Origin of the sequence: Halocynthiibacter sp. C4 (assembly GCF_028823805.1) — a bacterium.
In the GTDB taxonomy this organism is placed as follows: domain Bacteria; phylum Pseudomonadota; class Alphaproteobacteria; order Rhodobacterales; family Rhodobacteraceae; genus Falsihalocynthiibacter; species Falsihalocynthiibacter halioticoli.
Map to the genome: position 1 here is coordinate 740,916 of NZ_JAPEIE010000002.1, position 51,796 is coordinate 792,711.

Annotated in this window: 72 protein-coding genes and 1 tRNA gene (2 of these 73 only partly in view); 24 read left to right on the forward strand and 49 right to left on the reverse strand. The window is 53.3% G+C overall.

Translation table 11 applies throughout. From position 1 onward, the window contains the following. Both otnC and OU789_RS10755 read left to right on the forward strand, forming a co-directional pair. Positions 1–239, forward strand: partial view of a 3-oxo-tetronate 4-phosphate decarboxylase gene (gene otnC / locus OU789_RS10750; RefSeq protein ID WP_274655590.1) — the 3' portion only. It extends 415 nt beyond the left edge of the window; 239 of the gene's 654 nt are visible here — the last part of the coding sequence; the start codon falls outside the window, past its left edge; its stop codon occupies positions 237–239. Between the two features lie 510 nt (positions 240–749). Beyond that, positions 750–1,019 carry a hypothetical protein gene (locus OU789_RS10755; RefSeq protein ID WP_274655592.1) on the forward strand — a complete coding sequence of 90 codons (270 nt, stop codon included), beginning with the start codon at positions 750–752 and terminating at the stop codon, positions 1,017–1,019. A 254-nt stretch (positions 1,020–1,273) separates the two neighbouring features. Here the strand turns inward: OU789_RS10755 and OU789_RS10760 are convergent, their stop codons facing one another. The 9 genes from OU789_RS10760 to OU789_RS10800 all read right to left on the reverse strand — a co-directional run bounded on the left by OU789_RS10760 (position 1,274) and on the right by OU789_RS10800 (position 5,543). Next, positions 1,274–1,462, reverse strand: coding sequence for a hypothetical protein (locus tag OU789_RS10760; RefSeq protein ID WP_274655594.1), 189 nt, complete (start codon positions 1,460–1,462; stop codon positions 1,274–1,276). Positions 1,463–1,624: 162 nt separating this feature from the next. Beyond that, positions 1,625–1,807, reverse strand: a complete 183-nt coding sequence (locus OU789_RS10765) for a hypothetical protein (RefSeq protein WP_274655596.1) — start codon at positions 1,805–1,807, stop codon at positions 1,625–1,627. A 3-nt stretch (positions 1,808–1,810) separates the two neighbouring features. Next, positions 1,811–2,821, reverse strand: a complete 1,011-nt coding sequence (locus OU789_RS10770; RefSeq protein ID WP_274655598.1) for a peptidoglycan recognition protein family protein — start codon at positions 2,819–2,821, stop codon at positions 1,811–1,813. Between the two features lie 19 nt (positions 2,822–2,840). Continuing rightward, positions 2,841–3,251 (reverse strand): hypothetical protein, encoded by a 411-nt coding sequence (locus tag OU789_RS10775; protein WP_274655600.1) that lies wholly within the window; start codon positions 3,249–3,251, stop codon positions 2,841–2,843. Continuing rightward, entirely contained in the window at positions 3,251–3,409 is a 159-nt protein-coding gene (locus OU789_RS10780; RefSeq protein WP_274655602.1) for a hypothetical protein, read from the reverse strand. The genes OU789_RS10775 and OU789_RS10780 overlap by 1 nt, the downstream gene beginning before the upstream one ends. A gap of 1 nt (position 3,410) precedes the next feature. After that, positions 3,411–3,830, reverse strand: coding sequence for a hypothetical protein (locus OU789_RS10785; RefSeq protein ID WP_274655604.1), 420 nt, complete (start codon positions 3,828–3,830; stop codon positions 3,411–3,413). Next, positions 3,815–4,159, reverse strand: coding sequence for a hypothetical protein (locus OU789_RS10790; RefSeq protein WP_274655606.1), 345 nt, complete (start codon positions 4,157–4,159; stop codon positions 3,815–3,817). Before OU789_RS10790 ends, OU789_RS10785 begins: the two co-directional genes overlap by 16 nt. Positions 4,160–4,208: 49 nt before the next feature. Continuing rightward, entirely contained in the window at positions 4,209–4,655 is a 447-nt protein-coding gene (locus OU789_RS10795; RefSeq protein ID WP_274655608.1) for a hypothetical protein, read from the reverse strand. A 15-nt stretch (positions 4,656–4,670) separates the two neighbouring features. Next, positions 4,671–5,543 carry a hypothetical protein gene (locus OU789_RS10800; protein WP_274655610.1) on the reverse strand — a complete coding sequence of 291 codons (873 nt, stop codon included), beginning with the start codon at positions 5,541–5,543 and terminating at the stop codon, positions 4,671–4,673. 74 nt (positions 5,544–5,617) lie between these two features. Here OU789_RS10800 and OU789_RS10805 point away from each other — a divergent pair, with 74 nt between their 5' ends. Beyond that, positions 5,618–5,839 (forward strand): hypothetical protein, encoded by a 222-nt coding sequence (locus tag OU789_RS10805; protein WP_274655612.1) that lies wholly within the window; start codon positions 5,618–5,620, stop codon positions 5,837–5,839. Here OU789_RS10805 and OU789_RS10810 read toward each other — a convergent pair. From OU789_RS10810 to OU789_RS10940, 28 genes are all read right to left on the reverse strand, one after another. After that, positions 5,836–7,320 carry a hypothetical protein gene (locus tag OU789_RS10810; RefSeq protein WP_274655614.1) on the reverse strand — a complete coding sequence of 495 codons (1,485 nt, stop codon included), beginning with the start codon at positions 7,318–7,320 and terminating at the stop codon, positions 5,836–5,838. The genes OU789_RS10805 and OU789_RS10810 overlap by 4 nt on opposite strands. Then, positions 7,317–8,504 (reverse strand): hypothetical protein, encoded by a 1,188-nt coding sequence (locus OU789_RS10815; RefSeq protein ID WP_274655616.1) that lies wholly within the window; start codon positions 8,502–8,504, stop codon positions 7,317–7,319. The genes OU789_RS10810 and OU789_RS10815 overlap by 4 nt, the downstream gene beginning before the upstream one ends. Further along, on the reverse strand, positions 8,501–9,112 hold the full coding sequence (locus tag OU789_RS10820; RefSeq protein ID WP_274655618.1) for a phage tail tip lysozyme: 612 nt from the start codon (positions 9,110–9,112) through the stop codon (positions 8,501–8,503). The genes OU789_RS10815 and OU789_RS10820 overlap by 4 nt, the downstream gene beginning before the upstream one ends. Further along, a complete protein-coding gene (locus OU789_RS10825; RefSeq protein ID WP_274655620.1) occupies positions 9,113–10,018 on the reverse strand; it encodes a hypothetical protein in 906 nt (301 codons plus the stop codon). A 26-nt stretch (positions 10,019–10,044) separates the two neighbouring features. Beyond that, on the reverse strand, positions 10,045–10,191 hold the full coding sequence (locus OU789_RS10830; RefSeq protein ID WP_274655622.1) for a hypothetical protein: 147 nt from the start codon (positions 10,189–10,191) through the stop codon (positions 10,045–10,047). Further along, complete coding sequence (locus tag OU789_RS10835) at positions 10,188–11,654, reverse strand: hypothetical protein (protein WP_274655624.1); 1,467 nt, start codon at positions 11,652–11,654, stop codon at positions 10,188–10,190. Before OU789_RS10835 ends, OU789_RS10830 begins: the two co-directional genes overlap by 4 nt. After that, complete coding sequence (locus tag OU789_RS10840) at positions 11,654–12,028, reverse strand: hypothetical protein (protein WP_274655625.1); 375 nt, start codon at positions 12,026–12,028, stop codon at positions 11,654–11,656. Before OU789_RS10840 ends, OU789_RS10835 begins: the two co-directional genes overlap by 1 nt. After that, positions 12,012–12,164 carry a hypothetical protein gene (locus tag OU789_RS10845; RefSeq protein WP_274655628.1) on the reverse strand — a complete coding sequence of 51 codons (153 nt, stop codon included), beginning with the start codon at positions 12,162–12,164 and terminating at the stop codon, positions 12,012–12,014. Before OU789_RS10845 ends, OU789_RS10840 begins: the two co-directional genes overlap by 17 nt. A gap of 51 nt (positions 12,165–12,215) precedes the next feature. After that, entirely contained in the window at positions 12,216–13,457 is a 1,242-nt protein-coding gene (locus OU789_RS10850; RefSeq protein WP_274655630.1) for a P22 phage major capsid protein family protein, read from the reverse strand. A gap of 17 nt (positions 13,458–13,474) precedes the next feature. Further along, positions 13,475–14,335, reverse strand: coding sequence for a hypothetical protein (locus tag OU789_RS10855; protein ID WP_274655632.1), 861 nt, complete (start codon positions 14,333–14,335; stop codon positions 13,475–13,477). An 11-nt stretch (positions 14,336–14,346) separates the two neighbouring features. After that, positions 14,347–14,691 carry an HNH endonuclease signature motif containing protein gene (locus OU789_RS16980; RefSeq protein WP_446719173.1) on the reverse strand — a complete coding sequence of 115 codons (345 nt, stop codon included), beginning with the start codon at positions 14,689–14,691 and terminating at the stop codon, positions 14,347–14,349. Further along, the gene (locus tag OU789_RS10860) at positions 14,688–16,655 is read right to left on the reverse strand and encodes a portal protein (protein ID WP_274655634.1); all 1,968 of its coding nucleotides are present in this window, start codon (positions 16,653–16,655) and stop codon (positions 14,688–14,690) included. Before OU789_RS10860 ends, OU789_RS16980 begins: the two co-directional genes overlap by 4 nt. Further along, positions 16,652–17,989: a DNA-packaging protein gene (locus OU789_RS10865; RefSeq protein WP_274655636.1), complete on the reverse strand. Its 1,338-nt coding sequence runs from the start codon at positions 17,987–17,989 to the stop codon at positions 16,652–16,654. Before OU789_RS10865 ends, OU789_RS10860 begins: the two co-directional genes overlap by 4 nt. Further along, positions 17,961–18,431, reverse strand: coding sequence for a terminase small subunit (locus tag OU789_RS10870; protein ID WP_274655637.1), 471 nt, complete (start codon positions 18,429–18,431; stop codon positions 17,961–17,963). Before OU789_RS10870 ends, OU789_RS10865 begins: the two co-directional genes overlap by 29 nt. Positions 18,432–18,817: 386 nt before the next feature. Continuing rightward, positions 18,818–19,381 (reverse strand): hypothetical protein, encoded by a 564-nt coding sequence (locus OU789_RS10875; RefSeq protein ID WP_274655638.1) that lies wholly within the window; start codon positions 19,379–19,381, stop codon positions 18,818–18,820. After that, positions 19,382–19,822, reverse strand: a complete 441-nt coding sequence (locus OU789_RS10880; RefSeq protein ID WP_274655639.1) for a hypothetical protein — start codon at positions 19,820–19,822, stop codon at positions 19,382–19,384. 5 nt (positions 19,823–19,827) lie between these two features. After that, on the reverse strand, positions 19,828–20,187 hold the full coding sequence (locus OU789_RS10885) for a winged helix-turn-helix domain-containing protein (protein WP_274655640.1): 360 nt from the start codon (positions 20,185–20,187) through the stop codon (positions 19,828–19,830). Then, positions 20,180–20,341, reverse strand: coding sequence for a hypothetical protein (locus tag OU789_RS10890; protein ID WP_274655641.1), 162 nt, complete (start codon positions 20,339–20,341; stop codon positions 20,180–20,182). The genes OU789_RS10885 and OU789_RS10890 overlap by 8 nt, the downstream gene beginning before the upstream one ends. After that, positions 20,338–20,814 (reverse strand): HNH endonuclease signature motif containing protein, encoded by a 477-nt coding sequence (locus OU789_RS10895; protein ID WP_274655642.1) that lies wholly within the window; start codon positions 20,812–20,814, stop codon positions 20,338–20,340. The genes OU789_RS10890 and OU789_RS10895 overlap by 4 nt, the downstream gene beginning before the upstream one ends. A 97-nt stretch (positions 20,815–20,911) precedes the next feature. Beyond that, a complete protein-coding gene (locus tag OU789_RS10900) occupies positions 20,912–21,295 on the reverse strand; it encodes a single-stranded DNA-binding protein (protein WP_274655643.1) in 384 nt (127 codons plus the stop codon). 148 nt (positions 21,296–21,443) lie between these two features. Then, positions 21,444–21,710 (reverse strand): hypothetical protein, encoded by a 267-nt coding sequence (locus OU789_RS10905; protein ID WP_274655644.1) that lies wholly within the window; start codon positions 21,708–21,710, stop codon positions 21,444–21,446. Continuing rightward, the gene (locus tag OU789_RS10910; protein ID WP_274655645.1) at positions 21,707–22,027 is read right to left on the reverse strand and encodes a helix-turn-helix domain-containing protein; all 321 of its coding nucleotides are present in this window, start codon (positions 22,025–22,027) and stop codon (positions 21,707–21,709) included. Before OU789_RS10910 ends, OU789_RS10905 begins: the two co-directional genes overlap by 4 nt. After that, complete coding sequence (locus tag OU789_RS10915) at positions 22,024–22,350, reverse strand: hypothetical protein (RefSeq protein WP_274655646.1); 327 nt, start codon at positions 22,348–22,350, stop codon at positions 22,024–22,026. The genes OU789_RS10910 and OU789_RS10915 overlap by 4 nt, the downstream gene beginning before the upstream one ends. Before the next feature lie 46 nt (positions 22,351–22,396). Beyond that, complete coding sequence (locus tag OU789_RS10920; protein WP_446719174.1) at positions 22,397–23,104, reverse strand: helix-turn-helix domain-containing protein; 708 nt, start codon at positions 23,102–23,104, stop codon at positions 22,397–22,399. 65 nt (positions 23,105–23,169) lie between these two features. After that, a complete protein-coding gene (locus OU789_RS10925; protein WP_274655647.1) occupies positions 23,170–23,706 on the reverse strand; it encodes a GIY-YIG nuclease family protein in 537 nt (178 codons plus the stop codon). Then, positions 23,703–24,245 (reverse strand): hypothetical protein, encoded by a 543-nt coding sequence (locus OU789_RS10930; RefSeq protein ID WP_274655648.1) that lies wholly within the window; start codon positions 24,243–24,245, stop codon positions 23,703–23,705. The genes OU789_RS10925 and OU789_RS10930 overlap by 4 nt, the downstream gene beginning before the upstream one ends. Positions 24,246–24,390: 145 nt before the next feature. Continuing rightward, the gene (locus OU789_RS10935) at positions 24,391–24,645 is read right to left on the reverse strand and encodes a hypothetical protein (protein WP_274655649.1); all 255 of its coding nucleotides are present in this window, start codon (positions 24,643–24,645) and stop codon (positions 24,391–24,393) included. A gap of 74 nt (positions 24,646–24,719) precedes the next feature. Further along, complete coding sequence (locus tag OU789_RS10940; RefSeq protein WP_274655650.1) at positions 24,720–24,953, reverse strand: helix-turn-helix domain-containing protein; 234 nt, start codon at positions 24,951–24,953, stop codon at positions 24,720–24,722. Between the two features lie 93 nt (positions 24,954–25,046). Between OU789_RS10940 and OU789_RS10945 the strand changes: the two genes are divergently transcribed. From OU789_RS10945 to OU789_RS10955, 3 genes are all read left to right on the forward strand, one after another. Further along, positions 25,047–25,349 (forward strand): helix-turn-helix transcriptional regulator, encoded by a 303-nt coding sequence (locus tag OU789_RS10945; RefSeq protein ID WP_274655651.1) that lies wholly within the window; start codon positions 25,047–25,049, stop codon positions 25,347–25,349. A 307-nt stretch (positions 25,350–25,656) separates the two neighbouring features. Next, entirely contained in the window at positions 25,657–25,929 is a 273-nt protein-coding gene (locus OU789_RS10950; RefSeq protein ID WP_274655652.1) for a hypothetical protein, read from the forward strand. Further along, on the forward strand, positions 25,922–26,326 hold the full coding sequence (locus OU789_RS10955) for a type II toxin-antitoxin system HicB family antitoxin (RefSeq protein ID WP_274655653.1): 405 nt from the start codon (positions 25,922–25,924) through the stop codon (positions 26,324–26,326). The genes OU789_RS10950 and OU789_RS10955 overlap by 8 nt, the downstream gene beginning before the upstream one ends. A 168-nt stretch (positions 26,327–26,494) precedes the next feature. On the opposite strand, the gene OU789_RS10960 is transcribed toward OU789_RS10955, so the two are convergent. After that, on the reverse strand, positions 26,495–27,634 hold the full coding sequence (locus OU789_RS10960; protein WP_274655654.1) for a hypothetical protein: 1,140 nt from the start codon (positions 27,632–27,634) through the stop codon (positions 26,495–26,497). Positions 27,635–27,775: 141 nt separating this feature from the next. Between OU789_RS10960 and OU789_RS10965 the strand changes: the two genes are divergently transcribed. From OU789_RS10965 to OU789_RS11015, 11 genes are all read left to right on the forward strand, one after another. After that, positions 27,776–28,054: a hypothetical protein gene (locus OU789_RS10965; protein WP_274655655.1), complete on the forward strand. Its 279-nt coding sequence runs from the start codon at positions 27,776–27,778 to the stop codon at positions 28,052–28,054. Further along, complete coding sequence (locus OU789_RS10970; RefSeq protein ID WP_274655656.1) at positions 28,054–29,049, forward strand: DUF7666 domain-containing protein; 996 nt, start codon at positions 28,054–28,056, stop codon at positions 29,047–29,049. The genes OU789_RS10965 and OU789_RS10970 overlap by 1 nt, the downstream gene beginning before the upstream one ends. 376 nt (positions 29,050–29,425) lie before the next feature. Further along, on the forward strand, positions 29,426–30,241 hold the full coding sequence (locus tag OU789_RS10975; protein ID WP_274655657.1) for an ERF family protein: 816 nt from the start codon (positions 29,426–29,428) through the stop codon (positions 30,239–30,241). Then, positions 30,238–30,618, forward strand: coding sequence for a recombination protein NinB (locus OU789_RS10980; RefSeq protein ID WP_274655658.1), 381 nt, complete (start codon positions 30,238–30,240; stop codon positions 30,616–30,618). The genes OU789_RS10975 and OU789_RS10980 overlap by 4 nt, the downstream gene beginning before the upstream one ends. Next, positions 30,615–31,103, forward strand: a complete 489-nt coding sequence (locus OU789_RS10985; RefSeq protein ID WP_274655659.1) for a Ref family recombination enhancement nuclease — start codon at positions 30,615–30,617, stop codon at positions 31,101–31,103. Before OU789_RS10980 ends, OU789_RS10985 begins: the two co-directional genes overlap by 4 nt. A gap of 176 nt (positions 31,104–31,279) precedes the next feature. Next, entirely contained in the window at positions 31,280–31,780 is a 501-nt protein-coding gene (locus tag OU789_RS10990; RefSeq protein ID WP_274655660.1) for a hypothetical protein, read from the forward strand. Further along, positions 31,777–32,268 carry a hypothetical protein gene (locus OU789_RS10995; protein WP_274655661.1) on the forward strand — a complete coding sequence of 164 codons (492 nt, stop codon included), beginning with the start codon at positions 31,777–31,779 and terminating at the stop codon, positions 32,266–32,268. The genes OU789_RS10990 and OU789_RS10995 overlap by 4 nt, the downstream gene beginning before the upstream one ends. Next, positions 32,268–33,080 carry a hypothetical protein gene (locus OU789_RS11000; protein ID WP_274655662.1) on the forward strand — a complete coding sequence of 271 codons (813 nt, stop codon included), beginning with the start codon at positions 32,268–32,270 and terminating at the stop codon, positions 33,078–33,080. Before OU789_RS10995 ends, OU789_RS11000 begins: the two co-directional genes overlap by 1 nt. Further along, entirely contained in the window at positions 33,077–33,628 is a 552-nt protein-coding gene (locus OU789_RS11005; RefSeq protein WP_274655663.1) for a hypothetical protein, read from the forward strand. The genes OU789_RS11000 and OU789_RS11005 overlap by 4 nt, the downstream gene beginning before the upstream one ends. Then, on the forward strand, positions 33,621–33,827 hold the full coding sequence (locus OU789_RS11010; RefSeq protein ID WP_274655664.1) for a hypothetical protein: 207 nt from the start codon (positions 33,621–33,623) through the stop codon (positions 33,825–33,827). The genes OU789_RS11005 and OU789_RS11010 overlap by 8 nt, the downstream gene beginning before the upstream one ends. Continuing rightward, positions 33,785–34,831 (forward strand): tyrosine-type recombinase/integrase, encoded by a 1,047-nt coding sequence (locus OU789_RS11015; RefSeq protein ID WP_274655665.1) that lies wholly within the window; start codon positions 33,785–33,787, stop codon positions 34,829–34,831. The genes OU789_RS11010 and OU789_RS11015 overlap by 43 nt, the downstream gene beginning before the upstream one ends. A 63-nt stretch (positions 34,832–34,894) precedes the next feature. Here the strand turns inward: OU789_RS11015 and OU789_RS11020 are convergent. Then, positions 34,895–34,971: transfer RNA gene (locus OU789_RS11020), tRNA-Arg, on the reverse strand. A gap of 43 nt (positions 34,972–35,014) precedes the next feature. Next, positions 35,015–35,326: an ETC complex I subunit gene (locus OU789_RS11025; RefSeq protein WP_263952416.1), complete on the reverse strand. Its 312-nt coding sequence runs from the start codon at positions 35,324–35,326 to the stop codon at positions 35,015–35,017. A gap of 383 nt (positions 35,327–35,709) precedes the next feature. On the opposite strand from OU789_RS11025, the gene uvrB reads away from it, so the two are divergent. Together uvrB and OU789_RS11035 are read left to right on the forward strand one after the other, a co-directional pair. Beyond that, positions 35,710–37,881, forward strand: coding sequence for an excinuclease ABC subunit UvrB (uvrB, locus tag OU789_RS11030; protein ID WP_274655666.1), 2,172 nt, complete (start codon positions 35,710–35,712; stop codon positions 37,879–37,881). A 72-nt stretch (positions 37,882–37,953) separates the two neighbouring features. After that, complete coding sequence (locus OU789_RS11035; protein WP_274655667.1) at positions 37,954–38,331, forward strand: hypothetical protein; 378 nt, start codon at positions 37,954–37,956, stop codon at positions 38,329–38,331. Here the strand turns inward: OU789_RS11035 and OU789_RS11040 are convergent, their stop codons facing one another. The 4 genes from OU789_RS11040 to OU789_RS11055 form a co-directional block, all read right to left on the reverse strand. Next, entirely contained in the window at positions 38,332–38,649 is a 318-nt protein-coding gene (locus OU789_RS11040) for an antibiotic biosynthesis monooxygenase family protein (RefSeq protein WP_263952413.1), read from the reverse strand. A 104-nt stretch (positions 38,650–38,753) separates the two neighbouring features. After that, positions 38,754–41,048 (reverse strand): glycosyl hydrolase family 28-related protein, encoded by a 2,295-nt coding sequence (locus tag OU789_RS11045; RefSeq protein ID WP_274655668.1) that lies wholly within the window; start codon positions 41,046–41,048, stop codon positions 38,754–38,756. 171 nt (positions 41,049–41,219) lie between these two features. After that, the gene (locus OU789_RS11050; RefSeq protein WP_274655669.1) at positions 41,220–41,642 is read right to left on the reverse strand and encodes a DUF4864 domain-containing protein; all 423 of its coding nucleotides are present in this window, start codon (positions 41,640–41,642) and stop codon (positions 41,220–41,222) included. 65 nt (positions 41,643–41,707) lie between these two features. Further along, complete coding sequence (locus OU789_RS11055) at positions 41,708–43,363, reverse strand: lysine--tRNA ligase (protein ID WP_274655670.1); 1,656 nt, start codon at positions 43,361–43,363, stop codon at positions 41,708–41,710. 118 nt (positions 43,364–43,481) lie between these two features. Here OU789_RS11055 and OU789_RS11060 point away from each other — a divergent pair, with 118 nt between their 5' ends. Then, positions 43,482–43,904 (forward strand): tellurite resistance TerB family protein, encoded by a 423-nt coding sequence (locus OU789_RS11060; protein ID WP_263952409.1) that lies wholly within the window; start codon positions 43,482–43,484, stop codon positions 43,902–43,904. A gap of 17 nt (positions 43,905–43,921) precedes the next feature. On the opposite strand, the gene dacB is transcribed toward OU789_RS11060, so the two are convergent. Continuing rightward, on the reverse strand, positions 43,922–45,298 hold the full coding sequence (gene dacB / locus OU789_RS11065) for a D-alanyl-D-alanine carboxypeptidase/D-alanyl-D-alanine endopeptidase (protein ID WP_274655671.1): 1,377 nt from the start codon (positions 45,296–45,298) through the stop codon (positions 43,922–43,924). Here dacB and OU789_RS11070 point away from each other — a divergent pair. Continuing rightward, the gene (locus OU789_RS11070) at positions 45,297–45,500 is read left to right on the forward strand and encodes a hypothetical protein (protein WP_274655672.1); all 204 of its coding nucleotides are present in this window, start codon (positions 45,297–45,299) and stop codon (positions 45,498–45,500) included. The genes dacB and OU789_RS11070 overlap by 2 nt on opposite strands. A 31-nt stretch (positions 45,501–45,531) precedes the next feature. Beyond that, positions 45,532–46,350: a DMT family transporter gene (locus OU789_RS11075; protein ID WP_446719182.1), complete on the forward strand. Its 819-nt coding sequence runs from the start codon at positions 45,532–45,534 to the stop codon at positions 46,348–46,350. On the opposite strand, the gene OU789_RS11080 is transcribed toward OU789_RS11075, so the two are convergent. The 4 genes from OU789_RS11080 to mgrA all read right to left on the reverse strand — a co-directional run bounded on the left by OU789_RS11080 (position 46,347) and on the right by mgrA (position 49,170). Further along, positions 46,347–46,949 carry a nicotinate-nucleotide adenylyltransferase gene (locus OU789_RS11080; protein WP_274655674.1) on the reverse strand — a complete coding sequence of 201 codons (603 nt, stop codon included), beginning with the start codon at positions 46,947–46,949 and terminating at the stop codon, positions 46,347–46,349. The genes OU789_RS11075 and OU789_RS11080 overlap by 4 nt on opposite strands. Positions 46,950–47,067: 118 nt before the next feature. Further along, on the reverse strand, positions 47,068–47,589 hold the full coding sequence (locus OU789_RS11085; protein WP_263952405.1) for a YcnI family copper-binding membrane protein: 522 nt from the start codon (positions 47,587–47,589) through the stop codon (positions 47,068–47,070). A gap of 70 nt (positions 47,590–47,659) precedes the next feature. Next, on the reverse strand, positions 47,660–48,007 hold the full coding sequence (locus OU789_RS11090; RefSeq protein WP_274655675.1) for a hypothetical protein: 348 nt from the start codon (positions 48,005–48,007) through the stop codon (positions 47,660–47,662). 137 nt (positions 48,008–48,144) lie between these two features. Continuing rightward, positions 48,145–49,170, reverse strand: coding sequence for an L-glyceraldehyde 3-phosphate reductase (gene mgrA, locus OU789_RS11095; protein ID WP_274655676.1), 1,026 nt, complete (start codon positions 49,168–49,170; stop codon positions 48,145–48,147). Positions 49,171–49,356: 186 nt separating this feature from the next. Here mgrA and OU789_RS11100 point away from each other — a divergent pair, with 186 nt between their 5' ends. Continuing rightward, positions 49,357–50,103 carry an NYN domain-containing protein gene (locus OU789_RS11100; protein ID WP_274655677.1) on the forward strand — a complete coding sequence of 249 codons (747 nt, stop codon included), beginning with the start codon at positions 49,357–49,359 and terminating at the stop codon, positions 50,101–50,103. An 82-nt stretch (positions 50,104–50,185) separates the two neighbouring features. Continuing rightward, a protein-coding gene (gene ettA, locus OU789_RS11105; RefSeq protein WP_263952402.1) for an energy-dependent translational throttle protein EttA crosses the window boundary here: on the forward strand, positions 50,186–51,796 show its 5' portion. Its footprint extends 45 nt past the window's final position; 1,611 of the gene's 1,656 nt are visible here — the first part of the coding sequence; the start codon lies at positions 50,186–50,188; its stop codon lies beyond the right edge, outside the window.

The window sequence follows — 51,796 nt, forward strand, 5'->3', positions numbered from 1 at the left end:
CCGGCGATCCGGCGATGGGCGGCGCAATCCGAGGGCTTGCAGGCAAACGCTCGGCAGTGGTTTTAGCTCATCACGGACCAGTTGTGGCGGGCAAAACGCTCGAGGCGGCGGCCTATGCGATGGAAGAACTCGAAGAAACCGCCAAGCTCACCCTGATGACCCGCGGCATGACACCAAATCTGCTTACGGACGCACAGGTTCAAGGCCTCGTACGCGAGTTTGGCGTTGAGTGGGATTGATAGTTCCCTCCAGCGTTCCTAGCAAGAGATGCCCCCTGCGCAGCCGACAAAATTCACAATGGCCATCCAATACTTATCATCAAATGTATCGCCACTATTGAAACACAAAGTTTCGCCTCAGTTACACCACGACTTTGAACATATTGACCGACTTTTTGTACAAAAAGACAGGTAGGAACTGTACGTGTGTACAACTACATTGAACTCAACATTAACGAGTGAATTGAGTAAGTGGAGTTAAGAGTATGTTTGAGTTTGTACTAATCACTTTGCTGGCAATTGTTGTTGTTTTCGGTTCACCCGCTCAACTTTTTGCCGGCAAAGAAAAAATCTGGCAAAAAGTCGCGGAATTTTGCAACTAAACTAGGCTAGTTCTCACCACTGTCGCTTATCGCGCAACAAAAATGCACCTCCCTATCCTGTATATTGCAATAGAACAATTCTGTCGGTACAATAATACCGCAGTATATTGATTTTATAAGTTTAATTGTAACATTTTGGGATGGCAGAGTGAGGGTAATCTCATATTGGGCCGCTGCGTTTTCAGGCTTGAATATGTTTGCTATTGGAATTGTTGGCACTACGGTCATAAACGCAGATCCGATTAATGCTATTCCCATTCTTTTGGAACCCACAAGTTTGGGACCGAAAATTGACACCGCCTATTACATAACCTTTATGGCGCTTGGTTTGTGGCTTGTTCTGTCGATGTTTGTCCGTATCCCAGCTGCCATCGCACTTATCATGATCATGGCGAAAATGTTTATCCTGAACTACTAGCCACCCGTCTTGCGAAGAATGAGGCCGCCTCGATGCGTAAGAACTAACTTTTTTGATGCTTTAGTAAAGATAATGGCGATCCCGGGAGGACTAATCCAATCGTTTAAAATCAAGCGATTACGCCGAAAAGTTCCAACTTACCCCCTCTATATGAATCAATAGGTTAGGCTAGGCAGTTCCAACACCCAAAAACGCAAAAAAGCCCCCGCCGAATTAACGACGAGGGCAAGTTAGGCAGTACAGGTATTTGATAGTTACGGGCAGGCCGCATCCCATTGAGCAATCAAATTCGCGCCGGAAATAACCGATCGATCATCTGGCGAATTGGCAAGCGCATCCGCGTGAATGTCCACCGTGTCGCGGGAGGCATGGCAAAACGCCTCAAGGCTTCCGTTTGCGCAGCCACTCGCGAGCATCATCAGCACGAGAGAAAGTTTCCGCATCATCCACCGCCTTTCGGGTGTTTTGGTATTCTTGCAGCTTTTTCGCTTTAGCCTTTTGTCGGGCTTCGCGCTGCCCTGCATGGAACACCAGCAAAACGGCCATAAGCGCCGCCACTGCGGTTGCAATGAACCGGCCCAGTGTTGTGTTGAGAAAGAACGCAATCACGCCCCCCATTGCTTAACGATCGCGTCTAAGCCAAACGCGCCCCCTGCAAAAATAAAGATGTAGGTTGAGAGGAACCGCGCGGCCTCTTTAGCCTCTGGATTCCATGGCCCCCAAACAACCAGAGCGGCCAAGAATAAGAGCATCGCCCATGAGGTTTCGCGTTTATAGGTTTTCGCCATGTCTTACCCCTTTATATTCGCGCCGGTTCGCGCATCGTCTAGCCGGGCTTTCTTTATGTTGTTCGTAAAATAGAACACCGCCAGCGCCCCTGCGATGATTAGCGCCACTGTGGGCCACGGAATGCCCTTGAGGGCGTCCAGCAAGCCCGTTGCGCCTTGTGCGGCCTCAATAGCCTGTGACGCCACGCTTACGGCTGCAACACCGCCCACGCCGACTTCTAGCTTGTCCGCGTTGCCGAGAATGCGAGAACCATCCGAGCGCAGGTCAATCATGCTAACTTCACGCTCTTGACGGGCTTCGGCTGTTTCAAGCGCCGCGCGAGTGTTTGGGCCGATAGCCCCATCTGTGGCTAAACCGTTGTCTGCTTGGAATGCAAGAACTGCTTCACGTGTTCGCGTTCCATAAATTCCGTCAATCTTGCCTGTGAAATACCGCAGGGCTGCAATCTGCGCCTGAGCGTCCGCAACCATTGGGCCACGAGATCCGACGCGCAGCACTGGCAAATCATCTTTAGGCACAACACCCTTGAGCCGCAGAATCTCTGTCACTTCGCTGCGCAGGTAATCCCCGATCGCCTTGGCGCCGACTAAATCAGGGCGGTGCGGCAATCGCGTGTAATCCCATTTGCCTGATTGCTTCACCCCAAGGTTAGGCTCAACTTCGGCATGCGTGAGAACCGTTTCAGGCGTCACGGCAATTCCGTATTTCATGCATAATTCAGCGTTAACCACGCAGAGCGTTTTGAACGCCTTTTCAGTGATAGGGGCCGGTCCTGCGTCGAATGGGTATTCTGTTGCGCCCCTCATGCCACAAGCCGCGACACCAATGCTGTCAGTGTTCAGGTTGCGCGTGTGGGCTGCATAGTCGCCGTCACTCGTTACAACGTTATCAGCAACCTCGTGCGTGCCTTTGATGATTGTCCCGTCATACTCAACAAGCAAGTGGTAGTGGGCTTTGTCCGTGTCGTTTGCGCGGCCAGAGCCCGCCGTCCAATGGTTAATGATACGTTTCATTTTTCTGCAACTTCCATAACTACTGTGGCCCTATTTCGAACTCTGCAACTGGCTCATTCGGGCATTTATATTCGCCGTCAATCGTGAGGGTTAAGCGACCCGGAGGCGCTAAATCGGGGATGTGTGTTTGAACGCGATAGGTCACTGGCTCAGAGGTTGCCGGAAGCGTGGTTTTGCCAACAGGCTCAAACAAAAGAAAACCATCTTCGCCACGCCAAACACGCCGATTAGTGCCGGGGCATTCTGTGCGCTTGTGAAGGTTCCAAACGACGAGAATATCTTCGCCCGCCGTCACAGGGCTTTCGACAACGCCCTCGCCTTCGATATACGGCACTAAAATCGCGCTTTCTGTCAATTTAGCCACGCTGGTTGCCGCGACGACAGACGAAGCAACAGCCGTAACCATTACCATATCCATGACTGAAATCATTAAACACCACCCACAAAAAAATCTACTGTCAGTTTAACAATCACGCCTGCGATAACCAAAAACAGCGCCTTGTTTGTGTTCTTCATGTCGGTAAGCTGGTTTGACAGGTTGGAAATGCGTTCCTCCAACACTGCCACTTTGGCCTTCAGGTCGTCCATGTCACCCCCTGCTGTAGCTGAGAAACGAAAGCACAAGCACGGTTGCCGACATGGGCGCACCGATTAACCCGCACATCAACATCAGCGCATCACCGTGCGCCGCTGAGAATGTGAATATTGATAGAGCCGTTTGCGTTCCTACTCCGATCAAGCCAGAAATCACGCCAAGCGTTGCGCCGAAATTGCCGCCGATAAAAGCACCCGCGATATAGGGAGCGCCCGCCAAAAACACGAGGATTGCCCAAAGTTCAGCCGGAACGGTATAGACCGCCAGTCCGTAAACCTCTGGGCGCATCGGAACACCACCGCGCACCGCCTCATATAGAAACACCATCGACATGAGGCATTGAAGCGCGAAGAATAGCAAAAGGCCGAAGTTGTTCGAATAGATTGTTGTTGGGAACATTACTTTCTGCGCCATACGCCCACCACCAAGAGAGCGCCCACAGAAACGACTAGCCCCGCCATGATGTTTCGCCGCATATGCCAAGCAGCCACGGCAAAGAACGCGCCGGACATGACAAACGCCCAATCCGCGACGGAATCGATAAACGTGCCACCTTGGAGGTATTCAAAGAACCCATAGCCAAATGCCGATATAATCAGCGCCATCTCGTGCGGGCGTTTTGATATGTGGCTGAATAGAAGCGACACAGCGGCAAATATCCCCATGCCAAGCAAAACATGCGCTGCTTGGTTGGTCAGCCAGCCATACCAATCGCCTTGAAAATCATCGGGTTGGAAAAGCATTTATTGCCCCTTGGATTTGCCAACAAAAAAGGGAGCCGAAGCCCCCTGTTTACTTGTCCTTCGCTTGCATCCACAGAGCGCCGATAGTGGCCTCTGAAACGTCCGCACCTTCTGGAACCGCGCCAGCCGCTTGCATTTGGCCGACCAGTTCCATTGTGACGCTGAACAGGAATTTGCTGCGATGCAGGTTCAACTCAAGGTCCGCATAGGTTTCGCGCGCGTTTTCCTTGGCGTAAGCAAGAACAGCCGCAAGAACATCGTCCAGACCGCTCGCGGCCAAGAGCCATTTGAACTGCGCTGGCGTCAGGTTGTAATCGTTCGGGTCGGTTGATGGCGCATAAACATAAGATTCCGCCTTGTTACCAGATCGGCACCATGCTGCATAAGCGGCGACTTCGGGCGTACTCTTCGAACTGTCGATTGTGGCTGTCGTTCCGTCTGCGAACTCGACGGAGATTAACCCGCCTTCTATTACTTTTGCGGTTGAAACCTTCATAGTATCCCCCCCCCTTTATTCTGAAATTGCTACTGCAAACACGGCAGAAATATTGAGGCGGTTTGCTTGTGTTGTATCACCTATATTGGCCCTGTCGTTACTCCACAGAAAAACTGTATTCGGCCAAGTTCCGTCATCGGAGGAATGAACTGTTCCCACCCAAGCCGTTCTAGGCATATCGGCTGAACCGTCCTGATAGAAATCCCCGTTTGTTAGGGCGACAGAATTGGTGGATATGTTTGGCCTATCCCACCCCAGATCAGTAGCGATAGCCTCTAAATCAAGGCGGAATCTGAATGTGTTGTCATTATCAACTCGTTTAGCAAAACCGCCGACAATCAATTTAATGCTAAAATGCGCCACATCCCCCACCGAAAAGCGGTAGATTTCAGTATCTAGTAGCGAAATAGACGCATCGCCGCTAAAGTCCGCGTCCAAAATCCAAGAGTCGTCACCGTCCGAGCTGACATACTCAAGAAATTGAGTGTCTGCCTGATTAGTAAGGCAAATAAACTGCGTCCCGTCGTAAGAGACTTCGTGGATTTGCCCCTTCTGCCAGCGTCCCGCACCAATATCAACAAGCGTCCCGGATGTGTCGTAAATCTTCACATCCTTAACGCCCTGCCCGTCCACATTCAGCGTTACCGCGTCCGTGTTGGTGCGATCAATGCGGATTGTAAACCGTTGGTCGGAATAGTATACCGCAGCCGATGGTGAAATCGTGTAAGCGTTGCCCGTTCCTGCCGTTACATAAACAGCGTCCCCTTTATTCAGGGCCGACACCGCGATTTTTGCAGGAACGCCACCCTTTTCGATAAACATCAAGTCGCCCGGTGCGGCGGCTGTCTGCTCGTTGGTAATGTCCTGTAAGGCTTTTACGTCTGCCATTTAGGTTACTCCATAAAAAAAGCCCCGCAAATGCAGGGCTTGAGGTTTTGTGTTCTGGTGGCTAGGCTGTGCGGATGGAAATCGTCGGTATCTTTATAGTCGTGATGATTATCGCAGCGTTTGGCGTTGCGAGTGACAGGCGTATTGAACGCGAGATGCACGAAGCATTCCACGGTCGACCACCATCCAAACTAGAATGGCTTGGCGCTTGGTTCCGTGGGGAAACGGAATTGCTCCGCGAGAAAGAAGCCAAACGCAAGAAAGATTATTACAACTACATCACCCGCAGAGATTAAAGCCCTGCTAGGTAGTTTTTGGTTTCATCTGCCAACGCCCCAGACGCCGCACCGGCGCTGCTCGGAACGCTCGCTGCTCGTGGGGCTACATATCCACCAACAGCCTCAAGCAATCGGTCCTTACCGCGCGTCCCTGCTCTGTCTGCTGCGGTCTTAGCTGCCTGCCCTGCCGCACCGACAAGAAGCATAGAAGGATCGGCGGCGGCTGCGCCGAGGTTCAACGCGAGCATAAGGCCATTGCCGCTTGGCGACAGTTTGCCCGCGAGCCTCAACTTGTCTTGAGTGAATGAGCCTCTGACAAATTTCTCCATCATTTCGACTTCATCCTGCGAAAACCACTTTGACCGCTTAGGGTCATTCAAGATAGATGTGACCGCTTGCTTGTACTTATTCAGGATATTACCGCCCGAACCAGAACCGGCGGTTTGGCGCTCCGCTTTCTTAAACGCCAAATCAAGCAACTCGGCCTTTTTATAACGAGAGTTTGCGGCGCGGGCAGTGTCCATCAATTTGCTGGTGCTGCCCTTCGACATAACCAATTCATCAATGGCATCGATTGCCTCAAGAATACCCTTCTCGCTTGGCGCTGCGTTGTATCGACGCCAAAGAGATTGTCGGACACGATCGAGTTGCCCCATCGTAACCGGGCCCTTACTCAAATTGGCGATTGTCTGAAGTGCAGCGCCTGTTTGCTTATCAACGCCCGCAACATAGTTCACACCGTCCAGAGAGTTTTTTACGTTATTCAGAACCGTCTTAATCTCTACAGGTGAAAATGTGACGCCAGACTCATCAACCGCTTTGTAAGCCTGATTTTTCACGGCTCGAAGCCCCTCAACGGTAGGCTTTTCAGCGACCTTGCCCCAATGATGTTGAAAGCCGCGCGAACCAGCGTCGATTGCTTTTTTGCCAGCCGCTCCGAATAGAGCGCCGATAGGTGCCGCAATTGCCGCGTCTTTGGCTCTTTCCTTCGCATTGCCTTCGGAACCGCCCGCAGCATATCCCGCAGCATATCCCGCGCCGACCTTTGCCGCGCCAGTCATAGTGTTGACAGGCCCAACCACTTTATTAACCGGATTGAGAACCGCCCCTGTAACTTCACCCGCTGCGGCGGTCTTGGGGAATGCTTCGGCATTAGCCTCCATATTCGCTCGCGCTTGCTCTCTGCGGAATGTTGACATGTCCTCGCGGCTAACGTCTGGACGCAACGCACCCTCAACGCGACCCGCCACACCCATTAATTCATCGGTTGTGTTGAACGACATGCCCTGCATATAGCCATTCGCAGCGGCTTGGCCTTGTGAGGTGTCCACATTGGCTTTCAGCATTTCCCGCGATGTGATCTGCCCTGTTTCTGGGTTAACAAACATACCTTCGGGGATTTGCCCGTATGAACCATCTGGGTTTTGGGGGGAAGCTGTGCGCCGCGCTTTCTCGCGCTTGGCCTTTTCAAGCAGCGCCGCTTTTAGTTGATCGCTCATGACCCCTCCTTTTCCGCAATATAGGCGTCGAGTTCTTCGTCAGACATTACCGAAAAATCTGGAATTTCAGGAATTTCTTGCGCCGCCTCTGCGGGGTTTTGATTCAGTCTATCGACATACTCCGCGCCCTCTCCTGAACCAAGGCGAAGGCCCTCGATCGCCGTTTCACGGTTGCGGCGCTTTTGCTCGATCACTTCAGGGCTATCTCCCGGAACAGGGAAATATTGAACGTTTGCGTTTGCAAATTCTTCTTCGGAGATAACAGCGCCCGATTCACGGCGCAGAATGGCGTTTACAAAGTCACGCCGCGCTTGATCGAACTTCTGGAACTCTGGAGAGCGGGCATAGTTACCCAACCCAGCCGGAATATTTTCCGCGTTCTGCTGCCAGAAATTCAAACCCTCGTCTTCAAGGCCGTTGAGAACTTTGTTTGCCTCTTGCGTCCGAAGGAAAAAGCCAGAGTTTTTCGCCGCATCAACGGTTAGCTTGGGCAGTGTGTTGCCCGCCGCTGCGCCTTCGATAATCTCAATGGAGCCTGTTTCTGGATTGATGCGTGTAACAGTGCTTTTATGCCCTGCCTTTTTGTAATCAATCCGGCTCAATGGCTCACGCCCTGCGGCAATCTCCTCTTGAACGTATCGGCCATATTCATCGGCTGGCTTATCCTGACCAAGAGCATCGAGCGCGTCCTTGGCGCCTTGCAGCGTTGCCAAGTTAGCGGGGAGGTTTTCGAACGGATATTGCTCAACATCCATGCCCTGATCGACCATCCATTGATTATAGCCCGCCTCGTCACCGTTGCGGAAATACATGGCCGCGCCGTTTAGAACTTCTCCAAGTTGTTCTTTTTCCTTTGCCGCGGCTGCTGCATCCAAGCCTTGCGCGTATGTCGCCGCTTCTCGTTCCGCCTTTGTGCGCAGCATTTCCAGCTTTTCACGGTCCCATTGCATGCGCGTTGATGCGTTGCGTTGGCCTTGCTGTGTCGCTTGAATGGCGGTCGCAGCCTTTGGGTCAAACTGTGCAAGAGCGTTGAGCGCGTTCTGATCGCCCGCTGCGATGCCTTGGCCGTGTTCTTTGTAAAGCCCCGCCAGAGCGTTTTGACGCCCTGCTGTGAAGCCCTTATGAGCCGCTCCGACTAAATCGGGTTGCTGGCCTTGAAGGATAATTCCGCTATTCATTCTCATGACAAGGCCCTCAGATATGGATTGTCGTTAAAGTCGTATTGCGCAAGCTGGTTGCGATTGCTTTGAAACTGTGACGGGTCTAGGCCCGCGTATCCGGCTTGATAGAGCGCGTTTTTCTGCTCTTTAGGCTCAAAGCCTTTAGCCAGTGCGTTTTGTGAGTAACCCTGCCCGCCGTTGTGCGCCGATGTTTTGTATTCACCGCCCGCCAGTCGCGCAGCTTCGGCAATTCGTCTGTCCAAGTGAGGAATGCCGGGGCGCAAGAACTGGTCACTGTAAATCCGCGCGGCTTCTTCTGGTGTAGACGCCGAGAAAAGCGCCTCTGCCGCCCGTTTTTCGGTGTTGAGGAGTTCCCAAAGCGTAAAGTCTAGTTGCGCGTCCATATCGTCAGGTGCAACGCCTAGATCGGCTGCAAATGCTTCTAATTGTGTCCTGCGTGGGCCTGTCCATTGGTTCAGGCCAAAACCGCCGCGCGAACCTTCAACGACTGGGTTGATTTCGTTGATGCCGGAGTTAAAGCCGCTTTCAACAGATATATTCCCCCCGATACCGTAGGCAATATGTTCTGGAACGCCGCGAGCGATAAGCCCCTGAATGACTTCCCGTTCCATTTAAAATATTCCTTCGCCTTTGCCGTACATCCAAGCGCCAAGCCCGTTTTGCATTGCGCCCGTCCAAGCGTTGGCAGAACCGATCGAACCAGCCGCCGCCGCGTCGCCGTAGTTCGCAAGAGCGTTGCTTGAGGAATTGGCGTAGTTGGTGCCAGCGTTGGCCGTCATGGCTGCGGAGGATTGGCCCTGCCCTGCCAACTGCCGCAAGCCGTTCAGGTAGTTGTTATATTCACCCGTGGCGTAGTCTTGGCCGTATTTGTCCAGCGCCTTCATGGTTGCGCCGGAGTTCAGCCCGTGACGCGCACCAACGCCCGCTTCCACGGAATCAAGACCCTCGTTTAGCCGGAAGTCATAGCCCGGCGTTTTCTGATAGCCCTGATAAGCCGTTCCGCCCCTTGCATTTTTCTCTGCATAGGCTTGCGCCGCTTCTTTGGATGCAAACTCTTTCCCGCCAACGCGCCAGCCGTATTGAGGCTTTGGTTTGGCTTTTCTGGCGTTGTTCTTCGGCGCGTAAAAGCCCGCCGGTCTATCGTCGCCAATACCAAGGCTTAACATGCCCAATAGAGCGTTTGGCAAGGCCGCTTTACGTTCTTCAGGGCTTCGAGTTTTAGGCCCACTAGCGCCGCCCGTGCCGCTATTGATCTGATACCGCTCGACCTCAAGAGGCGTTGCGCCGAATGTTGGTCGTTCGCCCAAGCCTAGTTCGTAATTCAAAGCCGCAAGCGCGTTGTTGCCCGATTTCAGGTAAGGCGAAAACATGTATTTCTGCTCGCCGTACATTTGTTCTTGAAGGGCAAGTTGCTTGTCTGCCGCGTCTTGCTGCGCTCTTGCTGCGCTGCTGGCCGCATTTGACCCCATTACACCAGACAGCACGCTGCCTGCCGCCATTGCTATTGCTGGCCACATAAGACTAACTCCGATTTTTTGTTGATTTACGGCTCTAGTGCCGTGATCCGCGCCTCAAAGTCGCGCAGAACTTCGAGCATCAATTGAAATAGCATCAATCCTTCAGCCGTTAACCGACCATCAGGCTCGAAATACTTCTGGATGTTCGTTACGCGCGGAATGGGCTTGCTCATACAACCTCCAGAACGGCTGTTGTGTTGATTGGCATGTCAGCAGGTTCAGAAATCACCAGCTTTGCCGCGTATTGCCGATACTGGCCACGCGCCCACCACACCATGCGCTGCGTGTAGTCGCCGTGCTTGCCCATAGAGCGGGGTTTAGCCGTTGACCACGTATAGCCACCGTCACGGCTCTCATAGAGGTTTATAATCGCGTTGCGCTCGGTTCCGTCCACATCTTCAACAAGAAGCCCAAAGCCTGTTTCAACCTTAAGCATGAAACCGTCACCAACACTTAGGCCAAAGTCGGTGCTGTCGTTCAAAGTCTGGCTGCCAACGCGAGCGTTGATTTCCAGCTTGTTAACCGTGAAAGGCCTGTCACCGATGTAGATAGGCGATGAAATGGCTGTGCGCCGCAGAGGTCCGTTCAAATCTTTATTGGTGCGCGAAAGTCTCAAGACTTCGCCGTCTTCGTTGCCAACAACCCATGCGGCGCCGTCATCCCATGTCGCGCTGTAAACCGCGTGTGTTGCTCTCCATTGCTCGTCGCCAGCGCCTTCGGCCCGCTCGTGCCATTCGCGCATTTTCACGTCAAACACCCATGCCGGCCTATCAGAGAACCGAATGACACAGAACTTGTGTCCACGGTCCTCGTAATAAAAACAGTGGGTCGCATCGCTGTTGGTAAGGGCTGCGTTCAATCCTGGCGTTGTTACATCAACAGCACCGCCGCCCGCGCCAATATAAGCGTTGTTGTCGTCGCCAACAAACAAAACCGTGTCGTCAAACTTCACAAGGAGGTTGAAATCTTTCAAACCTCGGTTCCAGCTTGAGACATATGCAAAGGCTTCGGTGTTCGCCGCGCCTGTGACCTGCCAGAGTTCCGTTGATTTCGGTCCCATTAGCATCAAGTTGCCCTGCAACTCAAAGGCCCGCGTGATATTGTCGTCAACCTTATCCATGCTGGCGAAATTTAGCGCGTCGAGCGTTTGAGCATCCCCAAGGTCTGACCATTGAAACCGCTTGCCGTCGAGTTCGGTGATTACCGTATACCCGCCCACGTAGCAGTGCGAACCAACTTCCGCGAATGTCTTGGTTGCCGGCTCGGAAATGGTTGCGCCGTCCCAGACGTAATAGTTGCCGCCGCAAACGATTGTTACATCGCTATAATTGCCGGAAATGGTGGTGTTTTCGTCGTCGGCAATATTGCCTTTGTCAACGAGGCCGCCCGCGTCCGTCATTTCGTACAGTTTGCCGTTGCCCGCGAGATAGTTCTTCTCGTTGCCGCGCCCCATGCCGCGAATAGAATAGGCGCCAATATCGTTGTAATAGGCTTGGCCCAAGACGCTTTGCAGCGTGTGGGTGGTTTTACCCGCGCCCATGACGATTTCACGGTAGAAGTTGATTAGCCTGCCGGAGTTGACCGCAGGATTGCCCGCTTCCTGAACCGTCTGGCCTGTGAACTCAACGAGAGGCATTAGCAATAAGTCCGCTGTGAAGGCGTGTTAAGCAGGCTTGACGGAATAGTCGCCTCCTCAACCTCTGCGTAACTGTTTTGAATTTGCCGGAACCACGCATCGGCATCGAACGCGGGCGGAATGTGGTAGTCAGGCTCAAGACGCTTGGCGAGAAGGTAGACAGTGCCTTCTTCAAACTCTGGGTCGAGCGCAAATGTATCGGTTAAAGTCTGGTCAGTGTGGGTGATATCAACGCCCTGCAACTTCCAGCCGTGCAGCATCATGTTGAACGCAATAAGCCCCTCAGAGGCGCTATCGTCCTGCAAGTCGTTATCAACACCGACAACGCCAATCTTTCGAAAGGCGCGAGTAACAATATCATTTACCGTTGTCATGCTTCACCTTTACAAGCTTGACCTTCGCGGGACTGTCTTTCCACTCTTTCGGTCGGTTGCCGTCTGGAAACAGCTTGGATTCAACACCATCTTTGCCAGCCCGATAGCCCCAGCATGGCGATTTACTCTTTGACATGAGAAACCCTCCTAAAAAGAAAGGAGCGGCCCGAAAGCCGCCCCAAATTGCTTAACCCCAAAGGCGAACAGCCAAATCGGGATAGATAGCTTTCCAGCCGTAGAGAATATCCAAGCGGATAACGTCTTCGTCGCTGTCAATGTCGTAATCTTTCACGACACGAACGCTCAGGCCGTTGTGGCTCTCACGCGCCTTGAATGCCGCACCTTCGGGCATCTCAAGCGGACAAGTCACAAGCGCAAAGGCATTCTTGTGGAAGCCGAGGTTCTGCGGGTAGGCGGTGCCGCCTGTGCCGAGAACTGTGATTGCCGCATCATCTGCCGGAGCCGCATCAACAGTCTGGAATGGTCCAGAAGTGATAATGGCAGGCGAGATAGTAAGCGCAGCAGGGCCAGTAGACGCGCCCGAATCCGCATCAGCCACAACCGTGAACTGCTGCAAATAAGGCATGACTGTCTTGCCTGTGGTGCCTTCACCCGGAACGGGGTTAACCGCGTACACGCCTTCAATGGTGATAACATCTCCGGCTTTCAGAATGCCTGTGGTCGAGTTTGTCCAACCGTCAGTATTCAGGGTTTGCGTGTTGGCGCCCGTTGCGTTTGCGTAGGTCACTTCTTGGCTTCCGCCATTCACCAGAGGCGTACCAGTTGCCACACCGACGGTGTGGTTCGATACGTTCTGCGAGCTAAGCGTTTTAAACTTAGCCACCTGACCAACGATCGCTTGTTCGTAGGCAGTTTTAACCTTACCGTCCCAAGCGCCGAGCGTGGTTTGATTGCCCGCAACCGCATATTCTGCGGCAGGGTTGAGCAACATCTTACGCATGGAGGATTCAACCGCCATTTCGTCAAGACGCTGCGCCGCTGCGCCAACCGCTGCGAAGTTCGCAGGAGTGGTTCCTGGCGTTCCCACGCTATTCCAGACGCTCGAATAAAGCGAATGCCCTGCGCGGTCCATCGTGTTCGCCAGCGTAATCATTGCAGGCTTGATGTAGCGCTCAGAGTATTCCGAGATGGAAAGCGTCAAATCCTGCGTGGAAAAACCCCAAGAAACGTGCTTGCGTTGGTCAACAGTAATGCTGGTGGATTTCTCCTCAACATTCTGGTTGACGCGCGTTGCGCCGTCCGCTGTGTAGAATTTCACAGGTTTACGAATAGATACAGAATCCCCAACTTTGCCGTTGAAGTCCTTCTTATATTCGCGATGGACCTCGTTCGACATGTGAAGCGAGTTTTCAAGCTGCATCAGCGCTTCTTTAGCAATGATGCTTGGGGTGATAAGGGTGTTAGCCATTTCTTATACTCCTATGGCTATGCGCCGGTTCCGCGCCATTTCCGGTATTCAGCCGGAGACATTTTTTCGGGGTCTTTTGTCGCCGTTGCTTTGGCTTTGACCGTCGAAATCGGTTCTGGTGCATTGGATTGGGTTCGCGGCTTGGGAGTCGAGATAGATGCCTCAAGGCGTCCGATTTCCCTTGCCTGTTCGATAGGGTCCAGCGAGGCTATTTGAGCCGCTAGAGCCTTGTTCGTCCCCAAGTGGTAAGCCACGTCAGCACCAACATCAGAGGTCGCAATGATTTGCGCCATTTCGTTGGTAATCATGACGTCAGGGGCGCTCACAACAGCATCGAAGTCCGCATAACGCGCTTTTGCCTCAGTCGCTTGGGCTTCCCAATTCTCTCGGGCTTCCGCTTTCGCCTGTGCTTGCAGTTGCTGCGCTCGTTCGTTGCTGGCTTGCACTTCACGCTGGATTTCGGCTTTCTGCCGTTGGTCAAACTGGTTTCCAGCCTGCCAAGCCGCAGTTGCCATCAGGTATTCGTTATAATCCTGAAAATCAGCTTCCTTCGGGGGTAAATTAGACTTCGCCGCCTCCTCGAATTGCGCCATCTTGGCTTCGAGTTCTTGACGCCGCTCGCGCTCCTTGGCCGCTTCTTGACGGTATTTCTCCGTCTGGGCCTTTCGACGCTCGCGCCGTAGTTTTGAGGGGCTTTTCTCCTCGGCCTCTGGTTCCGTGCCTTCCGGCTCGTCGCCTTCTTCCTTGGCGGGCTGATCGTTAGTCTGCCCTTCTGTATTATTTTCCGCTTCCGGATCGCCCGTATTTGGCGTCAGCGAATTATCTTCGCCATCGACTTCTGCACCGTCCTCTTGGGCCGGGGTTAGATGTTCGCTCATTTTGTTTTCTCTTAATGGTTGCGCGGCGAACCATGCCGCGCGCTGAACCCGTATTTGGACTCAGCTACTGCTCGGGCAGCACACGCCGCCTCGAATTCCTTGAAAAAGCCGAGGTTAATAAACCGACCGTCGACCCGTATTCGGGCATTCCATTTGCCACTCTTCTTGACTTTATATACGCCTGTCCGGCCGCTCGTGTTTGCCGAGCTTCTCGACGAATTTCTTGCGTTTTCGGCGCGCGACACATGTCTTAAGTTTGAGATACGGTTGTCCGTCCTGTCTCCGTTAATATGGTCGATATCCTTTGCGGGCCATCTACCGTAAAACATCGCCCAAATGACTCTGTGCGCCCTCATTGGGCAAATACGCTTTGCAGCGCCCGGGCGACTTCTTGCTGGACAATCTGTCCAATCGCCTCGTTCATCTGGCCAGACTTAACGGCCAATTCCATTTGCTGTTCCTGTATGTCCAGCCGCTTTTCTTCGACCTCAAGCTGCGCCTTTTGAGCGTCTGCCGTGGCCTCAACGCCTTCGGATTGCGTTTTCTGCATTTCCATTTGCTGCATTTGCAACTGCTGCTGCATTTGGGCCTGCTGCGCTTGTTGCGCCTGCATGGCCGCTTGCTGTTCTTCTGGCGTCAGGTCGTCGTCGTCACGAATGCCGGGCGGAAGTGTTTTCTTGAGGCGTTCTGCGAATTGGTCCGCGTTTGGCCAATCTTGCGCTTTGGCAATGAGATCCGCTGTAACACCAGCCGCCGCAGGGAAGGCGCTGACAAAGTTCATCATGCCTTCGGCTGTCTCTTGGCGCATTGTGCTGTAATTAGGCCCAACAGAAACGCGCACATCGTATTTTCCGAATGAAAAATCGTTAACTGGCTGGATACCCTCTTGAGTTATCACCTTGCCGTTGATCTGCGCCATTTTCTGTTCGTCGTCTTTGCCGAGAATGCGAATAATGCGTTGCGTGTCGTAAATCTTGGGCAGCATTTCCAGAATGACGCGCCCACATTGAGCAATCGCCTTGGCCATGTTGTCCGAATAAATCGAAGTCGCGACATCGCTTTCCATTTGGCGCTGGCGGATTGCTACTCCGCTGCTTTCATTCGATCGATTGCCAAGCCCCGCGTCATAAATGCCCGTTGTGGCCTTCATGTCGTCGACGGCCTTCATGGCTTCTTGCATGATGCCTTGCGATGAAACTGGCGGTGTTGCCCGCTGCGGTGCGCCTGGTGCCTTCTCGTCAGGGTTATATGGCAAATACGGGCGGTTTTTCGTGTTGGCTTCGTTCCATAGGCTTTCTAGGCCCGTGAACTGCTTCACTGTGCCGATGTATGGCGCTTTAGGCTGCAAAGCCACGTATTCAGCCGATGCCGACGAATGATAATTGTAAAGCTGCTGCGGGCCTTTGGCGTAGCGGATAACGCTTGAACGGCGCACATCTTCGCCAACGTGCCATTCCTCGCCAGTTACGGCGATTACAGGAATACTCTTTGACGCCTGCTCTTGCGGCCCTTCAAGAATGTCCGCACCGCTGATTTTTGCCCACATGAGTTTATGTGTTTTGACTTCCCGCTTGCGGGGGCTGTCCATCGGAATTTGCGGCTCTTTGTCTGTGACCGAACCATCAGCCATCTGCCAAATGGTCTTGGTAATAGGCTCTTTCCAGTAATATTCAGCAACAACAACCTTGCCACCATTCTGCCAATGTTCAAGGCCATCTGTATTCCCGTCATGTTCAACATCAACTGCACTCTTGTCGGGGAATTGCTTTTCAAACTCCTCCAGCTTCATTTGCTCGGTGATAAACACGTACTGCGCATCTGAGCGGGTCGCTTCCTCTGCTGCCGGGTCGCAATACACAGAAAACGGGTTGCGAATACGCTTGATTAGAATTTCTTGGTCAAAACTCTCATCATCTTCGTAGTCGTGCAGGATGCGAAACCATCCGATTGAACTTGCTGCAGCACTTTCCGCTGTCTGCTCGTAAACTGTGCTTGCATCTGAACGGTACTCGATTTGGCGAATTAGCCCCTCGATTGTCTCCGCCGTTTCTGGGTCAGAGTTCTCACTTGCTGGCAAAATGTTGATTGCCGGATTCATGCGGCGCAGATCGCCCGTCACCTGCCGAACAAACTGCGGCAGATAGTTGTTTGTGATGCAAGGCTTCCCGTCCGCCTCGCGCTCCTCGCGCACATTTTCGGGCCACTGCTCGCCAGTAGCCATTTTGAGATCGTCTAGGCCCTTCTCACGGTTATCTGTGTCAGCTTCGGCGGCCTCTGACATGCGGCCACGGGCGGCGCTTAGAATATCATCTTTGTTCATGTGGCCAAAAACCCTCTACTGCGCCCCGAACCGTAAAAGCGCGAAACATCCGGCACGGTTTCAACCATGTCGGTGAATAAGTCTGTGAAGGCCCACACCAGCGCATCAACGCGGTCGGGCGAGTTGTCGCCCTGATAGCCTTCAGTCGTGAATTGCGTCATTTGGGCTTCTAGTTCTGGGTATTGCCCAACGTGGCGAACCCTGCCCTGTTCGTATAGCGCCGCTATAGGCTCTGCTCGGACGTGCTTGCCCTTACTTGCCCGCACCTCAATGATGTTAACGTTCGGGGCGATTGTGCGAATTGTGTGCGCCACCATGTCGCCGCCTTGGTTGACCTCAACAACAATGCCGTCAGCCGAATATTTGTGGTAAAGCGAAACAGCTTCTCGCGCCCAATCTGCGGGGCTTCCTGATCTGCTCGCGTCCTCTAAAACGTATCCGGCTTGATCCGGCCCGATGCCTGCAACGATAATGCCGTGTTCGTCGCTTTCTTCTGTGTTTGTCACCGCAGGGTCTACCGCAACAACCGTGCGACCCACTTCCGGCGCTTCCGACACTCTGAATGTATCAATTACCGATTGCGACCAAATAGCCCCCGGCAAGTCTCCAAGTATCTCTGCATTAAGTTCCTGCCGCCCAAGCCGCGTTCCCGCGTATCGGCGCTGTATGCGCTCAAGGAAGCTGCTAGCGAGGTTTGCGCGGTTATCCATCGTTGAGCCGCGCGTGACGTGAACCTTGCCTTCCTGGCCGCCCACAATCGCCTTGATTAACTCAATCGGCCTTGGGGTGGTGGTGATGATCTGCCTTGGGTGTGAGCCAAGCCGCAGACCAAATTGGAACTGGTCAAACGTTTCTCGCGCGTATCGCCATTTGGCTATCTCATCGAGCCAGCCTGCGGAGTGTTGCGGGCCTCGAAGTTGGTCAGGCTCAACCGCATTATAGGTGAACGCCTTTGCTCCGTTGTAAAACTCAACGCTTCTTGTTGATTTCGTATAAACAGGGCGCTCATGCTTAGGAAAGATGCGCAGAAGTTCCGCAACCATCACGTCACGAGCATCAGCTGCAGTTTCAGCGACAAGCGCTATTCTGTCAGCCGTGTTGTTTTCTACCTGTTCCTTGACCCATTCGGCCCCTGTTCGGGTTTTCCCCCAGCCACGACCCGCGAGGCATAGCCATATATCCCATTCTCCATCCGGTGCGATCTGGTCCGGCCTCGCCAGAAAGCCGCGCCAATCGTAAAGAAGGGCCTCGGCCTCCGCATCGGAGAGTTTTGATAGCGCCTGCGCCCGCTCATCGGGGGGGAGGTTAGCTATCTGTTCCGCTACGCTCTGCAATATTCTCTAAGAATGAAGCCAGCTTTGCTGCGCCTTGCCCCACTTCTTCCGTTTTGATTGCGCCGCCGTCTTTGCCGGTAATCTCGTGCCTTGATGCTTTTGGAGCTTCTAACCCGAATAGCTTCACTTTCCCCGAAATGGCTCCGACCATCGCTGAAGGGTTCTTTTCCTGCTCTGCCAATGACCTTGCGGCTTCGTATTCCGCGCTTGCTTGGAGAACGTTGTAAATCGCAAGTTCTGACGCCTGCTCTCTGAGGGCATTTAGCTTTAGGGCTATTTTAGGGTTATCAAGAAGCTGACAGGCCTCAACGTATATCCATGAATCGCGGGCGTTTTCCTCCACATCATAAGCGCGACGATATGCTTCCCCCGCGTTCCCTGTCTCAAAATAAGCGAGCGCGAATGCCTCTTGCTTTTCGGTCAGTTTATCTCGCTTAGACATATGCAATCACCTGCCCTTGTGGGCTGGCCTTTCGCTTGTTGTGTTGTTTTTGACCGCATCCCTACATTCGCCGCTCAAACATGCACTTTGTCGGCACGGCGTTAACTCTGTGTGAAAGCATGTGGGTTAGAGAAGCGCGGCCGGGCTTCTAAGAGAGGATGCCGACTGAATTAGAAGGCGGGTGATCAATCCCGCTGCCCTTGGTAGGGTCTTGAGATAATCCAAGCGCCCGACCGGGCAATTCCCAATCCCAAGCGCCTGAATCAAAAAAGGCGCAACTGTTTCCGCCGCGCCTGTTCCGTTGATTATATTAAAAACACGTTTTAGAAGTTCCGTCAATATGTTGTGCGCTTTTGCTTTCCAACGTCCAAATGCGGCGCTTCGGACTAATCCAACGCCTCCGCTAAAATCTCAAGGCCCGCTGAAAGGTGTTGCGCGTAACGCTCCCGCGCCCTGCCTTTGACGTTGATTGGCTCGTTGTCGATCACCACCCGATCAATGAACACACGATAGTTTTGCGGGATGTGCTTTGCAATCGCGTGATATTTTGACTGCCGATCGATTGTAACCGAGATATTGGCGTCAGGCTTTGGAGTGCTATCAACCTGCACCGCCTTGATTGCGTCAGGGCCGCGCATTGTGGCTTCAAACGCTTTCTGTAGGCTGTCACCCGCTGCAAAGGCCCGCTTGGATATTTCCCCGCGCTTGTAGTAGACCTCAAGCCAGCATACGCGCCGGGCCCGCTTTACGCCGTTGGGGTTTACGCGGTTGCCCTTATCGTCGAACCAAACAGCATCTTCAACGATAATGCGCTCCTGCGCCGCTGGTGATTTTAAGCCGAGATCCGATAGCGTCACCTTGCCCTCTAGCCCTGCAAGCGAAACCTCTTTTCGGGCTTGGATGCGATAGCCCGATGATTTTTTGATGCGCTTTTTTTTACGCTTTGCCATTTACTGCCCCTTTGCCTTTGAGATTTCAGCCCGAACCGCCACAAGCCGTTTTTCTTCTTCGGCCTTGTCGCAGGCTATTCTCGCCTCGTTTGCTTGGGCGAGGATTTCGTTTATTTCGCGTTTGTCTTTGTCGGTTAAGCCGGGAAGCGTCCATTTTGCAAAGTCGCTCTGGTCAACGAAAATTAATTGTTCATTCAATCGCTGATATTCTTCTGCGCGCAAAAGTGCGACAACCTGCCCGAAAACCGACAATTCCAATATTCTTGATGGTTGTGGGGCCTCTGCAATTAGCCACCCATCCGGCAAAAAATCATTAAGTGTCAGGCTGACAGATAATAAGTCTGGGTAGATAACCACCGCATTTGCTCTTTCCTGCTCCGCCCTTGATCGCGCTCTATCTTCTTTTGCTTTTGCTGACTTGCTTGAAAGAAATGCAAACATAGCGCTCACCGCCTCACTGCTCGGTAAAGTCTCGTATCAACTGCGAAGCCTTTGCTTTTCACGCCCTCTTGCTCAACAAGGCCCGCGTCAATCATGCGGCTGATGTGGCCTGACACACCGCGCGGGTCCATGTCGATTTGGTTTGCGATACTGCGCACCGTGGCCCGTCCGTCCCGCTTGAGAACGTCTAGGATTTGGATGCGAGCTGCCGAGGGCTTTTGATCGCCTACGATTTTCGGATACCAAGAGCGCGGGCGCTTGGGCGCTGATTTCTTCATCCTCGCGCCTATCTCTGCCTCGAATAGCGTTGAGGTGTGGGCTTCCATGCGAAAAGCGTTTTCGATGATATATTCCAGTTTACTCATGGCTGTCCTGCCCCTGTGTTTTCTCCGAACCGTCCAGCGTGAAGCGAGCCGCGAAGGGCTGCTTCTTTGCTGAAATAGGGCGGCATAGTTCTTCGATGCTGGCTGCATCAATCTCGCGATCGCGTAGTGGCGTGTATCCTGTCTGTGGGGTCATACGCGCACCTCTGGGGATTGCTTCTCTTGCTTGTGGCGCGTGCGGTATTTTGTGAGGTTTTCCTTTTGTGTTCCCCAAAGTAGATTTTCGGGCCGATTGTTGTGTGCGTTTTCGTCAATGTGGATTACAACGGCGTCATTGAAGGGCTTAACTCCATGAAACGCCTCACATACAAGCTGGTGAACTTTCCGGGGAGATTGTCGAGCATTCTCCCCCTCACGACGAACCATAATAATACGGTATGTATGTTTCGCAGTTCGATGCTCTCTCGATATTTGCCCATAACGAGGCTTTGGAAAGTACGCGCGGAATCCTCCGTTACTCATCGGTGCATAACTCGGCGGTAATAAAATGCGGCCCTCGCTGCTAGCTAAAACCCCATATTCAGAGGGAACAGGCTTCCAGACTTCCCCCTTAAAAGATGAATGTTGTTGTGAATCGGGCAACATTTGGGTTACCAGTTTTGTGGACATAATCGGCCCTCCAACGGCTATTGTGTCTAGGTGAACGGGGGCGCTTCCAACACTTCCCGTTCACCACATTTTAGCATTAAGTCCTTGTTTTAACAAATCAAAATGGAATAGCATCCTCGATACCGCTGTACCCACCAGCGGGCGCGCTGCCTTGCTGCTGGCCTTGGTTGCTGCCCTGTGATCCGCCGCCTTGGAATGTCAGTTCGTTCACGCTCATTCCGAGATATGCCTTGCCGTTATGCTCGCGAACCGTGGGGCGACCTTCCAGCGTCAGCTTGATGCCTTTCTTGATGTGGTTTTCGAGGCTCTCGGCGCGCTTGCCCCATACCGAACAGTCAATCCACGTCGTCTCGCGCTTGTTGCCGTTCTTGTCCTTGCCGTTATCCACGGCCACCGAGAAACCAAGAACCGCGTCACCGTTCTGTGTTCTGCGCAATTCGGCGTCTTTCCCAACGTTTCCTGCGATGATTAGTTTTTGCACGTCAATTCCTTCTCTCTTTGCAAAAGTGCTGTTTTGATTTCTGGGTCTGTTCGATACCCGTCCGCTAAGTCGTCGCGGATTTGCCGGAGCGTCTTGACTGACGGAGCGCGGGCTATGCGGGTGATTAGGTATGAATGGCCGTGTGGGGTCATTGGCCCGTTCCTCGGTCGCGGCTGGTGATACCCATGCGATGAAGCCCTGAGCGCACCGCCTGATATGACACGCCGAAAAGGTCGGAGATTTGCCGAACGGTTAAACCGTCATTTACGAACTTGTCGTAATAGGCTTGCTTGCGGGTTTGATAGTTTCCGAATGACGCCATTTTCTGAACCTCAAGGCTTTTCTCTGCGATGCTGAACGCCTCATTTAGAGCAGCCTCGACGCTTTCGGGTGTTGCTGTGTCGGCTGTAATCATTTCGCCCTCGTTGATTTGAAAACCGGCTTACGCTCTGGAGCCGCCATGCAAATCATGTCGTGAACCTCTTTTGCGTAATCGGCGTCAGTCATTCGGCATTTCACCGCTGCCAGCCCGTGCAGAACTGTGGTGTGGTCGCGGTTGCCGATGTGCCGCCCGATTTGTCGAAGGCTTAGGCCCGTTGCCTTCTTTGCGATGAAAAATGCCTCTTGCCGAGCGTGAGCCACAGGGCGCTTGCGTTTAGTCGATCGAAGGTCATTCGCAGGAATGCCGCGATATTCCGCCACGGCTTCGATGATTTCGCGGGTGGTGGTCATTGCTCGCCCCCTGCTTGCTTGACGGATTCCGCGTGGTTGCGAGGAGCGCGTTTGAGAAAGCTGTTTAGAATTTCCTCGGTCTTTGCCTTCTGCTCTGGCGTCACGGTTTCCGGTTCTGGTGCCGGTTGCGTAGCCTTCGGTAGCATGCGCAGCTTCCGACCACGGTTTGCCACGATGCGCTTTGCAACAACTTCCTCGTTGGTCGCATCCTTCGGCTTGTCAGCTTGAATTTGTTTGATCGCCGTTTGAATTTCTTCGAGTGAATAATCTTTCAGCGCTTCCATCCAATCCGAAACAAGGCGGTCTTTCAGCGCGTCAGACATTTGCGACCATCCGAAGCGGTCAATCTTTGAAGAAACGACTTCCAACTCAAGCGCCACCATGGCCTTGTGCTTCGCTAAGTCCTGCAAGCCGAGCGATGCGCTCAAGGGCTGGATCGCTTCGAGATACGCTTCTCGCGTTTTGGGTTGTGCTTTTGCGGGCAAATTCATTTCGGCCCCCTCCGGTTAGAGTTGAAAAGTAAGGACTGGCGAACCAATTGCGCCACGCTGCGTCCCAATTTTTGTAAGTCCGGCCATTGGCCAAAGCGTTGTCTTTGAACTTCTGAAACTGCGCTTCGATTTCTTGCCGAGAATGGCCGTGCTTTTCGACTAACTCGAAATGCTTTTCGGTAATGACTGCATCCTCAGGAATGGAAGTGGCTCTAGTCGCCGCAGCTTTCTTAGAAACTTTAGTTTCTTCTTTATGTGGTTCATGGATGGTTAAAGGATGGTTTGGGTGCATCTCCTGCACCCCTTGGGGTGAATCTCCTGCACCCGTCGGGTGAATCTCCTGCACGGGTGAATCTCCTGCACGGGTCGATTTTAGGGCTGAAAGAGCCGCAAGATTGATGCGATATTCCTTCGTGAAACCGTTCTTGCACTTGCGGATTCCTGTCTCTGAAATGATGCCCATTTCGATCATCTGAGTTATGGCATTTTGAACGGTACGCTTTGACATTTCCAAGTCAGCGGCCATATGAGATTTGCTAGTCCAAATCCCCGAACCATCATCGCTTGCGCAGTCGGCCATGAACATCAGAACGATTTTCCGAGTTGGGGAGCCGAGAACCTTTTGCCGCGCCATGCCTGTAACCACATTGCTCATTGCAGCACCTGCGCATCAGATAAGTCCTGATCTGCGTTTTCTATTCGCGCTTGATCGGCATATTTCTTCAAGTATCGCTCCACGGCGGGCTTTATCTCGTCCGCTGTGAGTTCGTATACGGCCTCAGTGATTTGATGAATCTTAAGGTCCGTTTCCTTAACGGATGGGTAGACATTCGCTACGTCGAGAACCTCCCAACTTTCAGCGATGATATGATTTGGCATATATTCAGAAACAAGTTCCTCAACCTGCTCTGTAAGCGCATTAGTTACGTGCCTCTTAGCATCAGAAACGGAAACGTTAAAAAATTCTCTGCTGTAGTTAACCCTCTGATCGCAAAGGCAATTATGCACCATTTCTTCTAGCTGGTGGCAATCGGGCGACGAGAATTGAGCTTCAATTACAAACGGAACGGGAACGCCGATTGAGTACAGTTCGTTAGCCCTAGACTCGACTTCCCGTGTCGTCTTGCCGATCTTAACAAGTCCGGGCATTGATGGATTACTGAGAACGTAAACAAAACCTTTACTCACGACTGCACCCCAATCCGGTATTCGGCCACGCGCTTGGCATCATCAACGGCGGCTAGAACGCTACGGCGCAGCGCGGCGCGGGTTGGCTCCTCACCACGCTCAATGATGTTTTCAATGGCGCTAGATACCGCGTTAGGGCTTGCCTTTTCAGCGTCCCTGAACTTGCGAGCCTCGTGGATTTCATCGCGGCGCAAACCAAGGTCGTTGGCGGATACAACGACCTCGTGCTGGTTTGCTCCGGCTTTCGCCACCTCGCCCCGCTCCTGCGCGGCATCATACTCATCAGCGAGCCGGATTTCAGCGCGTGCGCGAATAGATAGCGCGTGGCCTTGTGCGCGGTGAACCTCTGAAATAATGCTGTCGTGCGCTTGCTTAGCCTTTGCTATGCGACCTGCACTCTTTGCTGCATCATAAGCGGTGCGTGCAAAGTCACGGGCTTCAAGCACCTCTGCGCTGGTTCTGGCGCTGTCTAGAGCTTGTGTGGCCTTGTCGATCAAAGCAGGGAGTGTTTCCGTTGGGATTACTGCTGGCGCGTTCATTGCTCGACCTCGCGTTGATTAATTGAACGTTCTCCCGAAAGTTTTCCGAGACGATGAGCCGCAGACGCGCCCCACCAACGGCCAAGCGCACCAAGGTGCATTGCAACCGTGATTTCTAGTTTGAATACCCACCGTAAAAACCGCATCAGAGAGCCTCGGAGAATGAGCGGATTGCAGCGTCACGGGTTGACGGGTTGGACATAGCCTGACCTACCACCCAGCCTTGCGGGGCGTGGCTTCCTGCCCACCACTTTTCGGCGGTTGTCGGGTCTACTTTGAAAACATGCGCCACATGCGCGGGGCTTTCGAAATTGTCCTGAATGAATTGTTGCCAAACGATTGCAAAATGCTGGCGGTAAGAAAGAACGGCAGAACGCTCGGAAAACTTTCTTGGAGACATACAGATATTTCCCTTCCTATGTTTAGAACGTGGAACGGAAGATTTGTTTTTTATGGATTGGGAGGAGGCTGGCATTAGCTGGCCTCCTTCTGTGTTTGTGGGGCTTCTGCCCAAGAGGACATGCCAACTGCGCCGCCTGTTGCGACATCGATGCGATAAGCAAGGTCAAGGCTAGGCCGGAGCGTTCCGCGAAGAAGTCGCGAGATGACGCTTTGATAGCTACCAACTTGAGCTGCAAAATCGCGCTGACTAACCCCTTTTTCTTGGAGATAGCCTTCTAGTGTTTGCTGTTTTGATTTGTTTGCCATGCCTTATAGATACATATCATGTATCAATGGGTCAAGACTTAAAATTCACGTGGTGTATTTGATGAGGGTCGCGCTTTGATGCAAGATCACGACATGAATAATTTGTCTCATTACAGAGAGTTGCGCGGCCTAAACCAGCGTGAACTGGCGGAACTGATTAATGTCAGTCAGCCAACGATTCAGCGGGCCGAAACAGAAGACCCTAGCGCCAAACTGGGAACCTATAAGGCATGCGCAGAAGCTTTAGGTGTGACGCTCTCACAGATATTCAGTGATCGAAGTGAAGTTGAAGACCAGGTTTTAACCCTGTTTAAGTCTATACCAGAGGCAAAACGCGACGAAATCTTTACGATTCTTCGCCTTGCTCGGACAGAGCCAACAGAGCCAACCGAATAACCCGGTCAATCTCCTCGTCGGTTAAGTTGGTAATAAAAACCTTCATTTCTTCGTCACTCATACCGTTTCCTCACATTTGGCAGCTTATCAATTTTATTGTGAGGCGCTTCGAGGTGTTCAACCGAGCAGGATTCTCTCACTTGGCAATTAGAACATACAGCGAACACTTGACGCTTGGGAAGCCTTCTAACTGCCAAAATCATGAGATTTCACGCAAGATATTGATTCTGAATGATTGAAAAACAAAATGTGGTGCCGACCTGTGAAGCCGGTTGACGAATCCCGAAAGCGCGGGGAAAGTGCCAAAATGGCAAAAAAGAAACCCCTGTTAGAAAAGATGCGGGACAACCCGCGCGACGATTGGACTATTGCACAAGTCGAAAATCTGTGCGCACAGATGGGGTTGGAAGTTCGCAAACCTAACGGCAGCAGTCACTATGTTGTGTCTAGCCCTGTGTTGCGTGACTCGCTTTGTGTGCCTTATAAGCGCCCAATTAGATCACTATATATTAAGAAGCTTGTGGGCTATATTGATGCTCATATAGAGGTAACAAAGAAAAAGGAGAGCGAAAATGAATGATTATCCAGTCGTTATCCTTCCGCTGGACGACGAAGATGGCGGTGGATATCTCGCCACATACCCCGATCTACCGGGCTGCATGTCTGACGGTGATACCCCTGAAGAAGCCCTTGAGAACGCGAAAGACGCGTTTCAAGCATGGATGGAGGTCCAAACAGATCGAGAAGTAGAGATTCCTGCTCCTGGCTCATCTGCAAACGAGACAGTCGATAAGGTTGGACATCTTCTGGACGCCCTCAAAGCTACGATTGATTATGCGCAGTCGGCTGACAAGCATATTGAAACGCTTGAAGATGTTCTTCAGCAAGCGATTGAAAAGCTACAATCTGATTTGCCTAAGTCTGCGGGCCTTCTAGCAGACCGCGCGAAGGCTACGCGCTTAGCCCCCATCCACTAGGTAATAGAAAACCGCTTAAACTATTTGTAGATTACTATTTAGCCCCGCTTCGGTGGGGTCATTGCTTTTCCATCTTTCGTAAAAGCCTTTCGTACTTTCGTAAACCTTTCGTAAATCTTTCTTACTCTCTTAATTTCCGGCGGCATGACGTGGGCAAAGAAAGCACCTTTATTCACGGGCATCTTTCAAAAAACTCAAGTCTAACTCCGTCATAGAGATGCTACGCTTTTCGCCCATAGTTGCTATTTTCAGTTCCTTCAGAAAACGCGCAACATCAAGAAAATAGTTCGGATATGCGGCCCGCAATGCGTCCACGCTATCCACAGAGACAAGAATTGATTGCTTGCTTTCGGTTGTGTCGATGTATCGCTGATACCCCTCGACACCACGCATAAAAGAAACTTGCGGCTTCACTGAAATATCACCGGTTTCTGCATTCATGTGAACCAGAAAGTAGCTGCTGCTATTTGTCTTTCTGCCCTCAGAGATATTAACAATTTTGCGATACGTTTCTAAATGATTGATCGCGTCCAGCTTGACCGATAGCGCCTTAAGTTCTTCGGTGCGCTCACTTGACGATTGCGGCACGAACTCACTCACCGGCTCGCCCTCAACCTCCGAAAATTGCGCGGACATAAGCTCTAAGAGGCGCAACCAATCCTTACTGCCCTCCCCTGCCTTAAGGTCTTCTCCGCGCATCGAACCGATAGCCTCAACCGCTGTCGCCCAAACGTGTTGCAAACTTGTGCGCACCTGTATTTCTATTTTCTGGCCGTGGTACTTTTCACCCCTGCCACCCCCTTCAAATGCGCAAACCATATGCAAGCAACGATAACCGCCGCGCTTGGGGGATGCGATATAGTCGTTTATTTTCTTGATCGTATCGCGACGATTTCCCTCTGTGTATCTGGCTTCAATCGCCCTCACAGCGTCTATATCATCAACAATCGCCCTAATCCCTGCGAGATCTTGAATTTGCTTTAGAGATATTGAGGTCCGCGCCAACTTCTTCCTGATCGACGCCATTCGCTTGATACGCCCTGCGGTAAGCGCCCCATTGGAAAGCCGGGTTAATCGAGCCTTCTCAATATACATCGGGTAGGCATGGGAATTGCGCCAATTATGAGCAACACGGAATACCTCTACCGCCTCTTCAGTATATGGGAGAGGTTCGCGAAGCATCTTTCCCGCTTCGGCTATTTGTCGGTTTGAATACTCGCGTACAGGATAGCTTGCCAAGTCGTCACCTTCTACATGATGGACAACTTCAGCTTGGCCGTTGGCGCTTTGATTCTTCAATACATTCATGGCCTCTCCTCTCCCCTTTTCTACCACGCCGATTCGAGCGTGTCGAAATATTTGATACACATTATGAATTTTATTGTTGACGCCTAGATACACAACATGTATCAATAACCCAACAGCAACGAACTGCTTGGGAGATAGGCAATGAAACTCAACACGCTTTACTTCGTCGTTACAGACTACGGCAAAAACGGTATCGGCAACGCTGGCGATGCAACCGCAGACCGCGACCTTGCATATAGCAATTACTGCGATGCTATCGGCGACGATCAGCCAGCCCGCGCATTCATGATGCAGTTTGATATTGGCAACAGCGAGTTGGAAATCACCCGCGAAATCACAAGCGATTTCCGCGACGAGTACGTTTACGAGTGCATCGACCGCGACCTGCCGATCAGCAACATCATTGGGGAGGCCGCGTAATGGCTAAAGCTATTAAGGGCTTCAACTCCGATCTTACGTGCCGTGATTTTCAGTACGAAGTCGGCAAGACATACGAGCACAAGGGCGAGATTAAACCATGCGAAAGCGGCTTTCATGCTTGCGCAGAAGATAGTCCTTTCGCTGTTTGGGGTTACTACCCGCCAATTTCAGAAAACGGAGAGCTTACACGATATTGCGAAGTCACTCTAGGCGAAGTTAAGACTGAAGGTGATAAGCTGGTATCCGCCTCAATCACGGTTGACGTAGAAATTTCACTATCAGATTTCGTGAAGCGTTCAGTTGCCGTGTTGAAGAGTTTGATTTCGGCGCACGCTGCAACCACGGGCTACGGGGCGCACGCTGCAACCACGGGCAGAAGGGCCCACGCTGCAACCACGGGCTACGGGGCGCACGCTGCAACCACGGTCTACGAGGCGCACGCTGCAACCACGGGCAGAAGGGCCCACGCTGCAACCACGGGCTACGGGGCGCACGCTGCAACCACGGTCTACGAGGCGCACGCTGCAACCACGGGCACAAGGGCCCACGCTGCAACCACGGGCTACGGGGCGCACGCTGCAACCACGGGCAGAATGGCCCACGCTGCAACCGCGGGCTACGGGGCGCACGCTGCAACCACGGGCTACGGGGCGCACGCTGCAACCACGGACACAAGGGCCCACGCTGCAACCACGGGCTACGGGGCGCACGCTGCAACCACGGGCTACGGGGCCCACGCTGCAACCACGGGCTACGGGGCGCACGCTGCAACCACGGGCTACGGGGCGCACGCTGCAACCACGGGCGACCAATCAACCGCAATGGCTGCGGGGGTAGGCAGTAAGGTTAAGGCGCAAAGCGGAGGTCTGTTTGCTCAAGAGTGGGCAGGCGGAAAGATCGTAAGTAACGCCTGCGGTATCGTTGGAAAAGACGGTATCGAGCCTGATACTTGGTACGTCTGCAAAGGCGGAGTTCTTGTGAGGGATGACCAATGACCCCGCAAAACCACAAACCAACACCCGAAATTCTGCGAGCCGAGTTTCCTCCCACTCACGTAACTAGTGAAATTGTTTGTTCAGTACACTCGCGGAATGGCGCTGGCAATCCGGCCACGCCAAACGCCTCCGAGGGGTTTATCCCCCTATCCTACCAGCCCCTCGGAGGCCCAAAAATTCCCGCACGATTTAACCGATTTGGGCGCTTGCACGAGGAGTTAAATCGACGCCAGCGCAACCGAAGGATTGCAGCCGTTGCGAAGTGGGTTTGCGCCCTAATCGCCGCCGCTCTGATCGGAACATTCATCGGCTCAATCGCAACAAAAGCAATTGCACAGGCCGCATATGACGCGGCGCAATATGAAAGGTTTTCACAATGAGCAAGGTCGCCAAGATAGACACCGCTGAAACGCTTCCCGCTGACCCAATGGTTAGCATGATTGAGCGCGTTGCATTGGACCCAAGCAGCGACTTGGCCAAGCTGGAAAAAATGCTGGACATGAAAGAGCGGCACGAAGCAGCCGAAGCGCGAGCAGCGTTTGCCGCGGCGTTCTCTAAAGCAACCGCGGAACTGCCAACAATCCCGCTTAACGGCAAGGGCCACAATAACAAGCCCTACGCCACGCTTGAAGATATCACCAAACTGACGCGCCCCGTCCTTTCGGAAAACGGCTTGGCGCTCACCTTTGCAATTGATGTTGGCACTGACGTGGTTGTTACCGCGAAACTCATGCATAAATCGGGCCACGTTGAAACAACAAGCATTGCATTGCCGCGCGACACGGGCGGAGCAAAAAACGCCGTTCAATCGGTTGGCTCAAGCCAGACATACGGCCAGCGATACACCGCACAGGCTATTCTAGGGCTATCCCTTGGGAATGACGTTGAAGACGATGGACGGGCCACAGGAGCGCCCGTCGATAGCGCCCCCAAAAAGCAATACTCTTGGGCTGCAACCATCACCGATGAACTGCCCGAAAATGCCACGCCGCAGGAAAAGGCCGAAGCTGTAGCAAACGCCCTCGTTGCGCAATTCAAGAGGATGAAAGGCGAGCGCCAGATTTCCAACGAATGGGACCGCCGCGCGTCTATCATTGAGGGGCTAGAAGAACGCTTTCCTGAACTGCACATGAAGGTGATTGACGCCTACGAATTGCGGCTGATGGAAATTAAGGACGGGGCGGGTCAATGACCGTTCCAACCGTCATACTGCCCCGCGATAACCAGAGGGCGCACCATTGGGTTGATAACGCCCCTGCTGGCGTCGTGGTGAAGTTCTACAAGCCAAAGCGCACCATCCCGCAGAACGATCGCATGTGGGCCATGCTCACCGATGTGGCATCACAGGCAACGCACAACGGGCAGAAGTATTCGCCCGATCAATGGAAGTGCCTTTTCATGGATGCTTGCGGCCATGAGGTCGCCTTTATGCAAGGGCTTTCGGGCGATTGGTTTCCGGCTGGCTTCAAGTCCTCGAAACTCAACAAAGAGCAAATGGGCGAGTTGATGGATTTCATTGAAGCTTGGGCCGCGCAAAACGGCGTAACTTTGAAAGACCCGACACAATGAGCAATCTTGCCAACCTTCCCCCGCTTGGGCTGAAAGAGCCAAAGCAATCCAAAGACAAAGCCCGGCTTGCTGCCGTTGCTGAGTTGGATTGCTGCATTTGCCTTGAATACGGAATGCCGCAAAACAGCCCGACACAAGTGCATCATTGCATTATGGGCCGTCACAGTACCAGACGCGCCCCGGACAGCATGACAATCCCGCTCTGCGAAGGCCACCACCTCGGAATGTTTGACGCGAGCAAGGTTGCCATTCACCGCGAGCCTAAATCATGGCGGGAAAGCTACGGCGCCGACACCGATTGGATTTCATGGACCGAAGAACGGCTAGCAAGAGATACGCACATCGCAAACCTGTGCCGGCGAATAGAGTTTAACGCCAATCAGGTTCAGGCCGAACGCGCATTGACCGCAGAGCGTCACCTTGTCGCGCTGGCGATATTCACGGCCATAATCACCATTCTAATTTTCTTGAGGGCAATCGCATGACCCGCGCAAACGGATTTTACTGGATACGCATCAAAGACGAATACGACCTAATCCCCGCTCAATTTTTTGACGGTAGCTGGAAGATGTTCGGAACGCCATGCGACTTCAAAGATGATTTTTTTTGCAGAAATTGGCGCGGCTATCGAAGCGCCCAAAGTATTAACGGAGGAACAACAATGAAACGCATTTTTGCACTAGCCGCGTTACTGGCAACACCAGCCGCCGCCGAGATCCACCCAATCGCCACCTATAAAGCATGGGACGTTTCTTATGCAGATGTGGATTCTGGCGAAGGCTGCTCCATGTCCAGCATGAATAATAGCGGCCACTCGCTCGACTTCGTTGTTTGGGATGATGAATCGCTCCAAATGTACGTTTTTTTCAATGCCGAATACGACCTTTGGTTTGACGAGATTTTCGACGCGAATTTCGAAATCGATCGTTCAGAATGGACGCTTTATGATGCCCATTGGGACCAAAGTTCTATGGCGTTCACATTCCCAACAATAGAAGCCGACGACACAACCGAGTTCTTTAAAGACTTGGTGAACGGCAACGCAATCACGCTCAACGATGCTGACGGCGGGAAAGTTACCGGCTGGTCACTCGCTGGCTCGCGGGCTGCGTTCAAAGAAATGTTTGAATGCGCTGCGAAGTTGGGAGGGCTGAAGTCATGACTGACCTAAGCAAACTGTCCGAGAGCGATGCCGTGTCTTTCGCGGTCGTCGAGGAAATCAGAGATCAAGCAGAAGGTTGTTGGGAGCCGACAATTCGAGGCGCAACAGAAATTGCTAAAGCGGTTTTGGTCGCTGCTGTCCGCGCAGGTGATCTGGTGGAGAAAGACCAGTGCCGCCCCGTCAAGGTGAAGCCGTTGGAATGGGTGCCTAACCCCGACGACGATTTCAGTGTAATATCGACCGTCCTTGGGGTGAAGTACGAAGCGGGTGTTGACGTATACGGCGACGTTTACTGGGGTTTCTGGCGCGATGTGTCCAAGCCGGTCTTTGACGTAGACGGCGACCTGTCCGACGCCGAAGCCGCCGCCCAAGCGCACCACGAAGCCGATATTCGTGCGCGTCTGGAGCCTGACCCCGAAACCGAGCGCCTTCTTAAAGAACGCGCCGAATACCGCCTGAAATACGGGCCGCTGAAAGGGGGTGCGTGATGCAACCTATTCGCTGGAGCGATAACGATAAATATTTTGGCCCGTTCACCCTCTCAAAGAACGGAGGCTACAAACACATCTGCGCCATTCTCGATTCTGGGGACGGAGATGAATACACAGGGTGCCGCCTAAGAGTTAGCCTGTTTGGCTATACCTTCATTACGGCTCTCCCACAGATCATTAAACCTTGGCGGAAATGGGTGGATACATCTCATTACGATTGGAGTGATAACCCGCAGGGCGGTTACTGGTACACAGGAAGCCGAGCCTACGGTATCCATATAAGCGACGGCCACCTCGACGTATCTCTTGGGCGCGTAACCCACGACAGCAACACAGAGCAGCGATGGGGTTGCTTTCTGCCTTGGACGCAATGGCGGTTTATATCCAACCGCTATTACGATGCCGAGGGTGCGCTTGCCTATACAGACACCCATGTTGGCTCACGTCCCATCGAAGACTATCGAGAGCATCGGAAGAAGCAAGAAGCTGTCTCGACAGTAGACTTCATCTTCGATGATTTTGATGGGGAAAGGCTGACCGCAAAAACACGTATCGAAGAGTACGAACACAAGTTCGGAACTGGCTGGTTTAAGTGGCTATCCCTCTTCCGCAAGCGCCGCATCGTCCGCTCCCTAGATATTCGCTTTTCAAGCGAGACAGGGGAGCGCAAAGGGTCATGGAAAGGCGGCACGGTCGGGCATGGGATTACTATGATCGCAGGGGAGGATCATGAAGCTGCTTTCCACCGTTATTGCGATGAACATGGCATGACGTTCATCGGGCCAACTACCCCCAAGGAGCCGACATGAATCCGCATAAATCCCACTTGAAACAAGGTCAGCGCCTTGAGGCTGTTTGGGGTCCGCAGAACCAAGAAGGTCAAATCGGATACTCCGTGAACCTCAACGAGAATGTTGAAGCTATAACGGTATCCCAACTTGCTGGCCCAATGGGCTGGTATGACGTGGCTGTTGTCACGTTCCATGATGGGCAGAACTCCGAACTCTTCCCGCTTCATATGATGGAGCAAATCGACTTCTACGCGGGGGGAGCCAACATGACCACCGAATGCGTATGCCCGAACTGCCGACAATTATTTCAATCCTCGTCGCTCTCGCGTGTGGCCGACTATTGCTCGGAATGCTGGGATGCATGGAGACAAGGTAATGGCTCATTCGAGAGGCGCGCGAAAGACGCCACCATAAAGCAACTGGTGGAAGCGCTGAAAGCCAAAGTCGAGCAGCTTGAAAAAGAAAACGACCTGCTTAGGCGGCAGATCAAGCACGTCGAGACCACATGGCACGGCTTGGCGGGTCATATGGAACTGGCGTTGTATAAAGGAGGCGATGATGGGTAAAATTCACGGGCTTACAGAGGCCGAAATATCCCGCGTCATTCGCGCTGCCAAAAAAGAGGGGTGCCACGCCGTTGAAGTGGTAAAAGGGAAAAGCCGCGTTATCGTGCCCCTTAAGGTAACATTTCCCGGAACCGAAACCAAAGGAGAAGCAAGCGAATGGGACGAGGCAATCGTAAGGGCGTCAAACTTAAGCACCTGAACCGCTCCGGCGAATGGCCTAGTGGCAACCCTCGCTATTACTTCCGACCCAAAGGTGAAAAGGGGAAGCCCCTACCCGATTTGCCGATGGAACACCCTGATTTTCTCAAAGCATATGCCCTGCTTGCCAAGCTGCCAGCCTCACCCACGCTAATGGGCATTGAAGGCACAACCGCCGATGCAATCGACCGCTATTTGCGCTCCGACAACTTCAACGCGCTGGCTCCATCAAGTCAGCAGTTATGGCGTAGAATCAGCCTGAAACTGCGCGAAGCATATGGACACGCCCCGCTAACAGGTCTGCAATCGCAGCACATCCGCGCAGACATATCTAAATTCACACCGCACCCCGCAAACAGCCGGTTGAAGGTTTGGCGCTCACTTTGCGCTTACTGGCATGAGTTCGGCCTTATTCCGACAAATCCCGCAATTGAGGTTAGAAAGCGCAAAGCCGCTAAATCAACGGGGTTTAAGGCTTGGACGCACGACGATGTTAGAACATTCCGCGCTTACTGGCCGATAGATTCGCAAGAGCGTGTTGCCTTTGAAGTTCTCTATCGCTCATGTGCGGCTATCAGTGACGCCGTGGCGCTTGGCCCAAATATGGTTGAAGATGGTTGGCTAACCTACACCCGCAAGAAGTCTCACAGCATGGCCACAGCGCCCTTTAGCGGCCTTGTAGCCCCTGAATGGTTCGACTGGACCGACGACCTAGAACGCGCCCTAGCAGCGCAGACAAAACGCCACTTCTCGCTTTTCATCTGCACCACCCACGGCAAGCCCCGATCACACAAAGCCGCTGCAAGCTGGTTTTCCCGCGCATGCACCGCCGCCGGATTGCCGGACCTGTCAGCGCATGGCGTCCGCAAATACCGCGCGTCGATGTTCAAAGAGAATGGCGCAACCCCCGAACAACGCATGGCAATTTTGGGCCACGAAACAAAGACCGAGGCCGACCGCTATTCCAAATCAGCCGACCTGCGCAAAGTGATAACGAATGGGTGAAAGTTCCAACTAGTTCCAACTTTGCAAAATAAACGCAACAAAATCAGATGCTTATATAGGTAGTGGCGATCCCGGGAGGACTCGAACCCCCAACCCCCTGATTAGAAGTCAGGTGCTCTATCCAGTTGAGCTACGGGACCGTAGTTCTGTTTGTATTGGCTGCCACTTAGCAGCCGAAAATCGTTAATGTGTCCAGACACCGCGACGGTTGGTGGCAAAATTCTCGCCATAGCCGCCCTGACGGATCACAGGTTTACGGTTTTTCGGCTCCATCACAACAGCTTCGAGCCCATTATCTTCAGCATAAGCAAGCGCGGCTTCCTTGCTGTCGAATTTCAGGCGCACTTGGCTCTGCGTGTCATTCGAGCTCGTCCACCCCATCAGCGGATCAACCGAACGGGCCGAGGCAGGCGCAAACTCAAGCACCCAGGTCTTGGTTTTGCCCATGCCGGATTGCATGGCGTTTCGTGCTGGCTGATAAATACGGGCGCGCATTGCGATCTCCTTAAAACCTTGGCGTCGTTATGGCAAAGATTCTGCGCCGATGGCAAGCCCAAGAAAGCAGACGAAGCGCCGCATCTGTCGAAATTTACTAAGAAAGCCCCCAAACTGGAGACGTAAATTTGGCTGCCGACCAGCCCTTGGAGTGAGGGGTGGGGTGGGTGGTGCGGGCAGGTCGGCAGCCGGCCTGCTGTTTACCAGTTCAGTCTAGGGCCGAACAAACCGCAAACACAAAGGGAAATCGCACTTAAGCTGATTGTTTATAGTTAAAACTCTCCCTAAAGCAGAAAGCATCCATTAACTTCTCGCTCAGAGTCGGTCGCGCCCCTTGAAGAAGAACAAAAAGTGATCAAATCTAACCGGATAAGGATTCGCCAATGACCGCACCCGTGACAAAACCTGCCCCGATCCGCCGCGAGAAACTCGAAGGCGGCAAGCGCTTTGTAATGAACACAGAGTTTGAACCAGCGGGCGATCAGCCGACCGCGATCAAAGAGCTCTCCGCAGGCGTAAACGAAGGTGACCGAAATCAGGTTCTGCTTGGTGCGACGGGTACGGGTAAAACCTTCACAATGGCCAAGGTCATCGAAGAAACCCAACGCCCCGCGATTATCCTTGCCCCCAACAAAACGCTCGCCGCGCAGCTTTATGGCGAGTTCAAAGGCTTCTTTCCGGACAACGCCGTCGAGTATTTCGTGTCTTTCTATGATTATTATCAGCCCGAAGCCTATGTGCCCCGTTCTGATACATTCATCGAGAAAGAAAGCCAGATCAACGAACAGATCGATCGCATGCGCCACAGTGCGACGCGCGCCCTGCTCGAACGGGATGATGTTATAATTATTGCTTCCGTTTCATGCATTTACGGTATCGGCTCGCCCGAGACTTATAATGAGATGACGCAGGATTTGATTGCGGGCGAAACTTATGACCAGCGTGAGATCATGGCTGGTTTCGTCGCGCAACAATATCGCCGTAACGATAACGCCTTTTCGCGCGGTACATTCCGTGTCCGGGGCGACAGTCTCGAAATCTGGCCAAGCCACCTCGAAGATCGCGGATGGCGTCTCTCGTTCTTTGGTGATGAGCTAGAAGCGATTACGGAGTTTGACACCCTCACAGGCGAGCGCACCGACGTTCTTGAAAAGGTCCGTGTCTATGCGAACTCCCACTACGTGACCCCGCGCCCGACCCTGCTTCAGGCGATCCAGTCGATTAAGGCCGAGCTCACGGTCCGGCTCAAACAGCTTGAAGACGAGGGCAAACTTCTTGAGGCCCAGCGTCTTGAACAACGCACCCGATTTGATCTCGAGATGCTGGAGGCACAAGGGTTCTGCAACGGGATCGAGAACTATTCTCGCTACCTGACCGGCCGCGCCCCCGGCGAACCGCCCCCCACTCTGTTTGAATACATCCCCGACAACGCCATCGTCTTTGCCGATGAGAGCCATGTGTCCGTGCCGCAGATCGGCGGGATGTTCAAAGGCGACTACCGCCGTAAATTCACCCTCGCGGAACACGGCTTCCGCTTGCCCTCCTGTATGGATAACCGCCCTCTCAAGTTCGAGGAATGGGATGCCATGCGGAGCCAGACGATTTTCGTTTCTGCCACCCCCAAGGACTGGGAGCTTGAGCAATCCGGCGGTGTATTTGCCGAACAGGTTATCCGCCCGACAGGCCTTCTTGACCCTGTGATCGAAGTGCGTCCGGTCGAGATGCAAGTGGATGATTTGCTTGATGAAGTGCGCCGCGTAACCGAAAACGGTTTCCGCACGCTGGTTACGACACTAACCAAACGCATGGCAGAGGACCTTACCGAGTACTTGCACGAGCAGGGCATCAAAGTGCGCTATATGCACAGCGATATCGACACGCTTGAACGCATCGAAATCCTGCGTGATCTGCGGCTCGGCGCGTTTGATGTTCTGATCGGGATTAACCTTTTGCGAGAGGGGCTGGATATCCCTGAATGTGGGCTAGTTGCTATTCTCGATGCCGACAAAGAAGGCTTCCTGCGCTCCGAAACCTCGCTCATCCAAACCGTTGGTCGCGCCGCGCGGAATGCTGATGGTCGCGTGATTATGTATGCCGACAAGATTACCGGAAGCATGGAGCGCGCAATCGGCGAGACCAACCGCCGCCGCGAGAAACAGATCGCCTATAACGAGGCAAACGGCATCACGCCGCAAACCGTGCGTAAAAATGTCGAGGATGTATTGTCCGGATTGTACGATGGCGATGTGGATATGAACCGTGTCACCGCCAAGATCGATGCACCCAAAGTTGGCGCAAACCTTGCCGCTCATCTCGAAGCGCTCAAAACCGATATGCGCAAAGCTGCAGAGAACCTTGAGTTTGAAGAAGCCGCGCGCCTGCGCGACGAGGTCAAACGGCTTGAAAGTGTCGAGCTAACTATTGCCGATGATCCGTTGGCACGACAATCCGCCGTTGAAGCTGCCTCGCGGGACGCGGTGAAATCACGAGGGCGCAGCACAGCGGGTAAAGCCGGGACGCGGACGTATCGTGGCAAATCGCAATCAAAATTCTAGTCGGAATTGCTTTCAATCGCGTCGGCACCTATTGTGAATAAACACTTATTCTGACTGTTAGCGGATTTGCACATGAAGCCTTTTATCGCCCTTAGCGCCCTCCTAGCGTTGTCCGCCTGCGCTACGCAACAGCAACGCTGCATTTCTTCAGTGACCGCAAACCAGCGCAACATTGCCCAACTTATCGCGGTCACCGAAGCCAACATCAATCGCGGCTATGGCGTGAATGTCCAGCGCGTGCCCTACACGGTTTATGGCCGCTGCTATGATTCCTATTCGATCCGCTCTTATTCCTGCCCAGAGACATATTACCGAACCGTCACAACTCCGGTCACGGTTGATCTTGATGCAGAAAAGAGGAAGCTCGCGCAGTTGAAACAACGCCTTCCAGAAGAGCAGAAACGCGCTAAAGCTGGTGTTGATCAATGTTTGGCACTTTATCCCGAATAATCAGAATACTGCCGCAACTTCGTACATAACAGGCTCAAAGCTTTTGCAAAGCTCGTTGATCGCGCGATTGCGTTTGCGCATTTCATCGGTACGAAGCATGGCCTGAAAATCTTCGCGCTTTTCCCATTGTGAATAGTTCGCAATACGGGTTTGCGCATCATTTACATGTAGTCCAGCGGCAATAAACCCGGGTTGTTTGCTGATAAAGGAGTCATAGGCATCCGTCAGCGCATCCAACAAATCCTGACAGGTGCCCGGCGTCATTTCAAACGTCGTGACAACGGTTTGCGATGTGGCATCCTTGGTGATCCGAGGCATGGGCAATCTCCTTTTTCAATAGCTTTCCCCTTACCTTACGCCACATTCCCACTATTCCCAAAAGCAAAAGGCCCCTGCGATCACAGGGGCCTTTCCTAAACTTGCTAGGTTGCATTATCCATACGAAGCGTTATCTGCACGCGCCCACGACAGGCCTGCGACCATTTCAGATGAGCTTCACTTTGATCGGCACCTTGCTGAAGCGACACATAGGGAAACTCGTAATGCGCCGTATTGCTTCCGCGCAGAACCTGCTGATCCATCACAAATCCTTCCACGCGGCGCGCCCTTCCGCCGAACGGAAGTTTGCCGTCGGCCGGGATCTCCCATGTCGTTGCATTTGCAGCCTCCGTATGGCGCACCATCAACGGGTTGAAAATCGGCGTATCTACGGAATTGAACGCGTTCCCCTGTACGACCACGTTTCGCGATTTTGACATATCCAATCCAGCGTATGTTTCATCCACACGTTCGATACGTTCAATGTTGCCGTTCAGCGCTCGGAACACATTGCCAGAAAGATTAAACCCATGCAGGTAATGACCGCTGCCATATGGCTTGACCACAATCCAGCTGAACCACGGTGCAACATCATTTACCGTGAAAATATTGCCCGTGATCGTAATGCCTCCGAAGGAATATTGGTTGTTCCAATCTGGCGTGGCATCGTGCTCGTTGGTCATCTCGATAAAGTTGTTATCGATGTAGTTCCCAACCACGGTTGATTTCGGGTTTGGCGTTGTAAAGATCACGCCCGCGCGGCGAACACCATCTGTTTCACCGTCGCCGTGGAACCAGTGGTTGCCGGAAAACAGGTGTCCTGTTCCTGCCCAAACACCAAAGGCAGCAAACAACATAACGCGGTTGTCGCGCATCTTGGTATCGTTTGCGTTGACGTTCATCGCGACCGTCGTGCGGTCCTGTGCACGCATGGGTTGTTCATTCGAGATGAACTGACAACGATCAACCAACATGCCCTGACATCCGCGCCCGTGCGAGGTGATCCCGCGATCTTTGGGTTTGGTGATAAAACAATCCCGCACATGGAATATCAGCCCCTCAGGCGCAAGCAAAATCCCGCTAGAGATGCCGTTACACTGAAATTCGATGTCATCCAGAACGAACTTATCCAGCCCAGAGAACCCACTGAAATCAAGCACATATTTAAACCGGCTGAAGGTATAGCTCTGATTGCTCGCAGCGCCGAAAAGAGGTTGGCTCAAGGTGAGCGTCTGCGCCCCGACATTCACAGATTTCACATAAACCTCACGGCCCACGCCGTTGCCTTCTACCAGCGAACCGGGCTGGATATTCGCGATATTGGCCACATTGGTGAGTTCGGTGGAGGTGCTGGCCGAATAGCTTGCGGTCGAGGTTACAACATCCGTGTCCCATGCAGGGTCCGCAAGAACATTAAACTGCCCGTTCCGAATGACGCGGCGGATGGCATATGTCGAAATGTTGTTGACCACATCCTGCACGTCGATCGGGCGTGTTAACTCAATCCGTCGGCCTTGCAAATCAAGCGATTCATGGTCGGTGAAATTGAAAAGCGCTTGTATCGCCTTCTCAAGCGCCAAAACCTCGTCACCGCCGAACGCATCAACATAACTGCCGAAATCAAAGTTCTTGGTCAGCGAAAGACGCACTTCTTTTGGCGCAGTGACTTGCCCCTGAAACCGCACTGGACTTTCAAACGTAACATTGCTCGCAAGCGCATAAACTCCATCAGGAACAAGCACCTGCCGCCCATTCGCTGCGGCATCGGCGGCGTTAAACGCGGCAGAGTTGTCCGTCACGCCGTCCCCGATTGCGCCATAATCGCGAACATCCACCCAGTCCATCATGTCCCGCAGGAACACATTGGTCACATCGGCGATCTGGATATCATCAATCCGAACGACACCGCCATTTGCCCCCGTTAGGTTCAGGCCGAAATGCCCATAAAGCGCGTCTTGGCCCCATGGCATATCAACACCGTTGCGAGCCCCTGTACCCACAATCGCCGATACCTCAACAACTTCGCCGTACGACGTCAGCGCAACAGATGGACCCGCCTCCACAACGCCCAAAACATGCACGTCGCCCGCGCCACCGGCCCAACCGGCAATTTCAACATTCGGAAGGTTCCCGCTAATGGCCTTCACCCGCGCCTTGATCTGAAGATAGCATCCAGGGTGCAGCGGCGTCTGAACCATTGCGCGCAGCTTCTGCGTTGTTTCTGATTTCAGCAATTCAAGACAACCACCAAAATCCTGATCCGCCGCAACAAAAGCCGCATTGACCGCCCCGTCATAGGTATCAGATCCAACCGTGCCATCCTGTGATGACCATTGATCCAGCCCATTCGAAAATGCTGGCGGCATGAGGAGCAGCCCCTCGGTAATTGCTTTATTCATTGAAATCCCTTTCCACATCCACATGCGGCGCCTCGCCGAATGACGAAAAGAGCGCGCGAAACACAGGAAAGAGAGCTACCAAACAGGCTTTAACAGCCCGCTAGAGTAGCGAACGCAGAAATACGAAAATTGGAACACCGCCTCGGCGGCAATACCTTGAATACTTGTCGGTTAAACCGCGAGCATGGTCGGCTCTACATGAACCACAGCGTTGATTTTCCAGCCCTCATGATCGGGAACCATTTGATAATCCAGCAAATATTCCTCGCCACTCGGCGCAGTAACCATCACGCGCTGCCAAACAGCAAGCCCGTCTGGGCGGTTTTCAAGAAATTCGACCTCGGCAGGATCAAGCACCATTTGATAGCCACTGTTGAGCATGATCGCAAAATTTTCTGGGGTGCCGAAATAGGCTTTGATACCATCAGACGCATACTCAAATGCGGTCCCATAGTCGCGCAGCTTTAGCGCCTCAATCTGTCCTAAAACGGTGGATTCAAGCGCGCCGTCTGGCGAACCCTGCGCTTTAGGGCCGCTTACGACCGACAGGTTCAGCAAAACAGCACCAAGGATTGCAAACAGAAATCTATGCATAATATCCCTCCTACGCTGGTCCTATTTTGAGACCAACGTAGGGGAACTGACAAGTGCTCTTTTTGTTACTCTGCAGAATTGGCAAGTTTCCCCGCCAAACCGTCTTCAATGAGCTTGATCGAATCCTCGACACCATACAGCGCGATAAACCCGCCAAAGCGCGGACCTTGGCTCGCACCAAGCAGCACCTCATAGAGCGCCTTGAACCATTCACGCAAGTTCTCGAAACCATGGTTTTTACCAACGGCGAACACAAGCGACTGAAGGTCTTCTGCACTGTCAAAGCTAAAGTCGGAAAGGTCTGCGTCTTGTCCCATCGCCTCGTTTTTCTTGGCGATCATCGCTTTGGCAACGTCCACATCTTTGAGCGCCGCTGCAAGGTCAGCCAACGCGCCCTGCTCTTGTTCGGTCGCAGCGCGGAACACACGAGCTGGCTTTACAAAATCATTGTAATACCGCACCGCAAACTCTGCCGCAGCATCCATGCCCGGATTGCTTTCCGGCGTTGCATCAGGAGCGTAGCGTTGGATAAAGCCCCACATCTGCGCCTTGTCTTCTGCTGCCGAAACAGAGGCCAGGTTAAGAAGCATCGCAAACGGCACAAGCATATCCGATTCCGGCACATCCGCACCGTGAATATGCCGCACCGGATTGGCGAGTTGCCCCTTCAGGTCCTGATCCGGATAAGCGCGCAGTTGCTGGTGATACTCATCAACCGCCTTCGGAATCACGTCGAAATACAAACGCTTGGCCGTTTTAGGCTTCTGGTACATGAAATATGAAAGGCTCTCTGGCGCCGCATAGGTCAGCCATTCTTCCATCGAAAGGCCATTGCCTTTGGATTTCGAAATCTTCTGGCCAAGCTCGTCATTAAACAACTCATACGTCAGCGTCACAGGAGGAACAGCACCCAGCGCGCGGCAGATCTTGGTTGCCTGCGTCACAGAGTCGATCAAGTCCTTGCCCGACATCTCGTAATCCACGCCCAAAGCAGCCCAGCGCATCGCCCAGTCAGGCTTCCATTGCATTTTGACGTTGCCACCTGTCACTGGAATTTCAACGCGCTCTCCATCGGGCTCGTCGTAAACAACTGTTCCCTTGTCTGCGTTCACCTCGACCATCGGCACCTGAAGCACATGGCCGGTTTTGGGAGAGATCGGCAGGAACGGCGAATAAGTCGCCTGACGCTCTGGGCCTAGGGTCGGCAACATGATCGCCATGATCTTGTCATAGACCTCACAGGCCTTGATCAGTGCCTCATCGAAACGGCCAGACTTGTAGTACTCGGTCGAGCTCGCAAACTCGTAGTCAAACCCGAAGCTATCAAGAAAATCACAGAGCCGCGCATTGTTATGCTGAGCAAAGCCTTCATGCGTGCCAAATGGGTCGCGCACCTGTGTCAGCGGCAGATTGAGGTCTTCTTTCAACTCTTCCTGCATGGGTACGTTGCCCGGAACCTTGCGGAACCCGTCCATGTCATCCGAGAAGCACAAGAGCTTTGTCGGAATGTCGGAAATCATCTCGAACGCACGGCGCACCATGGTTGTGCGCGCAACTTCGCCGAAGGTTCCGATATGGGGCAAACCAGAGGGGCCATAGCCCGTTTGGAACAAAACATATCCCTTCTTCGGCGGCTGCTTTTCATAGCGTTTCAAAACCCGGCGCGCCTCTTCAAAGGGCCAGGCTTTCGAACTCATCGCAGCATCACGCAGATCGGACATGTTTTCACTCTATCTGTTAAACCATGAGGCCCAATGCCCCATGTGCCCTGTCTCCTATTGCGCGCCCCGCCCCACGTCAATATTCTGCATGGGAAAACATGCCTGACCGGAGAGCAAAATGCCGCAATTTCCCCACCCGTGGACCCCTCAAGACAGCCTCGTGGCCATGATGGTCGCAGCATCGGCGAGCGATGAAAACATGCGCACCTCCGAATTGGTGACAATCCAGCGGGTCGTGAACCACCTGCCTGTGTTTGCCGATTTCGATCAGGACCGCATGAGCGTCATCTCGACAACGGTGCTGGAACTCTTCACCGAAGAGGACGGGCTGGACGCGCTCTTTGGCCTTATTCGCGAAAACCTTCCCGAAAAACTCTATGAAACGGCCTATGCGCTCGCGTGCGACGTGGTTGCATCAGACGGGATCATCGGCGAGCAAGAATCGCGAATGCTCGAAGAAATCCGATACGAGCTCAATATTGATCGCCTGCACGCCGCCGCCATCGAACGCGGAAGCCGCGCGCGTCACCAAACGCTCTAGTCTTCGAATGAAAACGCTTAGGCAGGCGTGTCGAACATGGCTGCCCAGCGCACAAGCAATTCCATCTGCATCTTGCGCGAACGGCGCGCCCATGCTTTGCCACCCTGCGGTCTTTCTCGGTCCGCCGGAGCAATCGCAGCGCGTTTTTCCATATCGGCCGTGAATATAGCAAAGGCCAGCTTACGGCCTGATTTCGTGGTGATGTATCCCGCAAGCGCGCTAACAAAATTAAGCGTGCCGGTCTTGGCCCGTACCTTGATGTCACTTTCAGGGATCGGTTGGCCATTCCGATCGGCAAGCTTGATCTCTTTCAACAGTCCCGGAAATACCGGATCATCCTCCGCCGCCACAAGAGCGCGGACCATATCACGGGCCGCAATCCGAGAAGCATCGCCAAGGCCCGAGTGATCCACAAATTCGCAGGTCGTCATATCAAGCGCGTTCTTTGCCCAGACGCTCATACGGTTACCCGACTCCACCAAGGTCTCTACCCGCCCCATTTGCTGGCTTGCGCTCAACCCAACCGTTTCCGCCGTGAGGTTGGTTGAATATTTGAGCATCCCGCGCAGAATATCCGTCAACGGCTCGCTGTAATGTACCGCGATCTCGCGGGTCTCGGGCAAACTGTCGATCACAGCGCCCTTGGGCAAAACAATTCCATGCGCACGCGCCATAGTTGCAAACACATCGGCGGCATAAAGCTCGGGCTTGCGAACCGGTAACCAACGGCTCCCCCCATCACCAAGCGCTGCGCGCGCAACCGTCCAATGCTCCTCCGCTTCGCCCTCTTCATAGGTATAGATCGGCGCAGATCTTGGCTTTACGGCCATATGCGCCATCTGCACCTCTGGGCGATATTTGTCAGAGCGGGCATCCATCGACACCAAATATTCGCCCTGTGCCCGCTTCCATTCAAAATGCACACGGTTGAAATTGAGGTTCATACCAGAGATCGCGGGGTTATAGCCCAAATGATCGGGCTGTCCTGCGTCAATCGACCAGACGAACGGCAAGGCCCCCCCATAAATCAGAAACCGCCCGCGAACCTCTCGAATCCCCTTGTCTTTCAGCGCCTTAGCCAAGTCAGTAAGTGGGTTGGTCGCGAATACCGGGTCGCCGCCACCCGCGAGGATCAAATCCCCCTCCAAGATGCCGTCACGAAGTTCTCCTGTGGCCAGCAATCGCGTTTTGAAACGATGCTCTGGCCCCAGTTGCCGCAGCGCATAAAGCGCCGTAACAGCCTTGGCGACCGATGCGGGCGGCTGTTTTACGAACGGGTTAAAGCCTTCGAGCACACGCCCAGTTTCGGCATCCGCAACAAGAATACTCGCCTCTCCTGAAAACGCAGCATCTCGCAAGACCTGCGACATCGGATTGGCGGCCAACTGCGCCATGCCCTTGGGCTTGATCGGAGGCCGCAACGACGTCGGCGGAGCCCCCGCCAAGGCGATTTCCGCACTGCTCGCAAGCAATGCGCCAAGCACGAAACGTCTTGATAACCTCTGTGTCATAGGTGCATATAACCTTGTGGTTGCGCTCAAAACAAGCGTGCCGGAATCCGGTGCCAAAGAAGTGATGTACCGCACACAGCTTTGAAAGGCGCCAGATGCTCCACCCCGTTCCCCTCATGCTGATCGGTGTCTCATTAATCCCATTGGGTGATGCCATGGGCAAAATATTAATGGAGCAATACGACGCATCCCAAGTGTATGTGGCATGGACCCGTTTCCTCATCGGCACAATCTTGCTTTTGCCCTTTCTTCAGAAACGTCACCTAGATTTCCGCGTATTTTTGAAATGGCAAATCTGGCTACGCAGCCTTTTTCAACTTGCGGCCATTCTCTCAATATTGACCTCATTGAAAACCGAACCGATCGCCAATGTATTCGGGGCATTTTTCGTTGCGCCGATCGTTTCTTACATCATCTCGATCTGGCTTCTGAAGGAGAAAACAACACTTCCGCGGTTCATTCTTCTGCTCTTAGGGTTCTGCGGCGTGTTGCTAGTGGTGAAACCCGGTTTCGGAATGACAACGGGAATGATGTTCGCGGTTCTCGCGGGCCTATTTTATGGAATGTTCCTAACCGCGAACCGATGGCTGAGCGAAATGGCCCTACCGCGTACGCTGCTCCTGTCTCAATTGGTGATCGCCACTACTTTGATGACGCCTTCCGCGCTCTTCTATACTGACTGGCCAGAGCTGACGCCGCCCGTTCTCTGGTTTACCGCGTTCTCGGGGATTGCCTCATTGGTCGGAAATCTTCTTCTGATCACAGCCTATAAGCTTGCGCCTGCGACGCGACTTGCGCCACTGGTTTATTTCCAACTCGTCGCAGCAACCGCGCTTAGTTTTAGCGTGTTTGGTGTTATTCCCGACTTCATAAGCATTCTTGGGCTCACGTTACTTACCGCCTCTGGCTTTGCAACACTGGCCCTGCGGCGTTAACTGCCCCAGCCGGTTTTTGCCCTCAGCTCTGTTGAGGAAATAGAGGTCATCGGCAGGTTTACAAAGCACCACGCCGCTGGCTCTGCAAGCGGCAACAGTCGGCGGCTCGCGCCGCGTAATCGCGCAAAATCATACCGCTTCGCCGCCGGAGACATGCGCGCCGAAATACTGTCGCCTGGTCGGGCAAGTACACCCACGGGGATATTTTCCATGATCCACGTCCAACGATCCCAACGGTGAAATTCAGCCAGATTGTCCGCCCCCATCAGCCACGTGAACCGCACACCGCGATAGGTCTTGAACAACGCCTCAAGCGTTTCCGCCGTATACCGCGTGTGCATCCGGCTCTCGAAATCGCTGATTTTTATGCGCGGGTGATCCACGAGGGCATGCGCCGCCGCCATGCGCTTTGCAATCGGAGCGGGGCCATTTTCCTTAAGCGGGTTTCCCGGCGTGACGAGCCACCAGACCTCGTCCAGCCCGAACCGCTTCAACGCTGCCTGCGAGATATGCACATGCCCACGATGCGGCGGGTCAAACGACCCTCCCAACAGGCCGATTTTCATACCGGCGCGGGCATATGGAAGCTCACAACGCATCGGTTAGCCCTAGCCAGAACCCGCGCCAAATAAAAGCGTAAATCGCAAAAGCCTCTTACAGAAACAAAAAGGGCGTGCCCGAAGACACGCCAAGTAAGGACATTATTAACCGAATGAGTTAATGCGTATGGGCGGCGTGGCCCTCTGTAATCATCAAGCCAGGTGCCGGCGACTTCAGCTTCTCGTCACCGTTTGGCAGCTCAACCCACGCGTTCTCGCCGTTGGCACATTCCTGCACCACAGGGAAATAGAGTTTCTCGCCAGCCTCAAGCGCATCGGTAAACCGCGCACGGAAGATGAACTCCTCATAGTGATCATTCGGAAGATTGCCGGTCCAGATGATCTCTTTGACGCCGGATGTATGTGTGCCGTGATACTCATAGCTGCCCGCGTAGTCGCCTTTAACGGTCTCAAGTGTCCAGTTGGCAATCGCCTTCGGTTTTACGGCAATCACACCCTCAGGGATGGTCACACGTACCTTCAAGGTCGCCTCGCCATCACACCCATGAGCAATACGAACAACTGCTTTATGGGTGGTGTTGGTCGCAACTTCTTTGGCCTCAAAAGTGGCGTGTGCAAAGGCAGAAGTTGTGGTGAGAGCAGCAACAACGGCTCCGGTGAAAACGGATTTAAGTGTCATTTAGATAGTCCTTATTCATGACGAGTGGTTCGCTACGCCAAACACAGCGCAGCCAAGAAAAGTTTAGTCGTCAGGTAAGGACAGGGGGTCCGCGCACAGGCGCGCGGAGCCAAAGGCGTTTGGAAGGGGAGTTGCTATCAGGCTCGGAAAACGAAGCTAGAACAACAGATTGAACAGGAACAGGCGCGGTGATCTCAGGCTCAAAACCGGCGAACTGCACCACAACACATTGCGGACAGTGCTGCGTCGCGCCCGTCTCATCGCCATCGCCGCAAATCTCGAACGCGGCATAGCCCAGAGCTTCTGGCGAGGTCGCAAATTCAAGCTTTGCCGCACCATGCATTGCGCCAAGCCACAAGAACAGAACAGCAGCGACGAGGCTTGTCATCTGTCCGAATGTGTTGCGAAGCGTGTGCATGATTCAATTAAACCTGTTGCTATGGCTGCGACCCTAACGCTCATGAGAAGCAAAACATTGATCGAAATCAATTCAGGTCGAAACCATTATTTCGGCGCAGTCATTTCACGACCATTTCCGATTTGCAACGGCAATTTCTAGGCAGAGGATTTCTTCCATAGGTTGATGTCCGCCTCGACAGACAGGCGATTAATCTCGGCCAGTTCTTCGTCGCTGAATTCAAGGTTTTCAATCACGCCAACACAATCCAAAACCTGCGATGGCTTTGAAGCACCGATCAACGCCGTGGTAATGCCGCCCTCGCGCAAAACCCACGCAATCGCCATCTGCGCCAGCGTCTGACCACGCTTCTTGGCCATCTCGTTCAGGCTTTTAATGCTGGCCAGCGTTGCCTCATTCAATGTATCTGGGTTGAGCGATTTGCCCTGCGTTGCGCGGCTTCCTTCCGGAATTCCACCCACATATTTGTTGGTGAGCATCCCCTGCGCCAGCGGCGTGAATGCGATCGAGCCAACGCCCAATTCTTTGAGCGTATCCTTCAGCCCGTCGTTCTCGACCCAGCGATTGAGCATATTGTAAGACGGCTGGTGAATGAGGCACGGCGTGCCGAGATCGTTCAAGATCGCCACGGCCTCGCGGGTCCGCTGCGAATTATACGAGGAAATCCCCACGTAAAGCGCACGCCCCGACCGCACGATATGATCCAGCGCGCCCATAGTTTCCTCAAGCGGTGTATCAGGGTCAAACCGGTGCGAATAAAAGATATCAACATAATCAACGCCCATTCGCTTGAGGCTCTGATCGCATGACGAAATCAGATACTTGCGGCTGCCCCACTCGCCATATGGACCATCCCACATCTCGTATCCAGCCTTGCTCGAAATGATCAACTCATCGCGCAATGCGGCAAAATCCGTCCGCAAAATCTCGCCAAACGCCGTTTCCGCCGAACCGGGAGGCGGGCCATAATTGTTGGCGAGGTCAAAATGCGTAATTCCGCTGTCAAACGCCGTCTGACAAATCGCGCGCTTGGTTTCATGCGGCGTGTCACCGCCAAAGTTATGCCAAAGCCCCAGTGAAATCGCAGGAAGCATCAGCCCCGAATTCCCGCAACGGCGGTATTTCATTTTCTCGTAACGGTTCTCTGCGGGGGTATAGGGCATCACGCTTCTCCTGTTAGCGGTATCGCGCGCAAGTCTCTGGAAAACTGCGGCGCTCCGCAAGGCGGTTTTTCAAAGTTACCACGCGTCGCAGTTATTCTCACTTTGACAACCTACTTCAAAATTTCCCCTAAACTAAAAGTTGTTTTTGTCATATTATCAGTGCATTCACCATGTATTGGATTCTTAATGACCTCAAAAAATTATGTTGTTTTAATAGATTGCGAAAACATTCCCGCACACCTCGCAGACAACCTGTTCCGTAAACTGAGTATTCTTGGCGACACACCAGTTCGGCGTGCATATGGCGATTTTACAAACCCTTGGCACCGACCTTGGCTCGAGAAAATTGACGAGTACGGCATGATCGCAAGCCTCCACGTCGCGACAACATCCGGCAAAAACTCAACCGACATCGCGCTGACCATTGATGCAATAGAACTTGCCCTTACAAGCGGATACGACGGGTTTTGCCTCGTGTCCTCCGACCGAGACTTCTCGCACCTCGCCAAAAAGCTGCGCGAATATGGCCTAGACGTTCAAGGCTTCGGTTCCGCCAAAACATCCGCCAGCCATCGCGCAGCGTTCACAAGTTTCACCACAATTGATTCAACACCTGCAAACACCGAAAGTTCGGCAGCGCCGACCGCTATCGCCACAAGTGCAAAGTCGGCGCCCGCGCACAAGCCCCAAGCAACACAAAATACGCGCAAACTGATATCGAAAGCGATCCATGATCTCGGTGGGGCAAATCAAAAGTGCATTACACTAAGTGCTCTCGGAAAATCACTAAAAGATGCCGATCCGTCATTTTCACCAAAGAAGCACGGGTCAGCCACACTCGGCAATCTTATTAAACAATTTGACGTCTTTGAACTTGTGCCAAAAAATGGGCGTCCTGTTCATGTACGTTACATCGGCAACTCCAAGTCTTGAGCCCCCTCCCCCAACAATGATTGCACATAGCCGCCAGACTCGCTAAATCCACCCAAACCCAATTCACACTGCGGAGAGACCCATGGCTGCTTATCAATACGTCTATTTCATGGACGGCGTTTCCAAGACCTACCCCGGTGGGAAAAAGTGCTTTGAAAACATCCGCCTGAACTTCCTGCCCGGTGTGAAGATCGGTGTGGTCGGGGTGAACGGCTCGGGTAAATCAACCCTGATGCGGATCATGGCCGGTATCGACAAGGATTTTCAGGGCGAGGCTTGGGCCGCAGAGGGCGCCAAGGTCGGCTATCTCCCGCAGGAACCAGAGCTTGACCCAAGCCTTGATGTGCGCGGCAACGTGATGCTTGGTGTGGCCGAGAAAAAGGCTATTCTTGATCGCTACAACGAGTTGGCGATGAACTATTCCGAAGAAACAGCCGAGGAAATGGCCAAACTTCAAGACGAGATCGACAGCCAGAACCTCTGGGACCTCGATGCGCAAATCGATGTGTCGATGGAAGCCCTGCGCTGCCCACCCGATGACGCCGATGTCACAACCCTCTCTGGTGGTGAAAAGCGCCGCGTGGCCCTCTGCAAACTGCTGCTCGAAGCGCCCGACATGCTCCTCCTCGACGAGCCAACCAACCACCTCGACGCCGAGACAATCGCGTGGCTGCAACAGCACCTCATTGATTACAAAGGCACAATCCTCTGTGTCACCCACGACCGTTACTTCCTCGACGACATCACAAGCTGGATTCTGGAACTTGACCGTGGCGCAGGCATTCCGTGGGAAGGCAACTACTCAAGCTGGCTGGAGCAGAAGGCCAAGCGCCTTGAGCAGGAAGCCCGCGAAGACAAATCCCGCCAGAAGACCCTCGAGCGCGAACTCGAGTGGATGCGGCAATCTCCCAAGGCCCGCCAAGCCAAGTCCAAAGCGCGGATCAACGCCTATAACGAGATGGCCGAGCAGTCCGAACGCGAAAAGGTTGGCCGCGCACAGATCATTATTCCAAACGGTCCCCGTCTTGGCGCCAAGGTGATCGAAGTGTCTGGCCTTAAAAAAGCGATGGGTGACAAACTCCTCGTCGAAGGCCTCGAATTCTCCCTGCCCCCTGGCGGCATTGTCGGCGTGATCGGCCCCAACGGCGCGGGTAAAACCACGCTGTTCCGGATGCTGACGGGCCAAGAACAGCCCGACGAAGGCACCGTGGAATATGGCGACACCGTCAAACTCAGCTACGTGGACCAATCCCGCGACGATCTCGACGATAACGCAACCGTATTCGAAGCGATCGGCGACGGCGGCGACATCATCAAACTGGGCGACGCCGAAGTAAACGCCCGCGCCTATTGCTCCTCGTTCAACTTCAAGGGCGGCGACCAGCAGAAAAAACTCGGAATGCTGTCGGGCGGTGAACGCAACCGCGTCCACATGGCACGACTGCTGAAATCCGGCGGCAATGTACTCCTGCTCGACGAACCGACCAACGACCTCGACGTCGAAACCCTCCGCGCCTTGGAAGACGCCCTCGTCGATTTCGCAGGCTGCGCCGTGGTGATCTCCCACGACCGCTTCTTCCTCGACCGGATTTGTACGCACATCCTCGCCTTCGAAGGCGACGCGCACGTGGAGTGGTTCGAAGGCAACTTCGAGGACTACGAAGAAGACAAAAAACGCCGACTGGGTGCAGAT

What these genes read in the sequence shown, in the direction of transcription:
- OU789_RS10990 (WP_274655660.1), top strand. Translation starts at nt 31,280, where the DNA reads ATGAAACGCATTTTTGCACTAGCCGCGTTACTGGCAACACCAGCCGCC.
- OU789_RS10885 (WP_274655640.1), bottom strand. Translation starts at nt 20,187, where the DNA reads ATGAGTAAACTGGAATATATCATCGAAAACGCTTTTCGCATGGAAGCC.
- OU789_RS10825 (WP_274655620.1), bottom strand. Translation starts at nt 10,018, where the DNA reads ATGTGGCCAGCAATAGCAATGGCGGCAGGCAGCGTGCTGTCTGGTGTA.
- OU789_RS11000 (WP_274655662.1), top strand. Translation starts at nt 32,268, where the DNA reads ATGCAACCTATTCGCTGGAGCGATAACGATAAATATTTTGGCCCGTTC.
- OU789_RS10790 (WP_274655606.1), bottom strand. Translation starts at nt 4,159, where the DNA reads ATGCTTTTCCAACCCGATGATTTTCAAGGCGATTGGTATGGCTGGCTG.
- OU789_RS11080 (WP_274655674.1), bottom strand. Translation starts at nt 46,949, where the DNA reads ATGCGTTGTGAGCTTCCATATGCCCGCGCCGGTATGAAAATCGGCCTG.
- OU789_RS11015 (WP_274655665.1), top strand. Translation starts at nt 33,785, where the DNA reads ATGGGACGAGGCAATCGTAAGGGCGTCAAACTTAAGCACCTGAACCGC.
- OU789_RS11005 (WP_274655663.1), top strand. Translation starts at nt 33,077, where the DNA reads ATGAATCCGCATAAATCCCACTTGAAACAAGGTCAGCGCCTTGAGGCT.
- OU789_RS10875 (WP_274655638.1), bottom strand. Translation starts at nt 19,381, where the DNA reads ATGGCAAAGCGTAAAAAAAAGCGCATCAAAAAATCATCGGGCTATCGC.
- OU789_RS11060 (WP_263952409.1), top strand. Translation starts at nt 43,482, where the DNA reads ATGCCGCAATTTCCCCACCCGTGGACCCCTCAAGACAGCCTCGTGGCC.
- OU789_RS10795 (WP_274655608.1), bottom strand. Translation starts at nt 4,655, where the DNA reads ATGAAGGTTTCAACCGCAAAAGTAATAGAAGGCGGGTTAATCTCCGTC.
- OU789_RS10940 (WP_274655650.1), bottom strand. Translation starts at nt 24,953, where the DNA reads ATGGCAAACAAATCAAAACAGCAAACACTAGAAGGCTATCTCCAAGAA.
- OU789_RS11070 (WP_274655672.1), top strand. Translation starts at nt 45,297, where the DNA reads ATGCCCTTGGGCTTGATCGGAGGCCGCAACGACGTCGGCGGAGCCCCC.
- OU789_RS11085 (WP_263952405.1), bottom strand. Translation starts at nt 47,589, where the DNA reads ATGACACTTAAATCCGTTTTCACCGGAGCCGTTGTTGCTGCTCTCACC.
- OU789_RS10810 (WP_274655614.1), bottom strand. Translation starts at nt 7,320, where the DNA reads ATGAGCGATCAACTAAAAGCGGCGCTGCTTGAAAAGGCCAAGCGCGAG.
- OU789_RS10930 (WP_274655648.1), bottom strand. Translation starts at nt 24,245, where the DNA reads ATGAACGCGCCAGCAGTAATCCCAACGGAAACACTCCCTGCTTTGATC.
- OU789_RS10805 (WP_274655612.1), top strand. Translation starts at nt 5,618, where the DNA reads ATGGAAATCGTCGGTATCTTTATAGTCGTGATGATTATCGCAGCGTTT.
- OU789_RS10835 (WP_274655624.1), bottom strand. Translation starts at nt 11,654, where the DNA reads ATGCCTCTCGTTGAGTTCACAGGCCAGACGGTTCAGGAAGCGGGCAAT.
- OU789_RS10860 (WP_274655634.1), bottom strand. Translation starts at nt 16,655, where the DNA reads ATGAACAAAGATGATATTCTAAGCGCCGCCCGTGGCCGCATGTCAGAG.
- OU789_RS10880 (WP_274655639.1), bottom strand. Translation starts at nt 19,822, where the DNA reads ATGTTTGCATTTCTTTCAAGCAAGTCAGCAAAAGCAAAAGAAGATAGA.
- OU789_RS10895 (WP_274655642.1), bottom strand. Translation starts at nt 20,814, where the DNA reads ATGTCCACAAAACTGGTAACCCAAATGTTGCCCGATTCACAACAACAT.
- OU789_RS10945 (WP_274655651.1), top strand. Translation starts at nt 25,047, where the DNA reads ATGAATAATTTGTCTCATTACAGAGAGTTGCGCGGCCTAAACCAGCGT.
- OU789_RS10890 (WP_274655641.1), bottom strand. Translation starts at nt 20,341, where the DNA reads ATGACCCCACAGACAGGATACACGCCACTACGCGATCGCGAGATTGAT.
- OU789_RS10920 (WP_446719174.1), bottom strand. Translation starts at nt 23,104, where the DNA reads ATGTTCATGGCCGACTGCGCAAGCGATGATGGTTCGGGGATTTGGACT.
- OU789_RS11040 (WP_263952413.1), bottom strand. Translation starts at nt 38,649, where the DNA reads ATGCCTCGGATCACCAAGGATGCCACATCGCAAACCGTTGTCACGACG.
- OU789_RS10850 (WP_274655630.1), bottom strand. Translation starts at nt 13,457, where the DNA reads ATGGCTAACACCCTTATCACCCCAAGCATCATTGCTAAAGAAGCGCTG.
- OU789_RS10915 (WP_274655646.1), bottom strand. Translation starts at nt 22,350, where the DNA reads ATGTCTGACGCGCTGAAAGACCGCCTTGTTTCGGATTGGATGGAAGCG.
- OU789_RS10830 (WP_274655622.1), bottom strand. Translation starts at nt 10,191, where the DNA reads ATGAGCAAGCCCATTCCGCGCGTAACGAACATCCAGAAGTATTTCGAG.
- OU789_RS10870 (WP_274655637.1), bottom strand. Translation starts at nt 18,431, where the DNA reads ATGTCTAAGCGAGATAAACTGACCGAAAAGCAAGAGGCATTCGCGCTC.
- OU789_RS10770 (WP_274655598.1), bottom strand. Translation starts at nt 2,821, where the DNA reads ATGAAACGTATCATTAACCATTGGACGGCGGGCTCTGGCCGCGCAAAC.
- OU789_RS10800 (WP_274655610.1), bottom strand. Translation starts at nt 5,543, where the DNA reads ATGGCAGACGTAAAAGCCTTACAGGACATTACCAACGAGCAGACAGCC.
- OU789_RS10980 (WP_274655658.1), top strand. Translation starts at nt 30,238, where the DNA reads ATGACCGTTCCAACCGTCATACTGCCCCGCGATAACCAGAGGGCGCAC.
- OU789_RS16980 (WP_446719173.1), bottom strand. Translation starts at nt 14,691, where the DNA reads ATGAGGGCGCACAGAGTCATTTGGGCGATGTTTTACGGTAGATGGCCC.
- OU789_RS11075 (WP_446719182.1), top strand. Translation starts at nt 45,532, where the DNA reads ATGCTGATCGGTGTCTCATTAATCCCATTGGGTGATGCCATGGGCAAA.
- OU789_RS10950 (WP_274655652.1), top strand. Translation starts at nt 25,657, where the DNA reads ATGGCAAAAAAGAAACCCCTGTTAGAAAAGATGCGGGACAACCCGCGC.
- OU789_RS10910 (WP_274655645.1), bottom strand. Translation starts at nt 22,027, where the DNA reads ATGACCACCACCCGCGAAATCATCGAAGCCGTGGCGGAATATCGCGGC.
- OU789_RS11055 (WP_274655670.1), bottom strand. Translation starts at nt 43,363, where the DNA reads ATGTCCGATCTGCGTGATGCTGCGATGAGTTCGAAAGCCTGGCCCTTT.
- OU789_RS10785 (WP_274655604.1), bottom strand. Translation starts at nt 3,830, where the DNA reads ATGGCGCAGAAAGTAATGTTCCCAACAACAATCTATTCGAACAACTTC.
- dacB (WP_274655671.1), bottom strand. Translation starts at nt 45,298, where the DNA reads ATGGCGCAGTTGGCCGCCAATCCGATGTCGCAGGTCTTGCGAGATGCT.
- uvrB (WP_274655666.1), top strand. Translation starts at nt 35,710, where the DNA reads ATGACCGCACCCGTGACAAAACCTGCCCCGATCCGCCGCGAGAAACTC.
- OU789_RS10955 (WP_274655653.1), top strand. Translation starts at nt 25,922, where the DNA reads ATGAATGATTATCCAGTCGTTATCCTTCCGCTGGACGACGAAGATGGC.
- OU789_RS10975 (WP_274655657.1), top strand. Translation starts at nt 29,426, where the DNA reads ATGAGCAAGGTCGCCAAGATAGACACCGCTGAAACGCTTCCCGCTGAC.
- OU789_RS11025 (WP_263952416.1), bottom strand. Translation starts at nt 35,326, where the DNA reads ATGCGCGCCCGTATTTATCAGCCAGCACGAAACGCCATGCAATCCGGC.
- OU789_RS10960 (WP_274655654.1), bottom strand. Translation starts at nt 27,634, where the DNA reads ATGAATGTATTGAAGAATCAAAGCGCCAACGGCCAAGCTGAAGTTGTC.
- OU789_RS10820 (WP_274655618.1), bottom strand. Translation starts at nt 9,112, where the DNA reads ATGGAACGGGAAGTCATTCAGGGGCTTATCGCTCGCGGCGTTCCAGAA.
- OU789_RS10970 (WP_274655656.1), top strand. Translation starts at nt 28,054, where the DNA reads ATGGCTAAAGCTATTAAGGGCTTCAACTCCGATCTTACGTGCCGTGAT.
- OU789_RS11100 (WP_274655677.1), top strand. Translation starts at nt 49,357, where the DNA reads ATGACCTCAAAAAATTATGTTGTTTTAATAGATTGCGAAAACATTCCC.
- OU789_RS10965 (WP_274655655.1), top strand. Translation starts at nt 27,776, where the DNA reads ATGAAACTCAACACGCTTTACTTCGTCGTTACAGACTACGGCAAAAAC.
- OU789_RS10840 (WP_274655625.1), bottom strand. Translation starts at nt 12,028, where the DNA reads ATGACAACGGTAAATGATATTGTTACTCGCGCCTTTCGAAAGATTGGC.
- OU789_RS11035 (WP_274655667.1), top strand. Translation starts at nt 37,954, where the DNA reads ATGAAGCCTTTTATCGCCCTTAGCGCCCTCCTAGCGTTGTCCGCCTGC.
- OU789_RS10905 (WP_274655644.1), bottom strand. Translation starts at nt 21,710, where the DNA reads ATGATTACAGCCGACACAGCAACACCCGAAAGCGTCGAGGCTGCTCTA.
- OU789_RS10815 (WP_274655616.1), bottom strand. Translation starts at nt 8,504, where the DNA reads ATGAGAATGAATAGCGGAATTATCCTTCAAGGCCAGCAACCCGATTTA.
- OU789_RS10985 (WP_274655659.1), top strand. Translation starts at nt 30,615, where the DNA reads ATGAGCAATCTTGCCAACCTTCCCCCGCTTGGGCTGAAAGAGCCAAAG.
- OU789_RS10855 (WP_274655632.1), bottom strand. Translation starts at nt 14,335, where the DNA reads ATGAGCGAACATCTAACCCCGGCCCAAGAGGACGGTGCAGAAGTCGAT.
- OU789_RS10935 (WP_274655649.1), bottom strand. Translation starts at nt 24,645, where the DNA reads ATGTCTCCAAGAAAGTTTTCCGAGCGTTCTGCCGTTCTTTCTTACCGC.
- OU789_RS10780 (WP_274655602.1), bottom strand. Translation starts at nt 3,409, where the DNA reads ATGGACGACCTGAAGGCCAAAGTGGCAGTGTTGGAGGAACGCATTTCC.
- OU789_RS11010 (WP_274655664.1), top strand. Translation starts at nt 33,621, where the DNA reads ATGGGTAAAATTCACGGGCTTACAGAGGCCGAAATATCCCGCGTCATT.
- OU789_RS10995 (WP_274655661.1), top strand. Translation starts at nt 31,777, where the DNA reads ATGACTGACCTAAGCAAACTGTCCGAGAGCGATGCCGTGTCTTTCGCG.
- mgrA (WP_274655676.1), bottom strand. Translation starts at nt 49,170, where the DNA reads ATGCCCTATACCCCCGCAGAGAACCGTTACGAGAAAATGAAATACCGC.
- OU789_RS11050 (WP_274655669.1), bottom strand. Translation starts at nt 41,642, where the DNA reads ATGCATAGATTTCTGTTTGCAATCCTTGGTGCTGTTTTGCTGAACCTG.
- OU789_RS10760 (WP_274655594.1), bottom strand. Translation starts at nt 1,462, where the DNA reads ATGCGGAAACTTTCTCTCGTGCTGATGATGCTCGCGAGTGGCTGCGCA.
- OU789_RS11090 (WP_274655675.1), bottom strand. Translation starts at nt 48,007, where the DNA reads ATGCACACGCTTCGCAACACATTCGGACAGATGACAAGCCTCGTCGCT.
- OU789_RS11045 (WP_274655668.1), bottom strand. Translation starts at nt 41,048, where the DNA reads ATGAATAAAGCAATTACCGAGGGGCTGCTCCTCATGCCGCCAGCATTT.
- OU789_RS10765 (WP_274655596.1), bottom strand. Translation starts at nt 1,807, where the DNA reads ATGGCGAAAACCTATAAACGCGAAACCTCATGGGCGATGCTCTTATTC.
- OU789_RS10845 (WP_274655628.1), bottom strand. Translation starts at nt 12,164, where the DNA reads ATGTCAAAGAGTAAATCGCCATGCTGGGGCTATCGGGCTGGCAAAGAT.
- OU789_RS10775 (WP_274655600.1), bottom strand. Translation starts at nt 3,251, where the DNA reads ATGATTTCAGTCATGGATATGGTAATGGTTACGGCTGTTGCTTCGTCT.